General features: G+C 58.8%; 39 protein-coding genes and 1 pseudogene (1 of these 40 only partly in view). 21 read left to right on the top strand and 19 right to left on the bottom strand.

Translation table 11 applies throughout. The features are described from left to right. Positions 1-441: 441 nt before the first annotated feature. Entirely contained in the window at positions 442-1164 is a 723-nt protein-coding gene (locus tag AC6I97_RS14800) for an IclR family transcriptional regulator (RefSeq protein WP_497947129.1), read from the bottom strand. 683 nt (positions 1165-1847) lie between these two features. Then, positions 1848-3197 (bottom strand): MFS transporter, encoded by a 1350-nt coding sequence (locus tag AC6I97_RS14795; RefSeq protein WP_497945281.1) that lies wholly within the window; start codon positions 3195-3197, stop codon positions 1848-1850. A gap of 428 nt (positions 3198-3625) precedes the next feature. Here AC6I97_RS14795 and AC6I97_RS14790 point away from each other — a divergent pair, with 428 nt between their 5' ends. Both AC6I97_RS14790 and AC6I97_RS14785 read left to right on the top strand, forming a co-directional pair. After that, positions 3626-4621 carry an NAD(P)H-dependent flavin oxidoreductase gene (locus AC6I97_RS14790; protein WP_497945280.1) on the top strand — a complete coding sequence of 332 codons (996 nt, stop codon included), beginning with the start codon at positions 3626-3628 and terminating at the stop codon, positions 4619-4621. Positions 4622-4657: 36 nt separating this feature from the next. Beyond that, on the top strand, positions 4658-5443 hold the full coding sequence (locus tag AC6I97_RS14785) for an enoyl-CoA hydratase/isomerase family protein (RefSeq protein WP_224089835.1): 786 nt from the start codon (positions 4658-4660) through the stop codon (positions 5441-5443). A gap of 704 nt (positions 5444-6147) precedes the next feature. Here AC6I97_RS14785 and AC6I97_RS14780 read toward each other — a convergent pair. The 3 genes from AC6I97_RS14780 to AC6I97_RS14770 all read right to left on the bottom strand — a co-directional run bounded on the left by AC6I97_RS14780 (position 6148) and on the right by AC6I97_RS14770 (position 11955). Further along, positions 6148-8301 (bottom strand): amylo-alpha-1,6-glucosidase, encoded by a 2154-nt coding sequence (locus tag AC6I97_RS14780; protein ID WP_497945279.1) that lies wholly within the window; start codon positions 8299-8301, stop codon positions 6148-6150. A gap of 274 nt (positions 8302-8575) precedes the next feature. Then, positions 8576-9538: an alpha/beta hydrolase fold domain-containing protein gene (locus tag AC6I97_RS14775; protein WP_497945278.1), complete on the bottom strand. Its 963-nt coding sequence runs from the start codon at positions 9536-9538 to the stop codon at positions 8576-8578. Positions 9539-9666: 128 nt separating this feature from the next. Next, positions 9667-11955, bottom strand: a complete 2289-nt coding sequence (locus tag AC6I97_RS14770; protein WP_497945277.1) for a molybdopterin-dependent oxidoreductase — start codon at positions 11953-11955, stop codon at positions 9667-9669. Between the two features lie 554 nt (positions 11956-12509). Between AC6I97_RS14770 and AC6I97_RS14765 the strand changes: the two genes are divergently transcribed. Then, positions 12510-13964 (top strand): APC family permease, encoded by a 1455-nt coding sequence (locus AC6I97_RS14765; protein ID WP_224089838.1) that lies wholly within the window; start codon positions 12510-12512, stop codon positions 13962-13964. 449 nt (positions 13965-14413) lie between these two features. On the opposite strand, the gene AC6I97_RS14760 is transcribed toward AC6I97_RS14765, so the two are convergent. Both AC6I97_RS14760 and AC6I97_RS14755 read right to left on the bottom strand, forming a co-directional pair. Beyond that, positions 14414-15535 (bottom strand): alcohol dehydrogenase family protein, encoded by a 1122-nt coding sequence (locus tag AC6I97_RS14760; protein WP_224089840.1) that lies wholly within the window; start codon positions 15533-15535, stop codon positions 14414-14416. 33 nt (positions 15536-15568) lie between these two features. Beyond that, complete coding sequence (locus tag AC6I97_RS14755; protein WP_224089842.1) at positions 15569-17017, bottom strand: aldehyde dehydrogenase family protein; 1449 nt, start codon at positions 17015-17017, stop codon at positions 15569-15571. Between the two features lie 352 nt (positions 17018-17369). Between AC6I97_RS14755 and AC6I97_RS14750 the strand changes: the two genes are divergently transcribed. From AC6I97_RS14750 to AC6I97_RS14715, 8 genes are all read left to right on the top strand, one after another. After that, positions 17370-19052 carry a choline dehydrogenase gene (locus tag AC6I97_RS14750; protein ID WP_497945276.1) on the top strand — a complete coding sequence of 561 codons (1683 nt, stop codon included), beginning with the start codon at positions 17370-17372 and terminating at the stop codon, positions 19050-19052. A gap of 617 nt (positions 19053-19669) precedes the next feature. After that, complete coding sequence (locus AC6I97_RS14745; RefSeq protein ID WP_497945275.1) at positions 19670-21070, top strand: MFS transporter; 1401 nt, start codon at positions 19670-19672, stop codon at positions 21068-21070. An 850-nt stretch (positions 21071-21920) separates the two neighbouring features. After that, positions 21921-23585, top strand: a complete 1665-nt coding sequence (locus AC6I97_RS14740; RefSeq protein ID WP_497945274.1) for a carboxylesterase/lipase family protein — start codon at positions 21921-21923, stop codon at positions 23583-23585. A 320-nt stretch (positions 23586-23905) separates the two neighbouring features. Continuing rightward, complete coding sequence (locus AC6I97_RS14735) at positions 23906-25507, top strand: ABC transporter substrate-binding protein (protein ID WP_224089845.1); 1602 nt, start codon at positions 23906-23908, stop codon at positions 25505-25507. Between the two features lie 55 nt (positions 25508-25562). Further along, positions 25563-26570, top strand: a complete 1008-nt coding sequence (locus AC6I97_RS14730) for an ABC transporter permease (protein WP_224089846.1) — start codon at positions 25563-25565, stop codon at positions 26568-26570. Continuing rightward, the gene (locus AC6I97_RS14725; RefSeq protein ID WP_497945273.1) at positions 26567-27463 is read left to right on the top strand and encodes an ABC transporter permease; all 897 of its coding nucleotides are present in this window, start codon (positions 26567-26569) and stop codon (positions 27461-27463) included. Before AC6I97_RS14730 ends, AC6I97_RS14725 begins: the two co-directional genes overlap by 4 nt. Further along, the gene (locus tag AC6I97_RS14720; protein ID WP_497945272.1) at positions 27460-29289 is read left to right on the top strand and encodes a dipeptide ABC transporter ATP-binding protein; all 1830 of its coding nucleotides are present in this window, start codon (positions 27460-27462) and stop codon (positions 29287-29289) included. Before AC6I97_RS14725 ends, AC6I97_RS14720 begins: the two co-directional genes overlap by 4 nt. Before the next feature lie 562 nt (positions 29290-29851). Continuing rightward, on the top strand, positions 29852-30706 hold the full coding sequence (locus AC6I97_RS14715) for a PDC sensor domain-containing protein (protein WP_497945271.1): 855 nt from the start codon (positions 29852-29854) through the stop codon (positions 30704-30706). 1129 nt (positions 30707-31835) lie between these two features. Here AC6I97_RS14715 and AC6I97_RS14710 read toward each other — a convergent pair. From AC6I97_RS14710 to AC6I97_RS14695, 4 genes are all read right to left on the bottom strand, one after another. After that, positions 31836-32198, bottom strand: a complete 363-nt coding sequence (locus AC6I97_RS14710) for a EutQ-related cupin domain-containing protein (protein ID WP_224089849.1) — start codon at positions 32196-32198, stop codon at positions 31836-31838. 114 nt (positions 32199-32312) lie between these two features. Continuing rightward, entirely contained in the window at positions 32313-32714 is a 402-nt protein-coding gene (locus AC6I97_RS14705) for an acyl-CoA thioesterase (protein WP_224090975.1), read from the bottom strand. Continuing rightward, complete coding sequence (locus AC6I97_RS14700; RefSeq protein ID WP_497945270.1) at positions 32714-33619, bottom strand: nitrilase-related carbon-nitrogen hydrolase; 906 nt, start codon at positions 33617-33619, stop codon at positions 32714-32716. The genes AC6I97_RS14705 and AC6I97_RS14700 overlap by 1 nt, the downstream gene beginning before the upstream one ends. 297 nt (positions 33620-33916) lie before the next feature. Next, positions 33917-35155 carry an NAD(P)/FAD-dependent oxidoreductase gene (locus AC6I97_RS14695; protein WP_224089851.1) on the bottom strand — a complete coding sequence of 413 codons (1239 nt, stop codon included), beginning with the start codon at positions 35153-35155 and terminating at the stop codon, positions 33917-33919. A 780-nt stretch (positions 35156-35935) separates the two neighbouring features. Between AC6I97_RS14695 and AC6I97_RS14690 the strand changes: the two genes are divergently transcribed. Continuing rightward, the gene (locus AC6I97_RS14690) at positions 35936-37180 is read left to right on the top strand and encodes a PucR family transcriptional regulator (RefSeq protein WP_497945269.1); all 1245 of its coding nucleotides are present in this window, start codon (positions 35936-35938) and stop codon (positions 37178-37180) included. A 591-nt stretch (positions 37181-37771) separates the two neighbouring features. Here the strand turns inward: AC6I97_RS14690 and AC6I97_RS14685 are convergent. After that, positions 37772-37972, bottom strand: coding sequence for a hypothetical protein (locus AC6I97_RS14685; protein ID WP_224089853.1), 201 nt, complete (start codon positions 37970-37972; stop codon positions 37772-37774). Positions 37973-38071: 99 nt separating this feature from the next. Between AC6I97_RS14685 and AC6I97_RS14680 the strand changes: the two are divergent. Then, positions 38072-38538: pseudogene (locus AC6I97_RS14680) on the top strand (IS1634 family transposase); the annotation flags it as partial. A gap of 169 nt (positions 38539-38707) precedes the next feature. Here AC6I97_RS14680 and AC6I97_RS14675 read toward each other — a convergent pair. From AC6I97_RS14675 to AC6I97_RS14645, 7 genes are all read right to left on the bottom strand, one after another. Continuing rightward, positions 38708-39355 (bottom strand): adenylate kinase, encoded by a 648-nt coding sequence (locus tag AC6I97_RS14675; protein ID WP_224090977.1) that lies wholly within the window; start codon positions 39353-39355, stop codon positions 38708-38710. 5 nt (positions 39356-39360) lie between these two features. After that, positions 39361-40176 carry a polysaccharide deacetylase family protein gene (locus tag AC6I97_RS14670; protein WP_224089856.1) on the bottom strand — a complete coding sequence of 272 codons (816 nt, stop codon included), beginning with the start codon at positions 40174-40176 and terminating at the stop codon, positions 39361-39363. A 176-nt stretch (positions 40177-40352) separates the two neighbouring features. Beyond that, positions 40353-40850 (bottom strand): MaoC/PaaZ C-terminal domain-containing protein, encoded by a 498-nt coding sequence (locus tag AC6I97_RS14665; RefSeq protein WP_442006380.1) that lies wholly within the window; start codon positions 40848-40850, stop codon positions 40353-40355. Positions 40851-40897: 47 nt separating this feature from the next. Beyond that, entirely contained in the window at positions 40898-42124 is a 1227-nt protein-coding gene (locus tag AC6I97_RS14660; RefSeq protein ID WP_224089858.1) for an NAD(P)/FAD-dependent oxidoreductase, read from the bottom strand. Positions 42125-42206: 82 nt separating this feature from the next. Continuing rightward, positions 42207-43748, bottom strand: a complete 1542-nt coding sequence (locus AC6I97_RS14655) for a class I adenylate-forming enzyme family protein (protein ID WP_224089859.1) — start codon at positions 43746-43748, stop codon at positions 42207-42209. A 101-nt stretch (positions 43749-43849) separates the two neighbouring features. Beyond that, complete coding sequence (locus tag AC6I97_RS14650) at positions 43850-44902, bottom strand: NAD(P)H-dependent flavin oxidoreductase (protein ID WP_224089860.1); 1053 nt, start codon at positions 44900-44902, stop codon at positions 43850-43852. Positions 44903-45020: 118 nt separating this feature from the next. Continuing rightward, positions 45021-45800 carry an SDR family NAD(P)-dependent oxidoreductase gene (locus AC6I97_RS14645; RefSeq protein ID WP_224089862.1) on the bottom strand — a complete coding sequence of 260 codons (780 nt, stop codon included), beginning with the start codon at positions 45798-45800 and terminating at the stop codon, positions 45021-45023. A 594-nt stretch (positions 45801-46394) separates the two neighbouring features. Here AC6I97_RS14645 and AC6I97_RS14640 point away from each other — a divergent pair. The 8 genes from AC6I97_RS14640 to AC6I97_RS14605 all read left to right on the top strand — a co-directional run. Next, positions 46395-47237: a citryl-CoA lyase gene (locus AC6I97_RS14640; protein ID WP_497945268.1), complete on the top strand. Its 843-nt coding sequence runs from the start codon at positions 46395-46397 to the stop codon at positions 47235-47237. A gap of 23 nt (positions 47238-47260) precedes the next feature. Further along, positions 47261-47755 (top strand): MaoC/PaaZ C-terminal domain-containing protein, encoded by a 495-nt coding sequence (locus AC6I97_RS14635; protein ID WP_497945267.1) that lies wholly within the window; start codon positions 47261-47263, stop codon positions 47753-47755. A gap of 143 nt (positions 47756-47898) precedes the next feature. Continuing rightward, positions 47899-48477: an NUDIX hydrolase gene (locus tag AC6I97_RS14630; protein WP_497945266.1), complete on the top strand. Its 579-nt coding sequence runs from the start codon at positions 47899-47901 to the stop codon at positions 48475-48477. Positions 48478-48845: 368 nt separating this feature from the next. Next, positions 48846-51758 (top strand): FAD-binding and (Fe-S)-binding domain-containing protein, encoded by a 2913-nt coding sequence (locus tag AC6I97_RS14625; protein WP_497945265.1) that lies wholly within the window; start codon positions 48846-48848, stop codon positions 51756-51758. 436 nt (positions 51759-52194) lie between these two features. Further along, positions 52195-53934: a 2-isopropylmalate synthase gene (gene leuA / locus AC6I97_RS14620; protein WP_497945264.1), complete on the top strand. Its 1740-nt coding sequence runs from the start codon at positions 52195-52197 to the stop codon at positions 53932-53934. Positions 53935-54147: 213 nt separating this feature from the next. Further along, positions 54148-54576 carry a MarR family winged helix-turn-helix transcriptional regulator gene (locus AC6I97_RS14615; protein WP_224089870.1) on the top strand — a complete coding sequence of 143 codons (429 nt, stop codon included), beginning with the start codon at positions 54148-54150 and terminating at the stop codon, positions 54574-54576. A 363-nt stretch (positions 54577-54939) separates the two neighbouring features. Next, complete coding sequence (locus AC6I97_RS14610; RefSeq protein ID WP_497945263.1) at positions 54940-57075, top strand: 3-hydroxyacyl-CoA dehydrogenase NAD-binding domain-containing protein; 2136 nt, start codon at positions 54940-54942, stop codon at positions 57073-57075. Positions 57076-57250: 175 nt separating this feature from the next. Further along, a protein-coding gene (locus AC6I97_RS14605) for a TetR/AcrR family transcriptional regulator (RefSeq protein ID WP_224089871.1) crosses the window boundary here: on the top strand, positions 57251-57671 show its 5' portion. It continues 365 nt past the right edge of the window; the window shows 421 of its 786 coding nt (coding positions 1-421); its start codon is at positions 57251-57253; its stop codon lies off the right edge, out of view.

Here is a 57671-nt window from a genome sequence, read left to right as displayed (position 1 = left end):
TTAGTCGCGGAAGTTCCAGCGGGGTGTCCCTGGGGAACACCGCACCGGAATGCCAGAGGGTGAGTCCGCCGGGTGCAGTGGACGAACATCGAGTCGTATGGGCGATACTTCAGGGCCGCGTCGAGGTCCTGGTTGGCGATGAGGATGTTGCCGTAGATAACGGTGACGTCGCGCGTCCCGGTCTGGTGCCAGACTCGGTCTGCTTTCGCAGGGCGCGGCGGACCATGCTGGGCATGGTGTTCGCGCCCAGGATGCTGATGAAGCTGCCGTGCATTGGTTTTCACTCGACATCGGCCGACAAGCAGCCCAGATTCTTGTACTGTCAGACCGTCTGTCCGTCTCTGGCACAACGTCGGCAAAGTCAGAAGGTGGAACCTTGCGCGGGGGTGTGAGGGGACGACGATGTTTCGACTGCAACAACGGACTCGTGGAACTCAAGGCTCACAGCCCTTCTCCTAAGCCGTGAGCGATTGCCATGGCAGCCTTCACCAACATGCCCCCGAATTTATCTTCCAACTCAGCCGACATTCGATGAACCGGGGTTGAGATGCCTATCCCAGCCACGCCTACTCCCGCGACAACGATGGGTGCCGCAATGCCGTGGACGCCTTCCTGCCACTGCTGGTCGTTCACTGCGTAGCCAAGTACTCTGGCCTGGTCAATGGCAGCGGACAGGGTATCGCGTTCCGTGATTGTAAACGGTGTGTAGGCGGTCAATCCCCGAGACAGGATCTCGTTGACCTCCTCGTCCGACCATGTCGAGAGAAGCGCTTGCCCGTTGGCGGAGGCCAACAGTGGAATGGACATGCCAGGTGAGACGTGGGCACGTACCGCCTGGGGGCTTTCGAGGCACTCGAGGACGAAAACCGAATCCCCTTTTATGACAGACAGATGGACGGTCTCGCGCGTCTCCTCCCGAAGATGCTCCATCGCCGGTAAGGCTATCGTGCGGAGATCATTGCCTGCCTGGTGTCGCTGCCCCAACTGGAACATTTTCGGTGTCAAGGTCCAACGTGTCACTTGGCCTTGGACCTCGGCGGCCCAACCTCCCTCTTGAAGCGTGCGGAGCATCCGCTGTACTGACGATTTTGGGAGCTCCAAGTCTCTGGCCAGCTGCGATACACCCACCAGACCAGGCTCGGAAAGTCGCTCAAGGACACGCATTCCGGTCAACACGCTTCTCACGCCCTCATTAGCCAACCGACCCCTCCCAATTTTTGCCGACACTGCAGATTGTCTCGCCAGCTTACTGCGTCCCGCCGTACCAGCCGGGACATCGAAGCTGACTGCAAGGGTCGGTGTTGAATCGAACTGGGATGACATTATGGGATTATCAGCTAATAACGGCTGCCGCCGAGTAGGGTTATTTGTAGCCGTCCTTGTCGTGGATGATCCAGGGGAGTCCGGGAACACCGAACTAGCATGCGTGAGGGCGTGTCCACCGCTGCCGTTCACGAACGTTGAGTCGTAGCGGAAGTGCTTCAGGGCCGCGTCGAGGTCATGGTTGGCGATCGGGATGTAGCCGTAGATGATGTCGACCTCGCCTTTCCCGCTCTTTTGTCATACACGGGTAGGCTTGCGTTGTAAGCGGCGGATTATGCTGGGCAGGTTGCTCGCACCCAGGCCTGAAATCCCGACTGGACAAAGGCCGGGCGCCCCAGCCGTGTTAGCGTCCAACAGGGTGGGACAGTTAGGCACGCTAGGACGCGGCTAGCATGCACGGATCAAGGCGTCCGAGATTGCCCGACTAAACATCACTTCGGGGCAGTTGACGAAGTGATGTTTAGTCGGGCGGCTTGCACGCGGCGCCTGTTCAATGGCAGCATTCCTATCGCGTCAAGATTGGATCAAACCTTCTTCATCAGAGATTCGTCTGCTTTTTCGATGGACGGTGCTGTTGTACGGCCTTGCCAGGCGGCGAACACGAACAAAATGCCTCCGAGCACGAACATGCCAGAAACGGCGGCCGTGCTTTCGGTCCCGGAAGCCGCTATCAGTGCCAGAGCCACCACGGGACCGAAGCCGGCGGTAATTGCGCCGCTGGACTCCTTGCCCACGCCTACTCCCGTGACACGAGTATTGGTAGCAAATTGCCGGGCCATGAATGGGCTTGCCGCTACGGAGAGTAGCGGCGCAAGAATGCCCGTCCCGAGAATCAGGGCGATCCAGATGTACAGCGCGACTCCTGTATTGAGTAGCCAGAAAAAGGGGAACGCGTAGGCGATGACCATAAGGCCGCCGTACGTCAGGACTCTCTGAACAGGGAGTACGTCGCAGAGCCGACCGCAAATGGGTGTCCACAAAATTGCGATCGCGCTGGCCAACGTTATGCCGAAGCTACTGACGGCACCACCAACATCTTTGAATTCAGCAAGGTAAGAAATGGAGAAGGTCTTCCAAAGAGTCGCGATGAGTGCGTAGCCGGCGTAAGTTGCGAACACGATTACCAGGCCCCTCCAGTCTGACCTGAAAAGGTCGGCCAAAACACGAAACCAGCTTCTTCGGGTTTCGGCAATTGGCATTGCCTCGAAATCGGGACTCTCCGGTAGCTTCCGGCGAATAACGAACCCCACGACGGCAACGAGAAAGCTTACTACAAACGGGATTCGCCAACCCCAAGAGTAGAAGAAGTCGTCGCCGATTAACGCCAAACCAGCCACCGCGAGTGAGGCGAAGAAGACGCCCAGGTTGACTCCGAGCGTCGGGAGGGAGCCGAACCGCCCGCGCTTGCCCTCCCCGGCGTGTTCATAGGAGACGGTTATCGCAGCACTGAATTCTGCGCCCGCGCCAACACCTTGAACGATGCGAAGCAGGACCAGCACGATGGGCGCTGCCACGCCGATCGTGTCGTAAGAAGGAAGCAATCCCATCAGTGCCGTGGATCCGCCCATCAAGATAAGACTCCAGGACAACACCACCTTGCGTCCGAACTTATCTCCCATGATGCCGAACACCAGGCCCGCAAGAGGGCGGGCCAGGAACCCGACACCGAACGTCGCAAGGGCAGCCATTGCGCTTGCAGTTGAGTCCGAAGAGGGGAAGAACGTGGGACCGATTACTAGTCCTGCCATCGCCGAGTACAGAAAGAAATCGAAATATTCGAGAGCGGTGCCTACGACAACCGCGGGTCCGACTCGTCGATGAGCGGCCTTGGCTGACTGGATATTTGCCGCACTGGGCAGCGTTGGATGACTCACTAAATAACCTCCGATTAGTCGAGGTGGTCTGTAGTTTCCCACCCATTTGCCACATTGGCACAGTGTTCCAATAGGCGGCACACCTATGATTGCGGTCACAAACGGCGTGTGTCAATGGCCAAGCACCGCCCCAACGGGTGAATTGGAGAAAGCGGTCTCCGAAATGTTCTGCTCGCCATTGGGTTCTGCGGCGGCTAGTTCGGACCGCTGATCGGCGGCTGGCGTGACCGATATGAAGTCGGGTGAGCAACCTCAGGGTTCCTGCCGCTTGTGGAGATCTTGGGCTCATGGATTTTAGATCGAGCACTGGAAAAACTTACTTTCTAGTAAGCAACTATGTTAGGGTGGGCCCACCGATAGTAGTCGGGCGGAGACCTGAGCCCCCGACCAAGTCGGCAAGATCAAAGAGCAGAGGGCACAATATGTCATTGGATCCAAAACAACGTAATTCGCTCGTTCTGCCCGTTGTGTGCGCACCCATGGCAGGTGTGTCCGGGCCCGACCTGGTTCGCGAGGCATGCAAGTCGGGAATCATGGGCGTCTTACCGCGACACAACGCCGCCGACCTCGCACAATTCGGGGACTGGCTCCGCCAGATCCGCCTCGACCTTGACGAGTATCGCGAACGAGTTCCCTCTGCGATCATCGGCCCCCTGGCAGTGAATTTTTCTCGACGCAAGACAGCTGATGAGATGAAGGAAGACCTTGATCTCTGCGCTCGGTACGGTGTAGAGGTTATCGTCAGTGCGATGGGCGATCCGACCGAGCTCACACGAGTTGTGCACGGATGGGGCGGCAAGGTCTTTCACGATGTCACGAGCATGCGCTTCGCTGAGAAGGCGATCTCCGCCGGCGTCGACGGTCTGACTTGCATTGTCGGCGGTGGAGGTGGCCACTCGGGGCTACTTAGCCCACTGGTCTTCATTCCTCAGGTGCGGAATATGTTCGACGGCACAATACTTATGGCCGGCACCATTTCAACCGGCGCCGCTATCAGGTCTGCAGAGATCCTCGGCGCCGATCTCGCGTACCTAGGGACCCGCTTCATTGCCACAAAAGAGGCGAATGTTCCCCCGGCCTATAGGCAGATGCTTGTTGAGGCTAGGTCGACAGATCTGGTCTATACGAGCAGTGTAACTGCAGTTCCCGCCAATTGGTTGAAGCCCTCACTTGCCTCAATTGGCTTGGATCCTGAGAATCTTCCGGTCTCATCCGGCCGCGGTAATTACGACCATCTGCCGCCGAAGACGCGGCCATGGCGTGATATCTGGAGTGCCGGCCAGGGCATCGACCTCATCGACGATGTTCCTTCAGTGTCTGACTTGGTTCAACGCCTGCGCATCGAGTACCGCGCCGCCTGCCAGATTCCCGAATTTCTCCCGATCCATGAGAACTGTGATGTCAGCGATGCCGTTGACGCCTAGCAATTTGGAACGCCGCTCACTTCAAAGAGTGACGGCATGACAGAGCTGAGGATTGACCGCCCAGCAGCAGGAGTGCTCCGCTGCCGACTGGACGGACCGGACACTTTGAACGCGCTTGATGATCCCGTCAAGCGTGCACTGGTGGAGCAAATTGTCCTTTCGGCATCTGCACCGGAGGTGCGCGTGCTGATGCTGACAGGTACCGGCCGGGCGTTCTGTTCCGGTGGCGATATTGGGGGCATGGGGCGACGCACTCCGGCTGAGATGAACCAAGTGCTGACCTATGGCCGCCAGATTACCGAAGGCCTGTACAACCTGCAGAAGCCGGTCGTGGCGGCGGTGAATGGCATTGCGTCTGGAGCTGGTTTCAACCTTGCCCTCGCCTGCGACCTCATCTTAGCCGCCCCACAGGCATGGTTCCAGCAGTCCTTCGTAAAAATGGGTCTGATGCCAGATATGGGCGGTACTTATTTCCTGGCCCAGTCCATCGGTCTGCACCGCGCCAAGGATGCGGTGCTGAACATGCGCAGGTTCTCCGCACATGAAGGCAAACAGTTGGGGTTCGTAGCTGAGGTTCTGGAGGGTGAGTCTTTTGACGACCAAGCCGTGGCGTATTGTGCATCGCTTTCTCGACGAGCCCCTTTGGCCCTTGGACTGACAAAGCTCCTTACCAACCGCTCGGTTGACGGTACCCTCGGTGATGCACTGGACCGCGAGGGGCTTGCCCAGGGAGTCTTGGCCGCCACGGAAGACCACAAGCGTGCCGTGAGGACGTTTCAAAGCAAAGGTGACCTCAATGCCATCGAGTTCACGGGAAACTAATTCAACCGCTTCCCGGGCCGGTGTCCGACTCTAGGTCATGTTGTGCTTGGTTTCACCACATTTCGAGCCCTTCGTAGACGCTTGCAAGGACAATCTTTATAGTGCGGCCTCGATGCTGCGGAGATACTGGTTCAGCGCGTCGGCGGGAAGGTCCAGTTTTGCGCTGAGCGCCCGACGAAGCAGACTGTGCCGTCGGGCCGAATAAGAGGGAGCATCTCGGGGAGAGCTGTTGCTCTGACGAACTCCAGGGCTGAGTCGAGGCCATCCGGTGCGAGCTTGCGGATCGCGTCTGGCAGGGAGTCGTCATCGACCAGAGCATGGTCGGCGCACCTCGATGAGGAGATCAGACCGGACTGGGTTTCGGGTTGTTGAGATGACTGTGGCGCCGAGCCCGTGAGCGATTGCATGAGCCCCACGGTGGAAGGCGTTAGTGAGTCGCCCGGCCGGTTCTCATCGTTTACGAGTGGGTGCGACCGGGTTCGGGTTGGCTCGATTACTGAGTGATGCCGGTACCCTCGGCGCCGACGAAGCCGCGGGTATTCCCGGGCCAGCCATGGTTAGGGCTGATGGCCCCTACACCAGCAAGCTCTGGACTGATCCTGTTCGTCGCAGAAACTCTGGGCTGGCCTGGGGCCTCGGCGGCGCTTTCAGGATCTCGTCCTTACCTTGCGTCTGTCCGGTCCTGTCTGCCGGCGGCGGCAGGCCTAGCTCTTTCGGCGTCGATCGGCTTGCTCCACTAACTCAGTAATCCACGGCCTATGCCCTCGATGGAAAGTCAAATGATCGGGTAAGCCATCGACGACTGGGACGGACTGTGAAATGTCAATGGTAATTCTGCCGCCTGCCATGGGTGCGTTTGTGATGTGGACATCACCAAAAGAATCGGGGAGGACTGGGTCCATCCACACGCCGCCTTGGGAAACGTGAGCGTCATACCGCATCAGGCCCGTCACTAACAGGATGGGGGTCGTTGCCGCCCAGGCCTGAGGCGAGCATGCCGTCGGATAGGGTAGAGGCACTGCGAATTGATCCCGGCTGAAACCGCAAAACAACTCCGGGAGACGGCCACCGGAAAACTCGGCGGCCTCCAGTAGGGCAGTCGAGATCCGTTGCGCCTCTTCTACGAACCCATACCGCAGCAGTCCGGCTGCAATAATGGCGTTGTCGTGGGGCCATACGGAGCCGTTGTGATAGCTGGCGGGGTTATACGCACCCATGTCCGTGGCCAAAGTTCGGACGCCCCATCCGCTGAACATCTCGGGGGACATGAGGTGCTTCACCACCGACGGTGCCTTGTCCTCATCCACAAGTCCGAGCCATAGACAGTGCCCCATGTTGGAAGCGCAAGCGTCAACCTGGCGCTTGTTGCCGTCCAAGGCAACGGCGTAATAGCCACGTTCCGGCATCCAGAATTCCTCGTTGAAACGCTTCTTCAACTGCACCATTAGATCGGCGTAATGGTTGCCCAAAACATCGTCTCCGGCATCATAAGCCATCCAGGCGCGGGCCGCGTAGGCTCCGTAGACGTATGCCTGCACCTCACACAGGGCTATTGGCGTCTCGGGCATACTTCCATCTGCGAAATTAATACCGTCCCAGGAATCCTTCCAGCCTTGGTTAATCAACCCTTGGTTGTTCAGGCGTTCATATTCGACAAACCCGTCACCGTCTTTATCCCCGTATTTTTGGATCCATTCCAGTGCGCGGTCTGCGTGGGGCAGTAGAGCGGCAATGGTGTCCGCGGCGAATCCCCAACGGCTAACCGATCCGAGAACCATGACAAAGAGAGGGGTGGCGTCAACGCTGCCGTAATAGGTGGCCTTGCCTCCTAGGGCCAGTCCGCTTGAGACATCAAGCCTGACCTCGTGCAAAATCTTGCCGGGTTCTTCTTCGCTTATTGGATCTATCACGCTGCCCTGGCGGTCGGCGAGTGTTTGCAGTGTGCCCAGTGCTAAGGAGGGATCAATAGGAAGCGACATCTCCGAGGCCCATAACGAGTCCCGACCAAAAAGGGTCATGAACCACGGTGCGCCGGCGGCCACGACAACTCGGTCCGGGTGGTAAGGGTCTTCAATCCTGAGTGCGCCCAAATCGTCATAGCTGCGCCGCATAGTTCGTTCAATCGACCGGTTCCCCATCTGCAGGACCGGAATCTTGGCCACCCACTGTTGTCGGCGAAGGTCACTGGGGGAGAGTTCGCCGTCCGCGTGGACGAAGGACGGTGGACGGCTGCCGCTCTCGGTTTCGGGCATCACCGTAATGGTTGTGCTCCACTGGCCGCGCGGTGCGATGGTCAACCTATATGTCAACGCTTCCGCCGTAACCTCCGCGCCAGGGGCACGAATAACGACGCCCTTTTGGACATCTTGCCAGGTGGCCTGAATAACCAGCTCATCGCTCCGGATCTGGCGGGTTTCGTCCCAATGCCTTTTTATTCGCGCCTCCTTCACTTCGAAAAGATCAGCGAAATCGGCGGCAACTCTTAGCGAAACGACGCAGTTGGCCGCCACAAGCGAGTAGTTCCGGACGGTGATCTGTTCGTGGATTCCGGCGCCCACTTCGCGCAGCCGCTCCACAATAAGGGGGCCATCGGCGCGTCCGTTAAAGCCGGGTACACGTCCCGCAAATAGCGCGCGGTACGGTTCCTTCGTTTCAGCCCCCAACTCTTCTACCACCTGGCCGTTTACGGATAAGCCCCAGTGCGACAAGATACGAGTGTCTTGGACGAAAAGACCATGTGGATGCTCAGGATGAATATCACCGTTCGCCAAGGAGATACAGAAAGACGAACCCTCAACGAGAGTAACCGTCCCGGCACCTAGAGGCCCCGCAGCATTATCAACATTCCAAGCGGACATTCCAGACCTCCCAGTAGAGGCCAGCGCCGTTTAGCACCGATACGCCGCAAGGTCTCACGTGAACATTCCCTCGAAATGGACGCTACTCTCGGCTGTGCTTTCAGGCTAGAGAGTGGGACCCGCGAAATTCTTTCGGTGTCTGTCACCAACGGGCAGGTTGAGACTCAGCATGCCGCCACTACCGGCCGATCTAGAGGTGTCCTCATAGCGTCCCAAGTGGCGCGTGTTGGAGTCGAAAGTGCGCATGTTGGCCGGCTAAGGGGTACAAGTTACTTTAATTGGCCTGAATTTTCTCATCCGCCGACAGCCGGATGTCTTCAATAATGCTCCTCATTCTCCTGTCGTACCACCCTCTCCGAACTGCTGCCGATTCCTTGGAAACGTGGGCTTCGGGCACCATCAGATCCGAACCATGAATTGTGCCGGCCCATTGGTGGAGGTCTGCCGTGCCACCGGAACGCCAGATTGCCTGAGCCAAAGCCGTCGTGTCGTCTCGGAAGGCATCACTCGCGCCACACATGAGAAAGACAGGAGGAAAGCCGGAAAAGTCACCGTCAAGCAGACGGCCAACAGCGAGGTGCGGATAGTCATCAAGGATAGAAGGAGAGGCCTTTCCCAGGACGGCGTTCCACATCACGCGGTACATCTCGGCAACAGCCGTAGAACTGTTGTCGAGTTGTTGATAGGAGATCGAACCTGCCCTGTCGTCAATCATGGCCCCGTCAATGACCAAGCCGGCATAGTCCAGGCCAGCCGCGCGCGCTTCGAAAGCGACTGCTGCTGCCAGGCCGGCGCCGCCGCTGAGTCCATGCAGGAACAGGGCATTCCGCGGATAGTTGAGCTCGTTTGCATGAGCTGCGACCCATAAAAAGGCATCAAGAGAATCCAGCATTCCGGCTGGGGCAGGATGGTCGGGCGCCCGACCGTATTCCACTGCAACGACGAGCAGGGACTGATCTTCAGCGATGTCCAAAATTTGGGGAAGATCCAGTGAGAGCGCCGCACCAGTAACCATCCCGCCGCTATGCAACCAAACAACGGCACCACGTGCCGATTGGTGTGCCGGACCTATGACATGCAGGGTCACGGATCGCCCCTTGCGGCCCTCTATAACCTTCGTGTGAACCGTGAACATTCCGTTACGCGTAATCTGATCATCCCCCAGAATTAATTCCCTCTGTTGAATCATCGCTTCGAGCGCAGCCGCTTGGTCTTCGTATGCCGCCATGCTGGCCATGAACGGTGCAACTTCAGGGTCATAGGGAGGAAGGGGGCCGAGGGCAGAAGGTTGAACTGACATTGATTAGTCCTTTTTCTTTAGGGCCGAATGCGGACACTTAGAGGGGAATCCCTTGAGCCGGCATCCTACTTGTCGCTGACCAGAACGGGCGCTGTGAGGACGTCCAGTTCAGGGATATCGGCCGTCCATGCCTCAACCTCAACGAGTGCGTGCTGAGCAGTGGTGGCCTGCGAAAGACTTGAAGACGGCCTGTCCGATGTCAACACATTGGGATTTCCGTGGCGGCAGAACGAAGGATCATCGGGTGCAGGGTCGTACCAGGCCCCTGCTGAAAGCTGGACAACACCCTTGCGTATGGCAGGAGAAATCTCCAGGCCGGCCAAGCACCTTCCACGGTCGTTTCGAACCAAGACGACCTGTCCGTCCGAGAGTTCACGGGCAGCAGCATCTTCTGGATTCATTCGGAGGGGCTCGCGTCCCCGTATTTTGGACTTTTGACTGGTAGCCCCTATGTCCAACTGGCTGTGTAGTTTGGTCTTGGGTTGATTCGCTATCAGGTGCAGCGGGTAATCGCCAGCTGATCCAAGCCATTCGTCGGGCTCGATCCAAACGGGATGACCGGGACAATCAGGGTAGCCGAAACTGTCGATCGTCGAGGAAAAGATCTCAATCTTGCCACTGGGGGTGGCCAGCGGATTCTCAATTGGATCGCGCCGGAATTCGGAAAACAGGACCTGATCCGGCTTTATCACCGGTATCTCGATCTTCTCGCTCGCCCAAAATGTGTCGAAATCCACGACTGGAGTTCCCTTGTCAGCGAGCCTCTTCTGCCACCCGTCATATAGATGGCGAAGCCAGCCCATTGTGTCGCGGTTTTCGGTGAAGACATCACCCCGCCCCATCTTTTCCGCCACAGCGGCAAAGATATCGAAATCATCCCGCGCTTCTCCAGCGGGCGCCGTCAGAGCGTGCATAGGAAAGAACGTAGGGTCGTTGCGGCCGGCCCCGTAATCGTTTCTCTCAAACGTCATTGTTGCAGGCAGTACTATATCGGCGTGCCGTGCGGTACTCGTCCAGAACTGCTCATTGACGATGACGGTTGCCGGCTTTGACCACGCCTTCCGGAATTTGGCAAGGTCTTGGTGGTGATGGAAGGGGTTGCCGCCCGCCCAATAGATCAATTCGATTTTCGGCAAAGTCAGGCGGTTGCCATTGAAGTCGATCTCGCTGCCCGGTTCGAGCAACATGTCCGAGATCCGTGCTACGGGGATATAGGACGGCTCTTCGTTTCGCCCCTGAGGAAAGGACGGTGCGCTCGATACTCGCAATGGCAATCCTACGTCTGCCGAAGAGCCGTACCCATGCTGGAAACCACCGCCAGGCAGGCCGATCTGGCCCAGCATGGCTGCAAGTGTCACACCGAGCCAAACAGGTTGCTCGCCATGCTGCTGCCGCTGCATTGACCAACTGATGTTAATCATCGTCCGCGAGGCTGCCATCTCGCGCGCAAGCCGAACGATTCGCTCAGCAGGTATCGACGTCAACTTTTCTGCCCATTGAGGATTCTTGGGCGCTCCATCAACTTCACCGCGTACGTAGGACAAGAATTTGTTCGCCCCAACGCAATAACGGTCCAGGAATTGCGAGTCAGCGAGGTTCTCTGCATCCAGAACGAAGGCCAATGCCAGCATCAAAGCGGCGTCACTGCCCGGAACGGGGGCGATCCATTCCGCTTGGGCTTCCCTATAAGTATCATCTGCGATTGGTGATACATCGATGAAGCGGCAGCCGCGCGCAACGGCGTCCTTAATTGCGTTGCGAGCGACGTGCCGACCAATTCCGCCTGGGCCTACTCCGCTGTTTTTTTCTGACAATCCGCCAAAAGCAACGAACAGCTCTGTGTTCTGGCTGACCACGTCCCAGGATGTTGCCTTCGCCATGATTTCAACTGGGGGAGCGATAACGTGCGGAAGCAGTACGCCGGAGGCGCCGTAACTATAGTCGGTCACACCTGCAACGTATCCGCCCAGGGAGTTCAGGAATCTGTGGATTTGGCTTTGGGTGTGATGGAAGCGGCCGGCGCTGGCCCATCCGTATGAGCAGCCGTATACAGCCATGGGCCCGTATTCGGCGTAGACACGGCTAAGTTCCGCACTGACTAGCTCTATGGCCCGTTCCCACGAGACCTCCACGAAGGGCTCGGAACCACGTCCTGATCCACTCCCCGGTCCGTGTTCCAGCCATCCCGAACGAACGGCCGGACGCAGCACGCGAGTTGGATGATGTTGCGCTGAGGCCACATTATCGAGAATGTCTCTGGGGTCCGGATCTCCAGACCATGGTTTGACGGACCGTAGAGACTTTCCGTCGCTCTCAGCTTCGAAGGCTCCCCAGTGTGTCAAATGCGTACCCATGCTTCGGGTCCCCTTGCGTCGTTTCGTGTACGTCGGTCTGGTTCCCGTTCACGTCGTTAGACGTACCAGGCCACTTTGAGAACAGACTAGGTGTCGAAACGGAGTGGTGAACATTGGAGCACAGCCGACAGCGGGTTCGTGTGCTCGGCGAAACTCCAAATCCCCTCAAGAACTACGCATGCAGCACCGTTGCGAACCGGGTGGCAAGCAGTAAAGCTGTGCCGGGGCGAATCAACCTCCTGCGCTCGAGGATGGCTGGAACGCGAACGAAACCATCGACCAATCTTGGTGAATCAGCCAATTCCGGATGCGTAAGAGTGTGGCCAATATCATGTTAGACCGCTGAATTTGGGCGTCCAAACGAGGCCTGGAGCGGCGGTTCCATAATCACGTACCGACCGTGCGAGGCGGACGACACAAAGCGCCTCTCGCGGACAAATCACCTCCTCGGATGGTGCGGCAATAGGTTTTGTCACACCAAGCTTTGGGTACCGCTTGTGGCCCTACCTCGATCATTGGTGATCCAAAAATCGTGAACTAAGAAGGGACAACAAATGGATTTGACGATTCCGGCGGCCGCTGAGCGGTCCACCCAATCGCCCCACCTCACTGGCAACATGGGCTTCTTCCAGCTGATCTTTAGCGTGATGGCCTACAACGCACCGATGGTAGTTGTCATCGGAATTATCCCGATTATGGTCATGGAGGGGGCCGGTATCGGAACTCCCATCTCCTTTGTCGTGGCCGGCATTATCCTGGCTCTGTTCTCAGTTGGATTCACTAGAATGGCAAGGGTGCTGCCCAACCCCGGCGGCTTCTATGCCCTTATCACTGCAGGCCTCGGTCGCCATGTTGGTCTGGGGTCCGGTTATATCGCTTTGCTCGCTTATTTCTGCGTCTACGCCGGCACCTTTTCGTTCGCTGGCATCGTAGCGGGAGAACTCATTACAAACACCCTGCATGGTCCGGAGCTTCCCTGGTATGCCTGGGCGGCCTGCTTTTGGCTGGGTTCAGCGGTCCTCAGCTACTTTAAGGTCGAGTTGTCAGCTAAAGTTCTTACGATATTCCTCTTCTCCGAACTGACCGTCATCGTCATCTACTGCGTCTTGGTTTTCATTAATGGAGGTGCCAATGGTGCTGGCATTTCCTTGGAGCCTCTGAGCCCGGCGCATTGGTTCGACGGAAACTTCAGTCTGGGAGTTCTCCTGGCGATCGGTATGTATGGTGGGTTCGAGGTCACGGTGCTCTTCCGGGAGGAAGTACGTAATCCAGTCCGCGTCATCCCCCGTGCCACCTTCGCGGTCATTGCCATCGCGATGGCGACTTATGCATTGTCGTCGGTTGTATTCATAGGTTCTTTGGGCATCGACAACGTAGTAGGTCTGGCACAGGAAGACCCGACAGGGGCAATGAATGCCAGTATTCACTCCTCTGGCGGAGAATTGCTAGCCACCCTTGCAGCAGTGATGGTCGTTACAAGTACCTTCGCAGTGATCCTGGCTGCGCACAACATCACTGCACGATATGTCTTCAACCTCAGCGCCGATAAAATACTGCCTGAGAGGATGGCCTCGGTCCATAAGCGTCACGGATCGCCGCACATCGCCTCCATCATGACCAGCGCTGCTGCTCTCGTTCTCAATGGTGCCGCCGTTGTTTTCGGACTGGATCCTCTCGTCTTCTACGCGGCGGTACTTGGCATGACCAGCTTCATCGCTCTGGTCATCATCTTTGTCTGCAACCTTTCCGTTGGAACCTATATGCGTCGCAACGGCGGCCAGCTCGCCTCGCCCTGGGCAACCGTTGCTTGCCCGATTCTGGCTGCGGTAGGTCTGGGCAGCGTCCTGGTGATGGCCGCAATAAACTTCCCCATGTTGGTTGGAGGTTCCGAAGTACTAGCCGCTGGACTCATGGCCTTTATAGTCGGTGTGTTCATCTTGGGCGTTGTGACGGCGAGCGTCCATCGCCGTAAGAACGCTGATATTTACAGCCGCATCGGTCGGCAGTAATCGTCCCTTTCCCATGGTAATGACGACGGCGACGCCACCTCGGAAGGGGGCGTCGCCGTCGTCGTTTGTTCACCGTACCGACTCTCGTCCCGCCACGCTGCGCATCAGCGGCCTCCCCCTCCACAAGTCAGCAGCAGCCGCTGTCAGCAACGCCATGGCGTCGGCGACCAGTGCTGATATCAGCCCGTATGTGGCACCCCGGTCATCACAGGCTTGCCCATGCAGGCGATCCATTCCACCCTCGTGTGCCGTGCAACTGCGGCCTGTCCGGGCCGATCACCGCCGCCGGGCCGGTCTTGGTCCCCGCCGCGAAGGAACAAATCCTCCATCACCGAATTGGGAAACAACCGTTACTGATGCATGGCAGGAAAGGGAAAACGCTGGCCGGGGCCATCAAGTCCCCGGCCAGCGCCTTCACGAGTTTTCAGTTCTGCGTACTTGATCCGAAGTCAATGAACGTCGGGCGTAACGACAATCTTGCCGATATGGGTTCTCTTCAGCATCGTCTCCTGAGCCTTACTGAGCTCAGAGAGCGGAAAGACCTCTTCTACGAGAGGCTTGATCTTTCCCTCCTCGATGAGACCGACAAGACGCGCAAACGTCTCGGGCGTAGGGTTAGTGATCCCGTGCAACTCCAGATCCTTATAGATGAGCTCGCGAAGGTCGATACGGCTCACCGGTCCACCGATGGCTCCCGCTGTCGCGTATCGACCTCCACGCCGAAGCATGAGAAGCAAACTCTCGAACATGCTGCCCCCGACAACATCGATAACGACGTCCGCACCGCGTTCACCGATAACAGCTGCTACGGCAGCCGCCAGGTCCGGTACATCTCGAGGGACAAATCCGTCGACGCCGAGTTCTCGCAGCCGTGCCTCTTTGCCAGCACTTGCAATTGCGATAACACGGGCTCCACGTGCCTGCGCCAGCTGGATAGTCGCAGTGCCCACCCCGCCGGCTGCGCCGGTGACGACGACTGTCTCGCCGTCGCTCAGCTCGGTCCGGGCCAGCATCTCCTCGGCAGTGTCGTAAGAGCAGGGGAAAGTGGCGAGCTCGGCGTCACTGAGGTTAGTGCTTACCGGATGGGCGTTCACGGACGGTACGTGCACATACTCTGCGAAACCTCCGTCCCGGTCTCCACCCAGGTACTCAACAATCTGTGCACGGCGGGGAAGCTTCGGATCCCGAACGGACGGGTCGACGACGATTCGAGTACCGATCCGGCTCTCATCCACTCCTTCCCCGACTGCCACGATCGTTCCAGCCACCGAGGCGCCTTGAACCCGGGGAAACGACATTTTCGTGCTATTCCAAGTGGCACCGGCATCGTCGTCGCGCCCCGAACGGCCAAGCTCCTCTGAGACAGACTCCTCGACCACCCGGTCGTACCATCCCGTGCGCGTGTTGATCTCGGTATTGTTGAGTGCGCACGCGCCGACCTTGACCAGGACTTCTCCCGGCCCCGCCACAGGGGTCGGCACGTCGGTCCGGTACACCAGCTGGTCGAGGCCGCCGTGGCCGACCAGCTGGACGGCAGCCATCATTGTGGGAATGTTCGTAATAGTGGTCACTGCTCTCTCTGTCATCTCTTAGTCGTCCAGCTTCTAAAGGTCGAGCCCAGGCTTGACCATGACGTGCTTCAGCTGGGAGTACTCATCCAGACCGTGCAACGATAGCTCGCGGCCGTAGCCCGACTCGCCGTATCCGCCGAATGGCATCTCCGAAACATTGGGAGTGTGCTGGTTGACCCAGACTGTGCCGAAGCGCAGTTCTTTGCTAAAGCGCAGAGTGCGCGCAAGATTGGTCGTCCACACGCTGGCCGACAGGCCGTAATTGACGTCGTTCGCGAGCTGCAGCATCTCATCGTCGCTTTTTGCCGACTGGATACTCACTACCGGGCCGAACACTTCGCTCTGAACGATCTCGTCCGTCTGCTTAACGTCGGTGATCACAGTCGGTTCGATAAACCAGCCCGGACGATCTGCCTGTCGTCCGCCCTGCCTGATCGTGTTGCCGGCTTCCCGAGCGCGTTCGATGAACCCAAGGACGGACTTTAGTTGCCTTTCTGAAATCACCGGCCCCAGTGTCGTGGCAGGATCGGAGGGGTCGCCGAGGACGAGCTCGCTGACTTCTTGGCAGTATGCCTCGACGAATTCCTCGTAGACAGACTCTTCAACGATAATGCGGCAAGCAGCCGTGCAATCCTGGCCAGCGCCCGAATACCCGAAAGCCACGAGGTCCCTGGCCGTCTGGCGAATCGGGCTATCCGCGAACACCAGCACCGGTGCCTTGCCGCCGAGCTCGAGGCCCACCTTCTTGACGGTCTCTGCAGCAGTTGCTGCCACAAACTTGCCGGTGGAGGTTGCGCCAGTGAATGCGATCTTTCGAATTCCGGGGTGTTTGGCCATCGCGGTGCCTGCGGATCCGCTACCCAGGATGAGGTTGATAACGCCTTCAGGAAGGAAGCGGTTGGCGATCTCCACAAGCTTGAGGGTACTGAGGGGTGTAACAGTCGCCGGCTTGAGCAGCATTGTGTTGCCGGCTGCGAGGGCTGGCGCGATCTTCCAAGCTCCCATCAGGAGAGGATAGTTCCAGGGCGTGATGAGCCCGACGACACCGAGCGGCTCCCGCCGAACCCATGAAGTGCTTTCGTTGTCGTACTCATCGACGGCGGGCGCCGTAGAGATCCGGGCAGCACCCGCGAAGAATCGAAGAACATCCACGACAGTCGGCACCACGAAGTCGCGCACATCTCCGATCGGAAGGCCCACGTTCAGGCTCTCGATCCGCGCGAACTCGTCGATTTCCTGCTCGACGGCGTCAGCGATCTTAAGCAGCGCGGCCGCGCGCTCAGCTGGGGACGTGCTTCCCCACGTCTTGAACGCCTCCGAGGCTCGCTGCACGGCAGCATCGACGTCGGAATCAGACGCTATGGGAAATCTGGCGATCACTTCGCCAGTCGCCGGGTTGAATACCTTCGAAGCGTCTTCACCTTTCTCATCAGCGAGGTACGTTTCCGCAAACGCCATAAAGTCCATGCTTTCCAGGGTCATTGTCGAGTTGCTCCTCAGTGGTCGTGGTCGTCGTCCAAGGTTGGGTCACTGTCACGCTCAATCATCGCTTGCCGCGGTGGACGCCGCCTCGTAGATTTTCTGAAACGAACACAGAAAAGTGAGCCCTGGCACAACTGAGAACGATGCGAGGGCATCTGGATCGGCTTTCCGGGTCGCCCCGTTTGGGAATATGGAGATCTCATGATCTGTCATCGGTCACAAGATGCCGTCCGTTACTTCGTAATCTTCCCTAGCCCCTCGCTCGGGCACTTGCGGAAGGATGTTGGCAAGGCATGGATTTCAGTCGAGCGAGGCCGTTCGAACAACGCCATCTACCAAGTGAGGACAAACAATGAAGCTTGACGCTTATGACTACATCATTGTTGGGGGAGGTTCCGCAGGTTGCGTCCTCGCGAACCGTTTGAGCGAAGATCCACAAAACCGAGTATTGGTCCTTGAAGCCGGTCACAGATACTCCTCACTTGATGTCCCCGTGCGAGTGCCTGCAGCATTCCTCTTCCTCATGGGCCACCCTTTCTACGACTGGCGTACCAAGTCGGAGCCGGAGACAGGGCTTAAGGGTCGTCGAATCGACCACTATCACGGCAGAGTCATGGGTGGAAGCAGCTCGATTAACGGGATGTTTTATCAGCGCGCCAATCCACTCGTTTATGAGCGCTGGGCCCAAGAGACCGGAACCGAAGAATGGGATTACGCTCACGTTCTTCCGTATTTTAAGCGGATCGAGACGTTCAAGGGCTCGGATCCCACCGGTGAGTACCGTGGTCAATCTGGACCTATTCCAGTTAATCAGCACCATCACAACGGATCGCGCAACCCGTTGTTCGATGCGCTCTTCTCAGCGGCCGAGCAATCGGGCTACGAACTCGTCAATAACGTCAACGGCTACCGCCAGGAGGGCTTCTCCTCGTTCGATTCAAACATCGAGAACGGCGAACGCTACAACGCTGCGCGCACCTATTTTGCCCCGGTGAAGAAGCGGAAAAACCTCGACGTCATCACAGGCGCTCGAGCAACACGGGTGGTCTTCGAGGGGACACGCGCAGTCGGCGTCGAGTTTGCCACCCGGTTCCGGAAGCGGACCATCGCCAGAGGCGCTGAAGTCATCCTGAGCGGCGGTGCGTACAACTCGCCGCAGCTGCTGCAGCTGTCGGGCGTCGGTAACGCCGCCGAGCTAAGGGAGCATGGCATCGACGTCATCGCCGATCTGCCTGGTGTCGGCGAGAACCTGCAGGATCACCTTGAAGCGTTCATCATGTTCGAGTGCAAACAGCCCGTCTCCAACCAGAGCATCGTCAAAAAGCACACCTATCCGATGACAGGTCTCAAGTGGTTGTTCAATAAGACAGGGCCGGGTGCGTCGAATCACTTCGAAGGCGGCGGGTTCGTCCGCTCGTTCGATGACGCCCCCATGCCGAACCTGATGCTCACCATGCTCACGCTTGGGGTGCGGAACGACGGCACCCCTGCCGAGACTCCTCACGCGTATCAAATCAACCTCGGTCCGCAGCAGCCACAGTCGAAGGGGCACATTAAGTTGCGGAACAGCGATCCGTTCGAGCAGCCCGTTGCGACGTTCAATTATCTGTCCACCGAACGTGATCGCCAGGAATGGATTGACGGTGTTCGCACTACCCGGGCCCTTATGAATCAGCCCGCTTTCGCAGCATTCAACGGCGGTGAGCTTTCGCCTGGCCCCGAAGTTCAGACGGACGAGGAGATCCTCGACTGGGTCTCCAAGGATGCCGAGACGACATACCACCCGTGCGGGACCTGCAAGATGGGGAACGATGACCAGTCAGTCGTTGACCCCCACAGCTTCCGGGTGCACGGAGTTGAGGGCCTTCGAGTTGTCGATGCGTCGGTGATGCCGTCTATCCCAAATGCGAACCTCTATGCGCCAGTCATGATGATCGCCGAGAAGGCAGCCGACGTCATCCTCAACAAGGATCCGCTCCCCGCTGAGCACGTCGACTTTTACCGGCATGCTGCGGCCGAGGGTCTCAGCCTCTAGCACGAGGATTCGACCAGCTCGCGGGCATGGGACCGTCCGCAGCAGTCTGCCTCTTCTTCAAGTCAGTTCGACGGCGCGGTGCGGCTTCGCGTGGAAGCCGCAGCCCGCCGTCGTGCCTGTTTCGACTTGGATCCGAATCGCCGTGCTTGGCTGATGTCATGTGGCGACTGAACACGAACGAACAGTCATCCGAACGCTCTTGGTGCATTGGCCGATGTTCCAGATGTATTGCCGGCGTAATCAAAAGCCGTACCCACCGAACTTGAGGTGTCCTCGCGACGCCCACAGTGGCGGTTCCGAGATGACCGACCAACGTTGATGCGGTGAATCCGACAATGTCGCATGCTTCCCGGGCGATGAACATCGAAAAGATCATGCAACTTTATCAAGTTACTTGTGTATAATTATGCGAATGAGCGACGTTATAACGTGTTCCTCTATCGAGAATCTGAATCCGCTACTTCATACACCTCATACAGAGCGGAGGAAGCCTGTGGGCACAAATGGATCGTTGGACCGTCCTGCCGATTTTCCGTGGACGACCGCTTCCAACTTGGCAGGCATATCGCGCGTCAGCTCAAACGGAATCACGCTTGCCGTACGAGAGCATTCGTTCGATGACTGACTCGCCTGCGCCCTCCCGATTGGTTCCGGCTCTGATTTATGCAGCCCTTTCGACGTCGATCGTGAGTTCGCTCGGCATGTTGCTGGTGCCTGCTATATCTCGCGAGATGGATGTTTCGGTCAGCAACGCGCAGTGGATGCTCACCGTCAACCTGTTGTTTGGAGCGATCTCAACACCAATAATGGGGCGTCTAAGCGATGGCCCCCATAAGAAGCGGCTTCTCCTGGTCTCCTTGACCGTCATCCTTGTTGGCTCCGTGGTGGCGGCCTTGGCGCCAAACTTTACGGTATTCCTCATCGGTCGAGCCCTTCAAGGATTGACCTATGGAATAGTACCGGTGACGATTGCTCTTGCCCGCCGCTACGCTTCGGCCGACAAAGTGCAGGTTTCTATCTCCAGCCTATCCGTGACGGTGGCTACCGGCCTGGGACTTGGGTACCCCTTGACGGGAGTGATCGCGGGCCTAACGGATTTTCGTGTCGCGTTCTGGTTTGCAGTGCTTTTTGTAGTTTCCGCAATCGTAGTGGTGTTCGTTGCAGTTCCGGCAGGACCTGATACGCAAGCCGCGCGTTTACCGTTCGATTACTGCGGAGCCGCGTTGCTCAGCCTAGGTCTGGGCGGACTACTGCTCAGTGTGAGCGAGGCACCAACGTGGGGGTGGGCATCTCCGTGGACAATGGGCAGCTTTGCTTTGGCCGCTCTCTTTCTGTTCCTTTGGGTCAGGACCGGGCTTCGATTGCGGGACCCCCTGATCAACCTACGAGTATTCCGGCACGGTGAGGTCTTGCTCGCTAATGCCACTGGAACCGGATTAGGCGCCGCACTGTACATCGGCCTCTCAATTTCAAGTCTCGTCGCACAAGCTCCCCTGTCCACCGGGTATGGCATCGCCCTTCCGGTCTTCTGGGCTGGATTCGTGATGCTGCCGCTCTCCGTGGGAAGCTTCGCGGCCAACCGACTGGTCCGCTGGCTCTCACGACGAATAAAGCTAACAACGCTTCTGCCGATTGGTGCCGGCATTATGACCGGGGCTGGAATGTTGCTCTGGTTTGCCCACGATGAACTCTGGGAGATTCTGGCGGGGATGGTCACTTTCGGTGTCGGTATGGGGGCCAGTTACGCCGCAATGCCTGCTCTCATTGCACGAAGCGTGGCTAGGGCGGAATTGGGAAGTTCCGTGAGCTTCAACCAGGTCTTACGATCAGTTGGCGCTTCCTTCGGCACCGCCGTTTCTGGCGCTGTGCTCGCGGCGAATATGGCACCTGACCTCCACGCAACCGGGGACGGAATCCGGGCAACCTTCGCGATCGGTGCGCTGCTCTGCATGGCGGTGTTCATAGCGCTGCTTATCCACGCATTCGTCGGTCGTCGTCGCCATATCGGCCTGGGGTGACCGTTCATTTAAGGGCTTGCTGCACAGGCTGGGATGTGTAGTCTGCGGTGAGGCGGGGAGCACACGCTCGACAACATATGCGGAGGGGAGAAGGTTTGGAACGTCGGCAGGGCACTCGGCCAGCTGCCAGCGGCACAGTCGGGGCGGCGATGGTGAGGTTCCCCAAGACGCTCCCTCGGACCTCGACCGTTGGCGAAGTTCGTTCCCTCTTCGCTGACGGCCACGTGCAGCTGGCCTTAGTGGTCGCGGCAGACGGACAGCTTTTGACCACCATCGAACGCTCTGACATTGCGGCGGAAGCGCCCGACGAAGCGCCGGCAGTCCATTTGGGAAGGCTTGAGGATAGGACAGCCTCGGAGTGGTGGCCCATCAGTCGGACGACCGCGTGGCTCAAGCTCTTAGGACGACGCCGGCTCGCAGTTGTCGACGCCGGCGGGCATCTGAGGGGCCTCCTCTGCCTCAAGCGCAGCGGAACAGGATACTGCTCAGACGCAGGCGTCCTTGCCCGGCAGCGGGAACAGGCCGAAGCGTGCGTTGGAGAGTATCCGAGCTGCACCTGAGTCTGCCGTATATTCTCCACTTTCCACTCTGTCGCTCCTTCTCATATATTCCTCTCAACTCTCGCTGAAGAAATCAAGCCATTTAGCCACGCAGCTCCCGGAGGAATCCCTCTGCCTGGTCGGAACCTTAAGTGGGGCTACGCCCCCCATTGTCGGGATAAGAGCGCAACTCGCTCATGCGTATGTGCCGAGCGAAAGCTTCCTAACGTTCGAATTTTCTCGAAATCTGCCGCATCTGACTCCTATGACCGGGAATCGACCGCGGCCATAGCACAGGAGCCTGAACCAGCATGACGACTGAAAACTACGCGGGAACGGGCAAAAGTAACAGTATCGCCGTGGTGAAACCCCTTGAGTCGGGTTTTGCCGCGGGAACCTCGACAGGCTACCGGATAGTCGAGACGGAACCGGGCAGACTGCGCGGCGGGGTCGCCGATGGGCTGGCCGTGTTCAAGGGCATCCACTATGGTGCATCGACGGCGGGGCCCAATCGCTTCCTGCCGCCTCGGCCGGTCACGCCCTGGGCGGGGGTGCGGGACGCGCTCGAGCTAGGTCCTCAATGTCCCCAGATCAACCCGGACTTCCCTGACTGGGTGGACCCCAGCGTTGAAAACGAGGACTGCCTCGTTCTCAACGTCTGGGCGCCGGACCACGCGACCATGTCCTCGAACCTGCCGGTCTTGGTCTGGTTGCACGGGGGGGCCTTCATCTGGGGTTCGGCGGGCGCGCCGTTCTACGACGGGGGCAGCATGGCGCGCCGGGGTGACGTCATCGCCGTCGGCGTCAACCACCGGCTAAACGCATTCGGATACACGTATCTCGGTGAGTCTGCCGACGAGCGGTTCGCTACCTCGGGAAATGTCGGCCAGCTCGATCTCGTTGCCGCGCTGCAGTGGGTGAGGGAGAACATCTCGTCCTTCGGCGGCGACCCGGACAACGTCACAATCTTCGGCCAGTCCGGAGGAGGAGCCAAGGTGATCGGCCTGATGGCGATGGAGGAGGCCAAAGGCCTCTTCCATAAGGCCATCGTGATGAGCGGCTCCCTGCTCAGTTCCAACACGGCCGAGGATGCCTCAACCGTAACGGCGGGCCTCTACCGGGAACTGGGCATCCGCCACGGCGACCTCCAGGCCCTGCAGGCGGCCCCGGCGAAGGCGATTGCGCAGTATGTGGAGAAGGTGACCGACCCGCCTTTGACCCCGAACGGATTGACGGCCTCCTTGAAATACGGGCCGGTAATCGACGGCAGAATCCTGAGGGGTAACTCTTGGGCAGATGGTGCTCCGGAGTCTGCCCGCCACATCCCGATGATGATCGGTACCGATCTGCACGAGACGGTGGGTTTTGCCGGCTTCGTCCCAGGGGAGCTGGAAATACCGCCCGCCGACGATCTCGAGTTCGCGCGGAGACTGGCGCCGTACGCCATCGTCAGCAACGTCAAGGTTGAGGAGCTCGTCCCCCTGATTGATGAATACCGGCGGGCCATGCCGTCGCTGCCACAGACGGAGCTTTCGCTGCGGATCACGACCGACATCGGCTTTTGGAACAGCGCAGTGCGGCAAAGCTCTGCCAAGGCCGAACAGGCAGGGGCCCAGGTCTTCGCGTATGAATGCCAATGGAGGACTCCGTGTTTCGATGGCAGGTGGTCTCCGCACGGCGTTGAGCTTCCGTTCGTCTTCAACCGTCAGGACTACGGTGTGGCCTGGGACGGCGAGGACTCCAATGAGGCACGCACCGCCGCCGACCCGAATGGAGACCGGTTCAATGTAGGGGACAAGATGTTCGATGCCTGGATGAACTTCGCCAGGACGGGCGACCCCTCAACGGACAGCCTGGCCTGGCCGGCCTACAACACGGCCTCGCGCCCGACTATGGTTTTCGACAAACACACCCGTGTGGTCAATGACCTCCGAGGAGACCTTCGGCCGCACATCACGGCGCTCACGATCTGGTGAAGGCACAGCACACCCGGGTTACCCGCCCCGTCGCCGTCTAAAGCAGCAAAGTGAGGGTGTCGACGTCCTTAACGGCGCTTTGGGGACTCCCTTCGTCGATGGGGGGCTTCCGCACGCCTGGCCTAGAAGGACGCAAACTCTCTGTCCAAACAACTTGACCAAGGTAGTCTGCGGCCGCTCGATGTATCGGGCTTGTGGGATACACCAACGGCGATCTCCCTTTTATGAAAATCAACAATTAACGGTGATCTTTTTCACAGATAAGTTCTTTATCAATCGTCATCGGTCTGTCCGATGCACCGAACATGGAGGTGTACCACATGGATCACAGCAGTCACGAGTCATCCGCAGCCAGGCCCGTCAATGCGTTCAAGCTGGAGGCTTCCCGACGGCAGGTGCTTGCGGTCGGCGGCATCAGCCTCGGCGCACTATTGCTGGCTGCTTGCACCAGCTCGCCTGGCACCGGTTCAGAACAGTCCGGGGGAGTTCCCCAGAAGGGCGGTACGCTGCGCATCGCGATCAGTGATGGTAGCAGTTCGGACACCCTGGATCCTGGTACGGCTCTCACCGGCAATGTATCCACAATCATAAAGGCGATCTATGACCCGCTCGCTGTTACCGACAAGGACTTTGTGGCGCAGCCTGCTCTCGCGACCTCGTGGGATGTAAACGCTGCTGCCACGCAGTGGACGATCCACCTTCGGGACGGCGTCAAGTGGCATGACGGAACTGATTTCACGTCAAAGGACGTCGTTTACACCATCAGCCGCTGGCTCGATCCAAAGTCCGGGAGTTCTATGAACGCATTCATGTCGCCTTATGTCGATATGAATGGGGTCTCGGCACCCGATGCCTCGACTGTAGTGCTCAATCTTAAGAAGCCCAACAGCGTCTTGATGCAGACTATTGGCAACTCCCTAAGTCACATAGTTAAGGAGGGTACTACTGATTTCAGCGGTACCACTGTCGTGGGCACGGGGCCGTTCAAGATCACGGCTTGGAGCCCGGGATCCAGCTGGAAGGTTGCGCGGAACGACGCTTACTGGGGTGGGGCGCCGTACTTGGACGGGGTAGAAGCGACGATTACGCCGGATCAGGGCGCCAAGCTGCAGTCCGCCCTGTCGGGAGCGGCAGATGTCACAGATTTGATTCCAATCTCATTGTGGGCAGGGATTCAAGGCCGCGACGATCTGGTGCTCGAAACGATCAAGAATCAGCGAACCTGGATTTATGCCTTTGATCAGCGCGTCGCGCCGTTCAACGATCCGCGAGTGCTCGATGCCATTAAGCTTGCAACCGACCGCGACAAGATGGTTGAAACCGCGCTGCAGGGCCACGGCTCGGCAGCGGCGGACGTGTTTATTGCCCCTGATTCTTCTTGGAATCCTCCTGGCCTTAAGCCCGAGTACGCCCCCGATAAGGCGAAGTCGTTGCTGGCCGAGGCGGGTTTCCCGAATGGCCTGGATATCAAGTTGAGTGTTACCGATTCGGTGCCTGGGATGTTGGACGCTGCTCAAGCATGGCAGCAGGCCGTCAAGGGTGCAGGGATCAACGTGACATTGGATCAGTACTCGCCGGACACGTACTGGTCCAAGGGGTACATGGTTACTCCTGCTTTCATGTCGTACTGTCCTCAGGTCTTCCCTCCGTCCCGGTTTGATGCCAGCTACCGCTCCACCGCAGCTTGGCCGTACAGCCACTTCTCGGATCCGGCCCTGGACAAGATCGTTGATGAGCTTTACACCACCACGGATCCGAGCCGGCAGATTGAACTGACTCAGAAGGCCTTCCTTCAAGCCAGGAAGACTTTTGGCATTCTGCTTCCTGTGTGGGCGGACGCGGCTTATGCTCGTTCCTCCAAAGTCAACGGCCTGTTCATCACTGTTGACACGGTGGATTTCAGAAAGACGTGGTTGGCCTGAAAGCCGAGGGACGGGCAGACACGATCGATGATTCGCAACTGAGAAGGGTAATGACATGACAAGCGTGGCAGCGGAACCCGTAGCCGACCCGGTGGTGGTTGGCGGCAGGAGTATGTCTCGCGTTTTGGCGTTGAGCCGTCAGCTTCTGATGTCGGTTCTGACGCTCGTGCTGATTTCATTCATAGCGTTCGTAGCAATGAACCGTTCAGGTGAGCAAATCGCGCGCAACGCCCTAGGGATCAACGTCACCGACGAGCAGTTGCAATCGTTCATCACGGTGCAGGGACTGGATCGTCCGTTGCTCGTTCGATACTTCGACTGGCTCGGTCACTACATCCAGGGTGATTGGGGAACAACTCTGATCTCAAAAGTACCGATCAAGCCGCTGGTACTTCCTGCTTTCGCCCACACGGCAGAGCTCGCTTTGGCATCTCTGGCCTGGTCCCTTCCCGTTGCCATCCTACTGGGAGTGTTCATGGCTCGAAAAGGAGGGTTCTTTGACCGAGTTGCATTCGTTGTGATGACAGTGCTGGCCGCGCTCCCGGAGTTTGTCATCGGACTGGGCCTGATGATCCTTTTGGCCGTCCAGGTTCGCTGGCTGCCCGTTGGCTCGTCTGCCGCCGCGGGGGAGGTTACTGCTGCCTGGTTCCTGGCATTCATCCTCCCCGCGTTGACTTTGGGACTGAGTGTCGTGCCTTACGTTTCACGAATAGCACGTGCGTCCGTTTCGGAGGCATTGAACGCACCGTTCACAAGGAACGCCGTTCTGCGGGGGTTGCCCAGGCGACTAGTTGTATGGCAACACGCCACCCGGTCCGCGGCCGTCCCGCTCGTGCACGCCGTTGCACTAGTCATGACGTACCTGCTGGGCGGAGCCATCATCGTTGAGAACGTGTTCGGTTTCCCAGGGCTGGGCCGTCTTTTGATTCAGGCCATCACCCAGGGTGACACCAACTCTGCTCTCTCGATAACCGTGCTACTGGGGGCGGTATTTATCGCACTTAGTTTCATCGCGGATATCTTCGTCACGTATCTCAACCCACGATTGAAGGCAGCCCGATGAGCGTTGATTCCATACCTCAAGCCACAGCTGTTCATCGTCGGCCAGTACGTAAGTTTCGTCCTCTGAGACCCATTACCCACACCTGGTCGGGTCGCTTCGGACTGGTCATTGTCAGCGCCGTCCTGCTCGTGCTCATTCTCGGTCCGGCATTGGCTCCACATGCGTACGATCAGCTTGCTGTCGGGCGCCCGCTGTCGCCGCCCAGCAGCGGTCTGCCGTTCGGAACGGACCACTTGGGGCGGGACGTTTTCAGCAGATTCCTACTGGGCGGCCAGATGGTGTTGCTGATTCCCCTCGCGGCCGTTGCACTGGCGACTATCACCGGGGGCTTGCTGGGGATGGTTGCTGCATATGCCGGGGGAGTGTTCGATAAGGTGGTTGCCCGAGTCTTCGACATTCTCCTGACTCTCCCGCCCCTGCTCATTGCCCTGTCCGTTATAGCTGGGTTCGGCTCGTCGGCGACAGTTCTGTTGATTACGGTGGCTGTTGTGTTCGTACCGCCAATCGGACGAGTCGCCCGGGGTGCCACGCTGGCAGTTGTCACGGCCGATTATGTCCAAGCCGCTCGGGCCCGCGGCGAGCGTGCTGTTTCCATTGTCGTGCGGGAGATCGCCCCGAACATCGTCGGGCCGCTCGTCTCGGATCTTGCCCTCAGGATCACCTACGGCGTGCTCTTCGTTGCAGCCCTCAATTTCCTTGGCCTCGGAGCTACGCCACCCTCCCCTGACTGGGCCCTATCTATCGCGACCAGCTTGGGCTACGTGCAGGTTCAGCCCTGGGCGGCTCTCGCGCCGGTAGTCGGCATCGCCGCGCTGTCGGTTGGCCTCAACCTGATCGCAGATGCGATCATCTCCTACGTCAACAAAGACACTACGAAGGACTTCATGCTATGAGTACCTCGGTCGCACTGGAAGTGCGAGGCCTCTCAGTGGGGTACGGCCTGCGGAACGGCGTCCTGAAAGAGGTCGTGAGCGACGTCGATTTCGTGCTGGAGCGAGGAAAGATCCTCGGAATGGCGGGCGAATCCGGCTGTGGCAAGAGCACGACGGCGTTGGCGGCGATCGGTTATCGGCCGGGCGCCATGCAAGTGCCCGCCGGCCAGTCAAAGCTGGGCGACATTGATCTTCTGAAGATCCCCCTTGAACAACTTCGACGCATATGGGGGAGCAAGGTAGTTTACATGCCCCAAGCGTCGTCGAATGGATTGACTCCGGCCTTGACTATTGGGCGTCAGATGGCCGAGCCCATGAAGATCCACCTCGGGCTAACCGGACAAGCCAACTATGACAGGCAAGTGGAGCTTTTGAAGGAGGTCGGCGTCCCTAATCCGGAGGCCGCGCTTCGACGTTATCCGCATCAGTTCAGTGGTGGTCAGCAACAGCGGATCAACCTGGCGATTGCTATCTCATGCAATCCCGAGGTGTTGATCCTCGACGAACCGACGACTGGGTTGGACGTTACGACCCAAGCAAGGATCGTCAAACTTCTCCGACGCGTAGTGGAGGAGCACCAGACCGCTGCCTTGTTCGTTAGCCATGACCTGCCTCTCCTCGCGGAGGTCTCCGACCGAATCGCGATTATGTATGCGGGCCAAGTCATCGAGTCCGGTCCAGCGGGTGAATTGATGTCACGTCCAGAGCACCCCTACACCAGGGCACTGCTGGCGGCCGTTCCGGATGCAACCGGCACTCGTGCGTTATCAGGGATCCCCGGGGCACCGCCTCCAGGGGTTGTAGCTGGGGCCTGTCCCTTCGCACCACGCTGCCAGTTCAGTATCAAGAGCTGCTCGGAATCCAACCCCAAGCTGTTGCCGCTGCGGCCAACACACAACGTCCGGTGCCTCCGGGCTGGCAACTACGAAACACTTTCGATAAGTGACCGACCTGGAGTCCTGGGCACAGTCGAGGATTCAACGTCGCTGCTTTCTGTTGATGATGTCTGGTGCGAGTACGGCTCGCGTGGTCATGCGATCCCGGTCGTCAAGGGAGTCACATTCAGCGTCGCCCCAGGTGAGACGCTCGCCTTTGTCGGCGAATCGGGCAGTGGAAAATCAACTCTTCTGCGTGCCATTGCAGGACTGCACCCACGCAGCAGTGGAGAAATTCAGTTTGATGGGGCCACACTGGCCCCAGACGTGGGAAAGAGGTCACGCTCCGCGCGGCGCGACGTGCAAATAGTCTTCCAAAACCCCGACATGTCTCTAAACCCGCGGCACGACGTAATGAGCCTCGTCACCAGGCCACTGCATCTCTTTGCTCCCGAGCTATCCAAGGCCGACCGTGAAGAACGAGCACGTAAAATCCTGGCGGACGTAAATCTTCCCGAATCAATGGTCCATCGATACCCAAGTGAGCTCTCTGGTGGGCAGAAGCAACGCATAGCCATCGCACGGGCATTCGTGACGAATCCACGGCTGATTCTTGCCGACGAAATCACCTCAGCACTTGATGTGTCCGTGCAGGCTGCAATACTCGATCTCCTATCCGGACTGTCTGCTGAGTACGGCACGTCTGTAGTATTCGTCACCCATGACCTCGCGGTAGTACGCGCAATAGCCCATCGCGCGCTCGTTTTGCAGAAGGGCGTTGTCAGGGAGATCGGTCCGGTCACCCAACTGTTCGATTCACCGGCGGACGACTACACGCGTGAACTCGTTGGCGCCATCCCCATGTTCAGGCCACAAACGTATGGAGTCGAACCAACGAGCTCACTTACCTGAAAAGTCGCAAGTACGGCTTCGATCTTGAGGTTGAAGCCGTACTGTGCGAGTTCAACGGATCGTGTTCATCACGGCTCCCCCTTGACGTGAACCCTGCCGTACATGGCCACTTCACTGTCGCCGGAATCGCCGCCGGCGTCGCTGTTATATGCCGAGACCGTGGTAGCCCTTCTCTGACGGGCCGGGTCGTTATCTATCCAATGCTCGACGACAGAGACGCAACCTCCCCGTGCATGGGCTGGACAGCGCTGGTAGGAGACCGCTGTAACCGGACGGCGTTTAAGCTGAACTCGATGTCTGGCCAGGCAGTTGGACGCTTGTGGGTTACAGCGCTAAATGGTGGTGTTGTTACGGCGCTGGTGGGGCCTTTCGGAGGCGGTGCTCTTCCCTCGCACGATCGGATGTAGCCCGGAAGCGTTCTGGAACACTCCTGCAGGACTCGCCGAACTTCGTCACTTGGGGCTTTTGGTATCGCGACGCGGAAAGGGCGGCGGAAGCTTCGTGAGGGCGAACACCGGGGACATCGCCAAGGCCCAGCGGGACAACCTTGCTACGTACTCCCTTGAGGATCTGCGCGACATCCGGGCTTGCAGCCACCTCTGGATCCGTCCTTTTCACCCGCCAGGAGATTGCCACGCAGGCGGAGGTGGCGGCCTTGGTTGTTTGGGTCAGCTCGCCTGACCGTCGGCGTATGGCGGCGTACGAACACACGATGATTGTGGACGCAATACGGGCCGGGGACACCACCCGTGCCAGAGGCCTCGCCGAAGAGCCTGTGCGCCTGGACATGAACCGCCTCATTGACCTGCGGCTGTCCCTGGAATCTCCGCCACCAGACTCACCACCCGGAATCGAAGGCATAGATAGCGCAGTTTCCGCACTCGAATCGTGCGCTGTGAGCCTCCTAGGGACCGCCGCCGAATCGATCCGGACGGTCGAAGAAGCCGCCCATGATGCCATTAGCCGTGCTAAGAGGGCCAGGCTGGATGAATTGAATAACGTCTACTACATGGCGCGTCAGAATCTGAACGCCATGCCGGAACTATACGGGACGGGATTCAGAGCCGATTCATCCTACTTTGGCGAACCCGGCTCCATCTGGTGCTACCTCCCGTCGGGACCGGAATCGGCGCAACGGTACGAATACGAGATGGGCCCGGAGTTCTACGACTACTTGACAACGCCATGGTGGCCTGCTCCGGACCCTGATGACAAAGTCCACGCCACCTACGCCTACATCGACGCACTTGGCGCAAACCAACACGTCGTCACTTCAGCAAACGTGTCACCAGAGCGGGCACAATGGCAGGCGTCGCTGCCGCAGACGTCTTCGTCAGCCAGTTCCAGGCCGAATTCGACCCTTTCCTCCGGCCGTTGCCCCCAAACACATGCATCGTGGACCAGAACGAAGTCGTAATCGCCACAGACACGGCCAGCCTCGTCGGTGGAATCCTTTCTCCAACCCATCAGGCTGAACGAAGAATCGCTCTCCCCTTGGTTCCCTGGGGCCTCTGCTTGAGCGTAGATACCAGCGAGAACGCAGCTGATTCGGCCCGTTGAACCGTCGCCGGCCCCTTTGCCGGCTGTCCGGGAGCGTGACTAGGATACTGGCGCCCGCTTCGATTAAGTAGTGGTGACGGCTTCGAACTGGTTTGATCTTCAGCCGCGACTGATAAGCGGACGAGTCGTTCATCCGTGGATCGAACTGAACAGCAAGTTGTGCGCTTCAGATATGGAGACCCGCCTGATCCGGGGTGCAGTGATTTTCGCAGCGGCCTCTTCGGGACATTAGCGCGTCACGACTCACATCGCAGTCGAGTCCTCGCGTCAGGCTGCTGTGTCCCCGTGCCTGCCGGTCACGCCGAACGTCCTGGGAGGAGGGCTCAGAACAAGGGGCCCGGACCAACTCAAGGTTGCCTGGACCCGGGCCGCGGAGCGTGGGAGGTCAGGTGGGGCCTGTACTGAGGGCGAAGCGCCAGTGCACCTATACCGCGGGAGACGTAGGCTTCCATGGCTCGCGGAGCGGTTCGAACAGAACCACTGCGGACCAGGAGGCTTCACCTGTCAGCAGCTCAGGGAAAATACCACAAGCAGCGACCTTAGACGTCAGGGCGTGGCCCGCGGCCTGACGTCCAAGCGATTGTTACCCGCACCTTGTCTAGGTTGCTTCAGCACGGAGCCTGCCGGTCGCGGACTCACCAGAGCGCTCATGGTCTTGCCAAGTCTCCTCAGCCCGCTAATCCCGGGCGGGTGTATTAGCGTGGGCGGTTCGCCGGGGATCGTTCAAAGAGGGCTGCTCACGGAACACTCGTAACCGTCAGCTGCGTGGAAGAGGCGACGTTCCCCTACCCATGAAGTAACCCAAATAATAGTCCGGTCAAAACTCAGTGCGTCTACCGTTCCGGAGAAACGGTGATTCCCATTTTCGAGAACCACGTTATGCCCTTCTTCGACCAGATCCCAAGGGGTGGTTGACGGTTGCGTCCAAGCCTTTGGAGAACCTCCGAGACCTTCATCATATGTTGCTTCCATAGCTGAGATTCGCCCTAAGCGACTTCGTCACGCCAGTGGACTGGGCTGATGGAAAGCAAGAGGCGTGTACCAGGGGTTGCACTGTACTGAACAGTGGTTCCCTTAGGAAGAACGAGCAATTCGTCGGCGTCACCCGTCAGGGTGTCCTTGTGTTTACCATTGATGATAACCAGCCGGGCCTGTCCCTCGATGACGTAAATCGTTTCCTCATACTGAACGGTCCAAGGGTCGCTGAAACCGCTCTCCTCGAACGTCATAATGTAAGTTCCAAGCTGCTGGAGCTCGCAGCCGGCGGTTCGATGCTCGATTTTTGCCGGACCAAAGTCGTTTACGTTGCTTGGATCAAAAGTGGGTTTGTGGTTCAAAGCGGTTGTCATGGGGGCTCCATATGCTGTGGTTAGTGATTGGATGGCCAGCCAGGCGTACTCCGACGTTTTGCTGGCCGAGCTTGATGGGGAGAGTAGCTGGGACTTGGAGCAAGGTTTGTTGGATCAGCCCTCCAAGGCGCCATCGAGTGCCATCGCGACGGCTTCTGGAAGCGGTCGGGAGCGGGCCTGGGTTGGGTCGACGTTAACGTAAACGAGTTCGACGTTCGCCACCTCCGTTCCACCACGGGCAATCGAAACGTCAATCTTGAAGCTCGAGTTCCCGACGTTTCGGCACTTGACGTCAACGTCGAGAATGTCGTCGAAGTAAGCGGGGGATTTGAAGGAAAGAACTGCGCTGACCACCGAGGGATCCGTCCCCTCAGCGACCAGTTTCGGGTAGGGCCAACCAATACTGCGGAAGAACTCCGTCATAGCGACGTCGGCGACCTCGAGATAGCGGCTGTTGAAGAGAAACCCCTGAGAGTCCACCTCATGGTTCCTCACGCGATGCTGGTACAGCGACATTAGGCGCCCATTTCTGCCTGCAGCTTTGCGTACAGATCCAGCCTCCGCAGTGCCAGGCCGGGTGCTTCGGGCTTTGCACGTGAGGCAACCAACAGGTCGTGGTCCAAATCGGCGACCAGCACTTCTTCGTCGGCTGATGCGGTGATGGCCAGAATCCCGTCGTTGACTCCTACTGTTTTGTCCACGGGCCCGGCGATTAGGGCCTTACCAACTGCGAACATCGGGGAATCGGTGGGAATGCCGCTTGTACCGAACAGTGGTGACATCACCACGTACAGTTGGTTCTCGATAGCTCGCGCCTGACACCCGGTACGCACCCTGTGGACGCCCCGCCGGTTCCACGTGAGGGAGGGGCAAAGGATCAGGTCGACGCCCTTATGGACCAGATAGCGTGAGAGCTCAGGGAACTGGATGTCCGCGCAGATCAGCAGGCCGACAGTAAACGGCCCAATCTTTGTGACCAGAAGTTCATCGCCGCCGCGGGCGCCGAGAGCATGCTCCTGTGGGGTGAGATGGATTTTGTCTTGGGACTCGATCCGACCATCCGGGTGGGCGATGAACGCTGTATTGCGCAGCGATCCATCCTCGGCGACCCGGTTGTGACTTCCACCAGCAACCACGATGTTGTAATCCCGAGCCATCCTGCGCATGCCCTCAACGAGGTCATCCGTGAACTCCGGCAGGAACTTCCAATAGTCCGAGGTGATTGTGGCGGTCGTCACTTCGTGATCGGCGACTGCTCCGAGGAGCCCCGTGCTTGCGAGCTCCGGGAAAAGCACGAGTTCGGCCTTTTGTTCCGCCGCGCGCTTTACCAGCCGCTCCACATGATCCAGATACTGCTGGAGGGTCCTCTCCGGCCGAAGCTCGAACTGAATGGTGGCTACCTTTAGTGACGCCTTGGTCATAGGAATCTCCTGTCTGAGAAGTCGGCCGTCTCTGGTCGGCGGTTCGTCCTTTATGTTCTTCCCGCGGTTGCGGACGCGTTGGTCGGCAGATCGTAGAAAGAATATTCAGGTGGGGCATGGCATTGTTGTCACAATCCATGCGCCGGTCCGACTCATGCAATAGACGCTAACGGAGCGTCGACGGGCTGAATATTAGGAGGATTCTGAAAGGGTAGTCAATGATTTGGTTCTGAGGCCAAAGGGTCAGGACTACTGAGCCTGCTGCATGGCTTTTGACATGGAAAGAACGCTGGAAAGCTAGTCGGCGGAGATTCTGAGCGCGGACCGGTTCATTTTCAAGGCACCAGCAAAGGTGCTGGTCTCCCCGGCGATGACCTCCGCCATCACTTGGCCGCAGATGGGCGCGCTTGCGATGCCCCATGCGTGGCCGAGATTAATATAGGCGCCGTCAGCCCGATCGACGATGGGCAGATGGTCTGTTGTTTCGCTTCCGAGTCCAGCCCAAAGTCCGGTAACGCCGTATTCCGCAAGGCTTGAGTATCTGTCCAAGGTTGTTGAAACCATTGCGTTTGTAGCATTAATGCTGATGTGGGGATTGAGGGAACCCCGTCCGTCAAGACTATTGCCGATGAATATTGACCCACCGCGGTTTTGGGCGATCGAATCGTCATAGTCGACGAACGAGGACCCTGAACTCCCGCCGGGGCTCGTTCCCGCGCTGGAACTGTTTGGGCGGGCAAAAACCGCGGCGTCATAAGTTGGAAGGTCCGTGAGCGCCCCGCATCCGTACACACCCCGGGGTCCATGCATTATGGCGTTCAAGCGCGTGTCTATGGGCTGAGTCAGCATCTGCCCCACTCTTGCGGTGCTGATTGGGACGTCGATCCCCTCGGCCCGGAGGTTGGTTGACCAGGCGCCCGTTGCCCACACCACGCCCGATGCATGGATCTCGCCCCGGACCGTGCGGACCCCTGTTACGGTTTCGCCATTTCGCAGGGTCGAAAGGACAGACGTATTTTCAAAAGTTCGGATACCTGCCCGCACACAGGCGCTGGCCAGAGCGTTGACGAACTGCACACCATCTATTTGGGCATCATCGGCGCAAAAGACGGCGCCGAGCGCGCTTTCCGGAAGGATGGAGGAGTGCTTCTGAGCCTCTTCCCGGCTGATCATGGTTGCGTCCAAGCCGGCTGCCCGCCGGTTGGAAGCATAATCTTCAAGAACCCGGCCCTGTGCGTCGTTTTCGAAGAAAAAGAGGCCACCTTGATTGCGATAGTCGAACACATCGCCAAGTTCGCTCAAGTAGTCCTGGTACTTTTCCTTGCCGGCTCTAGCGAGGGACAGTTCATCCCCTGTACGCCGCGTCTGCAGCCACAGGGAACCCGCGTTTCGTCCGGAAGCACCGTAGGCAGGAAACCGCTGTTCTACGACGACGACGTCGAATCCCCGCTTGCGCAGCTCCCAAGCGGTGCAAAGCCCCACAATTCCTGCTCCTATGACGACAATGTCACCTGTCGCAAGTGTGTCAGCGCTCATGGCAAGATACCTTCTTCCTCGGGCTGTCCTGTGGCCCTCTTCGTTAGTCTTCCAGATAGACGAATCCGATAGCAGGGAGAGAAGTCCTTGACGCTTGAATTTCCGGAGGTCAAGCCCATGCACATGACCTATACGCCAGATAACGCAAGCAGGCCCCATTTGCCAGCCGTACAGTGTTCGAGTCTCCACCTGTGACGTTAGGAGCCCACCAGCACAGGTGTAATTGTTTCTTGTCCAACGTTCGTGGAATAGCGTTAGAATTCTCACAGGGGGACGGCTAAATTTCTGGTCTAGTCTGGGCGAAAGCGCTAGGCGAGGCCAACCGCCCGTCCCGGTCTCTTCCCGAAAGAGTTCCCTATGATAGTTGATCCGACCTCCTTGCCACTGGGAGCAGTTCTAGCGGACTTGGGTCCTGCCGCGAAACTTGTCGCGGGCGCTGCTTCCCAGCAGTCCAGGCAAGTTCGCGGCGCTGTTGTCTTGCTGAAGCCGGAAGACTTACCGACCGACGTGGATGTGGTCGTGATTTGCCCAGGTGCCGCAAGCTTTAATGACTTGGTCGCTGACCGGCTCGATGGGCCCGGACGAGTCATCTTCGTTACGGCGTCAGATTCCTCTCTTTCGGAAGGGATCCAAGTCGTCGGGGAGCAACACGTAGTCATCGCTGTTGATCCAGCTCTGAACGTCGCTAGCGTCGTGATGTCATTTTCTCGATCGATGCAGATGCCGGAGGAATCTGTATCCCGGCGATTGGCCTCCTTGCAGCGGGCGCTCAGTCAATCGATGACCGAAACTGAACCGATACCGGCGCTACTAAGCCGATTGGCGCACGTATGTAATGCCACTGCAGTCCTGATCGATAGATTCGGTAAGACTGTCCATGCCACCGGGCCCACACCCATGTCACTTTTGTTTGAAGAGATCGGCCGCACCGAGGCCGATTCACAGAACGTGGACGTGGACGGATGGAGGGGGGTGGCAGCCAGAATTTCGGCGCCTGACGAGGCTGACTCGCATTTCGGTTGGCTCGTCATCACGGCTCGGCGGACGAATTTTCCGGATAGCCATTCAACCTCCGCGGCTCACGTGGCTGCAACCTTGGTGGAGGCCAGCCAGCGAATGGCCGTGGCAGCCCGACAACAAGAACGAGCCATACGCACTGCCGTGCTTGAGGAGGCGCTGGCATTGCGCCGCGAGCCTCACAATCCGGAATTGGCGGCCCGAATAGCGGCTTTCGGCCTGTCTTTCGCCGACGAGTTGCGGACCATTGTTTTCCGGCCAATTCGGCCTGCGGTTGCATCGCGCTCGTTGCCAGCGGCTGAGGATCTATCGGAAATGTTGGGCAAGGCACTGGAGTCACAGTCCATCGCGTACCTCATGACCGCCAAGGACAAGACAATAACGATAGCGGCGCAGTGCAGTGTTCAGGCGTTCAGGAGAATGATCGTGGCGGAAGGCTCCAAACTCCCAGGCGCTCTCATTGGAATCGGCCGCAGTGTTCATGCGTTAGGCGACATTCTGGACTCCTACCAGGATGCGCAGCTGGCGGTTCGAACCCTTCGCCGTAATTCGCGAGGACCAAAAGTTATGGCCTACGAAGACTTCAACTACGCAACGAGGCTTTTCGCTGATGTCGGGTTCGACAAGATGATTAAATGGGCCCAGGAGTTCCTGAAGCCCTTGGAGGGGCGGGAGCTGCTTGTTGAGGGTCTACAGACCTACTTTGAGCATGCTCAGAACATCAACGCGGCGGCCGATTATCTCGAAATCCACCACAACTCATTGCGCTACCGGATAGCTAAAGCTGAAGAAATCCTGGGCATCAATCTCAGGGAACCGGGTGCCGTCTCGTCCGTCTTCTTAGCACTAACAGCTCTTGAGTTAGGACGGATTCAACAGCCGCGGCCCAAGTCGTCGGGCGATACTGCGCGAAGCCGAAGGCCATCGGACGTTGAAGCAAGCGACGTAGTGCCCTACTCGAGGCCATCCGTCGAAAGGGCCGGCGTAGTTCGTGCTCCCGCGAGGTGAGACGCGGAGCGGGAGATCCTAAGAGCGTGGGCGGAGTTATCCAGAAGTCCGCTTCGTGGCGCTAAACGCTTGCTCTGTAGGAATCGTCGTTGGCCAAACCGAACGGAAGTCTTGGTCTCAGGGAGTGCGGCTGGCTGCAGCTCGATCGGGCGATTTGTGGCTCTTAAGCTGTGTTCCGCGGCCGTAGCGTCTGTTACTTGATTGATTTCATGAAGAAGTAGGCTAGTCCGCGCCGGCAACCACGCTTCGCCTGCGCACTACTGAGCCCTAACAATCCGCTTCCGCAAGATCAAAGCGGGATGTCCAACGTGAGACGTCTACCCTGGTGATGGTTCTGCCGGGATGGGTGTTCGTGGCGGTCTGGCTCGCTGCCACTTCGCTGGTGTCGCTCAGGCACCGACAAGCACTTAAATCTCTATCCACCATCGGCAAACCGTGCGCCAGAGACGACTGGTTTCGTAGCGGTGTTGATCAATACCCAGCATCCGCGCGGGTCCGCTTTTTTTGGCTGGACCAGCGGCCACGAGAAACCGAACGAAGCGGCTTCCTTGGCGGTGGCCTTGCCGGATCCGATGAGCGCGGCCAACACCGCTACACGGAGCCTGCGGCTGTGTGCCGTGCCCGGCGCGGGACCTGCGCTGTCTGCTCGCTGAAGGTCTGGCGGGCACAGGCAATCATCGCAAAAGAATCCTCGCTTTGCCGAGACCGCATCGACCGGACCAGCGACAGGAACGTCACGCAGACGTTGATGCCGGCGGGAACGAGCGTGGCTACTGACCTGACTTGGATCACGGGCCCTGGGTTTTCGATCGGGGATGGCTTTGACCTGCGATGATGTCTGCGAAATGGTGCTTTTTCACGCACTAATCGGTTTTGTTCTAGTGTCGCGGTGTGGTGTTTATCAGGCGGGTGCGAACGGCTTCGGGGGCGACGGCGGTGCAGATCGCCGAGTATGTACGAGGTCGTCAGCGGATCGTGGAGCATGTCGGTTCGGCGCATACGGAACCTGAGCTCGGTGTGCTGCTCGAGCGCGCCCGTGAACTGCTGGAGAATCCTGCCCAGGGTGTCCTTGATCTTGGCGTCGAGCCGACGCTGCCGTGAATGGTCTGGTGGGACCTGCCGGCCAGGGCCTGTACGAGGCGGCGGGCACGGTGACGGCGGCCGGTCGTGCCAGCCCGGGACGGGTGGTCGGCACGGACTCGCGGATCCTGTTCGATGCCTTGGCCGGGGTGTTCACAGCGCTGGGTTTCGGCGGGCTCGGCGACGAGGTGTGCCGTGACTTGGTGGTCGCCCGGGTGGTGGAACCGACATCGCTGCTGGATGCCGGCAGGATCCGGCGGGACCTTGGCCAAAACTCACGCACTAAGCAAATGAGCCAAGTCAGGAGCGTGGCTAAGACGACACCGCAGGTCGATGACCTCAAGGTCGGTGAAGCGGCAGCCGGACAGGTTGAAGTTGGTGGAAACGATCCATCCACTCGGTTCGTTCGAAGAGGCGAGACCTGTAAAGGAGACTAGGACACGAATTCTAGGGGAATGCCGTGCCAACTAGAGCAGCCGACCGCTCGAGTCTGCCATCGTCCGCCACCACAGTGGTCGGCATTGATGACAATCCGAGAGTAAGATCCAAGGCGGTCGAAACTCTGCTGGATACGTCCGAGATACTTCCCAGCCCATCCACCTCCGTCAAGATGCCGCGTTCGCCGTACCGGGACGTAACGGCGGTTGTCTGGTCGAAATACAGTTTCATCCTGCTTCTTATGACTTCCGCAGTGTCGTCCGAGCGGTTTTCGCGTTCAGCTCTCTGGAGTAAGCGCTGGACCAGTTCGTCTGTATCGGCAGTGAGCTGCAGTACGACGTCAAGCTCGCGACACCTGGTTGCAAGGATCTCGTCGAGATAGTCAACCTGACCTAGAGTGCGGGGATATCCATCCAACAGAAATCCGTTGTCCGCGTCGTTTTGTTCCAGGCGCTCACGAACCATCGCGTTCGTCACCGAATCGGGCACAAATTGCCCTGCATCCAGATATGACTTGGCCGATTGGCCCAAGCGTGTTTCATTTTTGACATTTTCGCGGAAGATGTCTCCGGTTGAAATGCTGACGATCCCGAACCTCTTTGCAATGTAGCTTGCTTGCGTACCTTTGCCAGCTCCAGGAGGACCTATGAGAAGCATTCTGATCACGGAAGCATCCTATCTAGCGGATCGAGGTCATTGAGGACGGTTCTGGAAACTGCGGGGGAGGACGCCGCTGCTGGCGCAGTGTCGTCTTGCCAGCAGTTGAAGAGCTCGGAGAGCGTTGGAAACCATACACCTTCAAATGAAGTGACGTGGTCGAGGAACTTTTCGAGCATTACAAGGTTGTGTGCGCGTCCAATGGTCTGCGGGTGTAGCGTCCACGTCATTGCGCCCCCGGCACATCGCTCATAGGCGAAATTGAAACTGTCGATCCAACGAGCCAGAACCGTCTCGTTGCTCTGCATGAGCGCGTTTCCCTTGAAAGACTCGAGTTCGGGGAAATCGTCGAGGAACCAGGACACAGGGAACTCAAGTACGCTGCTCTCCGGGCCGAAGGTGTTGCCTTCTTCTTCGCTAACGCCGACCACCATCCGGGGCCGGTAAGGCTCGAAGTCCCTCCCCATGAGAGACGAATCCCAGTCAAACTCGAATTTCGCAAGGAGATCGAGGGTGTTGTCCGTAACGTCCAATGCAGGAGAGCGGTATCCCCGAGGACGTTTACCCAGGAGCTTTTCGTGCTGGGCTATTTGAAGTTCCAGCAGTCGTTCCTCCTCGGCTCGATCGAGTGAAGGCACATATTCGTGGTAGACACCGTGGGCGCCGACTTCATGGCCGGATTCGACAATTGCATCCACTGAGCTGCGGAATGTTTGCATCGTGTGTGTGGGCACACACCACGTCGTAGTGATTCCGTAGCGACGGAAGACGTCAAGGAGTCGTGGGGCGCCGACTAAGGCGCCGAATTCACCTCGGGACATCAAGGACTGGGACGATGATCGAAAAGTGCCTAGCCATACGCTTTGGGCATCAAAATCGGGGCTTAGAGAAACGGCGAGGCGTTTGCCGTCGGGTAGATGAAGAGGCACTACGAGCAACTTTCTGTTCCAGGCAAGGGGAGCTCGCCGTGACGAATGTTCTTGTTCGAGCGGCCAGCCTAGGCTGGCCGCCGGGAAAGAAGGACGATCCAGTCGCCTTCCTGGCAGATCACGCCGTCCTGGTTCAGAATTTGAACCCGGGTGGTCACAACTCCCCGGTCGGGCTTGCTGGCAGACGGCTTGATGCCAATCACTTCTTCGCGGACACTGATGGTGTCGCCAATACGGATCGGCGCACGGAGGTTCCAGTTGTCAATTCCTAGAAAGGCGATTGCTGAGCCGTTCTTCCATCCCAGTGCCATTTCCAGCCCAAAGGCAATTGAAAGTGCGCCGGGACCATGGAAGAGCCGGGTGCCAAATTCTGTCGTTTTGGCGTACTCCTCGTTGGTGTGCAGCGGGTGCATGTCTCCGGACCATGTGGCGAACGTTACGACATCGAACTCTGTGACGGTCCGTCCTGCCGAGTTCCACTGCTGTCCAAGTTCCAACTCGTCCAGGTAGCGCACGGCTGACTCATTGGTCGTGCCGAGTAGATGAGTAGTCAATGTTTCTTTCACTTCCGTATAGTTTCTGATGCTCTTGTGGCAGGGGCGGGTGCCCCGGGCTAATAGCGGATGACTCCGTCTACCGGGGTGGTCAGGGACGACCGGTAGAGGGAAAGTTCGTCGAGGGAGTGGCTGAGGCGGTCGCCTGAGATCAGTTCGGCCACCAGCTTTCCCGTGATCGGCCCGGCCAAGTTGCCGTAGACGTGCCCGGTGGCCAGAATCAGACCGGGAAATTCCTCCACCTCGTCAACGATCGGGAGGGAGTCAGCCGTGGCGGGGACGAGGCCAGCCCAGGCACGTTCAATACCGAGAGCCCTGTAGTTCGGGAAGGTTTTGAGCAATGAATCGATGGCCAGTTTTAGACCGGCAGCAGGCATCCTGTCGTCGAGTTGCTCAGGATAGTCCATTGGGCAGCCAATGAATAGGTTCCCGTCCTCAGTCTTGGCCACACATTCCATGTGTTCGAGGCCCTGTGATTGGTCCTCTGAAGGGGAGGTGAAGTACTCGTCGCGGTAACTGGGGAGGTTCCGGATGTGGGCGTATTGCTTCGCAGCAAGCGGTCCATTCAGGATTTTATCGAGCTTCTCCTCTACAGGAGCCAGTAGGACAGCACCCAGCCTGTGCGGCTTGATGGGTACGGTTATACCCTCTGATTCGAGCATTGTAGACCACACACCACCCGCCCAAACGACCCTGTCAGCTGAAACGCTGCCGCCGGGTGTTCGTACTCCGACGACTTTCGAGCCATTCCGCAGGAGTCCAAGGACCGGCGTGTTTTCATGAATTCGAACACCGAGCCTCCGGCATTCCTGCGCCAAGGCACGGACGAACTTCGGCGTGCGAATTTGGCCATCTTCCGGGCTGAACGTTGCCCCAATAACATCGGGCGGCAGTATCGGGGCGGCTTCGTGGGCGGCCTGGTCGTCAAGGAGCTCGGCTTTGAAGCCATCAGCGATCCGGGCTTCTACAAATTCCTTGTAGACCCGCCGCTGATCGTCCGTGTAGAAGAACGTCATGGCACCGTTGCTTCGGTATTCGAATGACGGCCCAAGGAGGTCCGAAAAGTCGTCGTAAAGAGCCCTCCCAGCACGGGTCAGTTCGACGGCGTAGTCGCCATGGCGATTCTGCATGTGGAGGAATCCGAGGTTTCGCCCGGAAGCCCCGTGGCCAAGTTCCCGCTGTTCTAGAAGAACAACATCGTGTCCTTTTGACGCAAGAAAATAGGCGGTTGATACACCCACTATCCCGCCGCCTACAACAACCACACCGGCCTTATCGAGGATCATTTTCGTCATTTCCTAACATCGTCTTGGAGCAACACTCATGCGGGGTGCCGTCTCGTGATTTGTCGGCCTATGAAGCGGGCTGTTATGCCCTGCCCTGGCTCTTTTCGGCTGACAACAGCGTCGCGACGTCGCGCCTGTTGACTTTTCCCGTTGTCGAATTCACAGGAAGTGAGTCGACGACGATGAACTCGCTTGGGACCTTATACGACGACAGACGGGCGGAAGCGAATCCCTTTACTTCGGCTGCGTCAAGGGGCTCCGTGCCCCTGGGGACGACAGCCGCCACTACACGCTGGCCGTAGACGTCATCTGGAAGACCAACGACCGCCACTTCACCGATAGAGGCATGCTGCTGAAGCACACGCTCAACTTCCGCTGGGGAAATGTTTGTTCCGCCACGGATGATGACGTCGGAGAGCCGTCCAACGACATAGACAAAACCCTCCTCATCCACCCGCACAAGATCTTTTGTGCGGTACCAGCCGTCATCAGTAATGACAGAGCGAGTTTGTTCCTCGTCACGCCAATAACCGAGCATCAACCCCGGTCCAGTCGAGTATGCTTCCCCAACCTGTCCGGCTGAAACTTCCGTTCCGTCGGCGTCGAGAACTTTCAGCTTCGACCGCGGCACAAGCTTGCCTGCCGACCCGGGTTTGGGTGTTGGGTTCGCGATGGGGTCGTAAGTCACCAGCGGTAGGCATTCGGATGCGCAATACGCATCCAAGACTGGCAGTCCAGTTTGGGCTTCCCAACGGCTGAAAGCTACTTCGTTCCGGGGCTCCCCACCTGAGATGCAGAGTCGGAGTGATGGGAAAGCAGGCTGATCGCCGCCTCGGAGTTCAGCGAATTGGGCCAATTTCCCGAAAGTCGCGGTCACACCGGCGAGGAAAGTGGCGGAATGCATCTCGATGGCGGGAGCAATCATGTCAGGACGTGCTCTCCGGACTATCACAACCGTCCCGCCGCGTAGGAGGACGGCCAAGGATGTGCTGGCCAGCCCATAGAGCCACGCCATCGGCAAACAGATTATTGCTTTGTCTTCGGGCGAGAGGTGCCACACTTCGCCGTAAGTGTTCGCGCAGTTGTATAGGGCCAAGGCTGAGAGCATGATCGCTTTTGGACGGCTCGTGGTGCCAGACGAGAAGCAGATCATGGACAGCGGTTCGCGAAGACCCTCAGGGTTGGGAAGTGCGTCGTGCCGAACCTCGGTTACGTGAAAGTCGACGATTTCGACAATTGGCGCATTTCGTGCGGAGGCAGCGATATGCCCACGATCAACGCTTTCGGAGATGACTATCAGCGCAGGATCACTCGTGGCAATGGCATATTCCAGGTCCTCCGGACCCGAAGAAGGATAGACAGTAACCAGAACGCCGCCGCTGCGCCACACAGCGAGGGCTGTGGAAAGGTAGTGCGCTGAACTTTCTGCGACGAGGGCAACCCGGTAGCCTGGCTTAAGGCCAGCTGAAAGCAGCACAGCTGAGCGTTGCTCAATGGATATCTGAAGATCCCTGTAGCTCATGAAGGTGTCGCCGTCGACAATCGCTGTGTTGTCCGGGTACTGATCGGCGATGCGTTCCAGGGCGGAGACGCAATCCGCTAGTTCCGGCGACAATTCATTCATTTCCGCTCCACTTCATCTATTCGTTAGAAATTTCCAGTTCGCCCTTTGAGCCGGCCTCGCCGACTCAACGGGCGCCTGGACATTGGCGTTGGCTATTCTTGCTATTCTCCGGCCGCGAGTCCACGCAGAATTTTTTCTGCGTCTGATGCCATGTTTTGGACGATCTCACCAGCGGGCAGAATCTCATGGACAAGCTGCATGGTCTGACCCACCGGCATCATCCCGAAGTCCATGTCGCCGTCCTGGTAGCCTGTTTCGACCCGGGTGCCGGCGACGGCGTATTGTCCAGGGAATCCTGCCGGTTTCTTGTCAGCGGACTCCCATTCAGAGGTCCATTTGTTCTCGAAGGCACGCATACGCTTACCGCTGTACGAGTAAGTGATAGTGCTGTCCTTGAAGGATCCTTCCAGAACACGGTTCTTGAAATTGTCGTGCCCATAGGCTTCGGGGCTGGCAATGAACCGCGTTCCCACCCAGACGCCAGCTGCGCCCAAAGCGAGCGAGGCGGCCAGGCCGCGTCCATCAGCGATTCCGCCAGCGGCCAGGACTGGTTGATCCACCACATCAATAACGGCAGGGACGAGGGTCATAGTGGATGCGTACCCGGTGTGCCCACCGGCCTCAGTTCCTTGAGCGACAATAAAGTCGACACCCGCTGAGCTGGCTTCCTGGGCCTTGCCCACGGAGCCGACAAGGGAAAACACCGTGATCCCGCGGTCCTTGCACTCTTTGATGAACCAATCCGGTGTAGCGAACGTCAAAACAACTGCCGAAGGTGCAGCGTCCAGGACGATCTGCACCTGATCTGCGACGGCGCCTGGTGTGAGCATGGCCTCGACACCTGCCAGTTTCTTCTGGTCAGCCCCGGAGAGCGACTGCCACAGCTCGCGTACGGGAGCCCACTGCGCCTCATCCTCAGACGTCAACGAATCCGGCAACAGAAGGTTCACCGCGTACGGTTTGTCGGTTCCGGCTTCGATCTTCTTGATTTCGGCGCGAAGCTCATCCGGCATGAAGCTGACACCGCCCAGGCATCCCAAGCCGCCGGCGTTACTGACCGCGGTGACGAGTTCCGCCTGCGCGACACGCGCCATGCCAGCGGAGCAGACGGGGTATTGGAGGCCCAGGGCTTCCGTCAATGCTGTCTTGATCACTTATACACCTTTCATTCGGAGCCCAAGATCATCCTGGCTTCCGGATAGTTCATCATTGACCCAAGAAGGGAATAGTTGGTGGGGGATTCTGTTGTTAGTACGCCATATCGTCGGCGGCCTACGTCGCGTTCCAGCCGCCATCGACTTGGATGGTTTGACCGTTTACATAACCAGCAGCGTCCGACGCGAGGAACAGCACTACGCTCGCCACCTCTGATGGTTCGCCCGATCGCTTTGCCGGAATGAGGAAGTCCATAATTTCAGGCGACACCCCGATGCCTCGCTGCTGCGTCGAAACGAGATCACCCAAGATCTCCTCAGAAGTCGCACGAAGGTTTGTCTTGATGACGCCCGGGGCGACAACGTTGGCGGTTACCCCGTGTGGGGCAACATCGATGGCGAGACGACGGGTCAGTCCCTCTATGCCCGCCTTGGACGCGACGTAGGAGATGCCGTCTGCTGCGCCCCTTTGGCCGGCGACGGAGCCGATTGTAATGATGCGACCTGAGTTCTGCTTCGTCATTACCTGCGCCGCTGCACGGCAGCCGTAGAACGTCCCTGTCAGGTTGACCCCGATAATCTTGGCCCACAGCTCGGGCGTCGTTTCGAGCACGTCGGCGTACCCGTCGAAGACTCCCGCGCTATTGACCATGACGTCCAGTTTGCCGGTCTTCTCGACAACCTCGTCCACCAAGGCTGACACCGAGTGATAGTCGCTAACATCTACGGCCCGTGTGTGGAGTGAGTCCGGAGAGCCGAGCTCTTGCCGGGTCTCCGCCAAACGTTCCTCTGAAACGTCACTCGCATAGACTTCGTAGTCTGCTTCGACGAATGCCTGGGCAATGGCCCGGCCGATGCCTGAGCCGGATCCGGTGATTATTACGCTTTTGCTTCCCATGCCCTAAAAACTACGTTGGGTATCTTCCGAGTGAAACTGTCATCTTCACGGCTTTTTGGCGACGTTGTCGTGGAAGCTACAGGAGCCGGGTTGGAGGTTCGGTATCTGGGCCGTCCGCTCATGGACTCGCAGGTGAAGGATGAGGATGGGCTCTGACGCCCCGCGTTTGTACTTTGACTAGGGGTGCGTGGCGTCCGTTGAAAAAATACCGGGGCCGGTACCCGTCTTGTCGCTCTAAGGTGACAGGTACGACAAACCGTCAGCAGTTTCCGGCAAATCAAGGCGCACAGACCACAGAACGGGAAGCGCAGCGATTATGCCGGTACCAACCCCGGGTCCCCCAACTGACCGTACGCTGGGGGACCCGGCTCCAAGCAGTGCCACGTTTTTCGTCGCTTGACTGGGCCGTCGAGCACTTGCGCAGATGCGTTAGTAATTTTCCGCCTGGACGTCACGGCTTCAGAAAATCTCCAATGCCACGATGATGCGGTTGATTCTAAAGTTCAAGGACATGGCCGACATATTTGGAGCTTGGCTCGTCACCTTGCCTAGCACCGCAGGCCTTTTGAAACACATGACGGTTCGGGAGAAACATTGCAAAAGGATACTGCAGACCAGTCTGGGGCTTATTGGTCATCCTCTGTCAGCCAAGTCACTGATACGAACGTTTATGTTCGCGGCTATGACCTTGAGGACCTGATCGGGCAAATCCCCTTCACGGCAGCCATATTTCTCGTGATCCGTGGTCGGATCCCTTCGGACCATGAGATACGGGCGCTGGACGCAGTCCTCAGCGGAATCCTGGATTATGGTCTTGAAAAGCCCGGGACAGTGGCCGCGAGGTTTGCTGTCTCCGCCAATCCAAGTATGGCTATCGGCATGTCAGCCGCCTGTTTATCTGTCGGGAAGCACACGTTGGCGACTGAGGACAGCGGCCGCTTCATCCGGGCTACGCATGCGGAGTTTCTGGGATCCGGCCTCACACTCGAAGCTTTCGCTGAGGAAAAGGTAAACCGCATGCGTGAAGCAAAGGAACGCATCCCGGGCTTGGGGCACCCTATTTTTAAGGTTGTTGATCCTCGCGCTGAACGGCTCCGGTCGATTGCTCTGCAGGAAGGTCTGTGGGATCAGGCGGCTGAAGTGTACGAGGCAGTGCACAGGGCCTTCACGAAACTCCCAGGTAAGTCGGACATCCCGATAAATGACGTTGGTGTTATGGCCGCGATACTCCTGGGGCTCGGCTTCACGCCCGAAGAGGGTACAGGTGTTGCCTTGCTCTCGACGCTGCCTGGGGTTATCGCCCACGTATCCGAAGAGCTCTCCGGAGGAAAGCCAATCCGAATCGTCCCGAGAGATTCAGCATCCTACGAAGGGACCACTGGCCGGGATTTTGACGCGGACCGACTCAAAGCCGGCTGGGGCCCTTCCGGGGCCTAGACGGTAACCGAATAGGAGCAAAGATGGATGCAGGAGCCGGGAATCGTCTGATCCCTTCAGCAACTCGATTCTTTGAGGATCTTCAAACCGGAGATTCGTGGTCGTCTCAAGGACGAACGATTACAGAGACGGACCTGGTTACCTTCGCGACGTGGTCCGGGGATATGCACCCCCTACACACCAACCAGGAGTATGCCCGTGGTACTCAGTTTGGAGAACGGGTTTTCCACGGTCCGGGGACACTTGCGATCGCTTTTGGCCTGGAAATGGGAATGGGGTGGAAGGAACGTTCGGCCATAGCATTTCTGGGCATTCACGACTGGAACCTCATTGCACCTGTTCGCATCGGCGACACCATTGCTGTACGGGAAGAGGTAGTAGAGCTCCGGCCTTCTGCGACTAAGCCGGACCGGGGCATTGTGAAAACCAGACTTCAGATACTCAATCAGCGAGGCGAAGTCTGCCAAGAGGGATTGTGGGTCGTTCTCCTGTATCGGTCTGCTGCCTACACACCATGAAGACGGAGGAATCGATGAGTGGGACCGCGGATGAGGAGATGGACTCAGCAGAACCGCGAGTTCCGCCGCTTGCGGTAAGCGTGGTCCTGATGCGGGATTCCCTGCACGGAGTTGAGGTCTTTGTCCAACGCAGGGCACTAACGATGGATTTTGCTGCTGGTGTGGTCGCATTTCCAGGAGGCCGCGTCGACGCTGCTGACTTCTTGCCTTCGGCGCTGAGCAGAACGCTGTTGGACTCTCAGGCATTGGCATGGCGGCGGACCAGGGTTGGAACGGATGCGACGAGTGCGCCCCATACTGCCGCTTGCCTCCTGTCTGCCGCCGTGCGTGAACTGGCAGAAGAATGCGATATTGTCCTACAACCAGAAGACTTGGTTCCGTGGGCAAACTGGATCACACCGGAGGGCTTTCCCAAACGTTTCGATACGTTCTTTTTTGTCACTGCCATAGCGCCCGATGTGGAGCCCCAGCATGTCACCACAGAGGCAACATCGGCGCAATGGATGCTGGTGCGAAGGATCCTTTCAGACGAAGCTGCCGGAAGGCTTAAACTCCTCCCCCCAACGCTGGCAATTCTGGATGAAATTGCAGTAACGCACACCACCGAGCAAGTGCTTTCGCGGAAACGGGCAATCGAGTCGGTGTGCCTACGCCTTGATGAAATAGAGGAGTTTCACCGCCTACGGCAACAGAGCACGACGGATACCCGGAAGCGGTCTTGATGCAGCTTCGCGTGCCTATACCCGCTGCGCATTCGGGGATGCCGCACTGCCAACCCACTACCAAGATTTTCACCAGAGTTTTGGTGAGGGGTTTGGTGCAATTCCAGTAGCGTCGCCGGAGCAGTCGTCGTACCGTGACGCATGTGCCGCAGAGCGGATGAAACTGTCATGAGTAAAGGAGTAGGTGTGGCCGACGTTGGGGATCAGGACGCTTTCCGGACCACGTCAACGGCTCTGCGGGAAGCCACGCTGTTTCCGGGAGATGTTCCTCTCCAACTGGACAGGTTTGTCACCAGAAGATTTTTTCAATATTGCATATCCGACGTGCGTGCCCGGCTTCCGGGACGAAACTGGAGCCTGATAACGCTATGACTCAAGATGTCCTCTCCACCCCGGGCCATGCACCGGTCCTTGCCCGGCTGGAAGCTGCGGGCGTGCTTGCCGAAGAAACGGGCCACCGTATTGCCGCGTATTCCTATGACGCGTCCAACTACAGAGTTCCGCCTCTTGCCGTGGCCTTCCCACGAAGCGTCCAGGATGTCGTCGCTGCGGTGGCCGCATGCCGGGAAACAGGCACACCGCTGGTGAGCCGGGGTGGCGGGACATCCATGGCAGGCAACGCCGTAGGCCCCGGCATTGTTCTGGACTTCTCCCGGTACATGAACCGCATCAATAGCGTCGATGAGGCCACCAAGACCGCCGACGTCGACCCCGGCGTCGTCCTCTCCCACCTCACCGTTGAGACAGAGAGGGTCACCAGTGGAAGGCTCACGTTTGCACCGGACCCTTCGTCAAAGAACCGCGCCACCATCGGCGGCTCACTCGGGAACGATGCTTGCGGTAATCACTCAGTACGCTACGGCCGCACCTCTGATCATGTGCTGGAGATTGACGTCGTCACTTCCGACGGCGCACAGTTGACCGCCACGGCGACCGGTCTGCGCGCAACTGACCCAGCCGATAGGTTCTCGGTCTCCCGCGCATTTGAGCTGGGGGCGGAGCTTAAGCAACTCGCCCAGGACAACCTGGCAAGTTTCCGGGTAGAGCTGGGCCGTATCCAGCGCCAGGTCTCCGGTTACCACCTGGCCAACCTCCTGCCCGAAAATAGTTTCAACGTGGCCCGAGCCCTCGTGGGAACCGAGGGCACTTGCGCGATCGTCGTGCGGGCCCGCATGAAACTCGTCCCCAAAGCACCCAGCGCCCTCCTCGTGTGTCTCGGGTACGCCGACGTCGTGGACGCCGCCAAGGATATCGAAACCATCCTGGAATTTTCCCCCGCCGCCGTCGAGGGCATCGACGAGGCCATCGTGGACACGATGAAGTTGCGACGCGGACCCGATTCAGTACTCGGCCTGCCCGAAGGCAAGGCCTTCCTCTATGTGGACTTGGACGGGCAGAACCCTGAGCAGGTAGCGGGGGAAGCGTCACGGCTCCTCGAACGGCTGGCGGCAAACGGACGGATGGTGGACGGGCGCGCTGTTCCCGACCTCGTGCAGCGCGCCACCCTCTGGCGGGTCCGGGAAGACGGGGCGGGTCTTTCCTCCCGGCCGGCCAGCGGCGGGGAATCACAGGCAGGCTGGGAAGACTCAGCTGTTGCGCCGCAGAACCTGGCCTCATACTTGTCCGATTTCCGTGACCTTCTTGCTGAGTTCGGGTTGACCGGAATTATGTACGGGCACTTTGGTGCAGGCTGCATGCACATCCGCATCACTTATGACCTGCGTAGCGAGGAGGGCCGGGCCGTCTTCCGCAAGTTCACCCGGTCCGCAGCTGACCTCGTAGTGCGGCACGGTGGCTCTCTGTCTGGTGAGCATGGCGACGGACGCGCCCGGTCAGAGTTTCTGCCGGTCATGTATTCCCCAAAAATGGTCGCAGCATTTGAGACCTACCGTGGACTTTGGGACCCTGCCGGCATCCTGAACCCAGGGTCCATGACAGATGCGGACCCCATGGATGCCAACTTGGCGCACGAAGGTATTCCCCAACGCGAGTGGCGAACCCACTTTGAGCTCCGTCCGGTCGAAGCCGCGGCCGCCGGTGCTGACCCGTGGGTTCACGCTGTCCAGTCTTGCATTGGCGTAGGCAGGTGTCGGTCCGATGCCGGTGGCGTCATGTGCCCGAGCTACCGGGCCACAGGGGATGAAAAGGATTCAACGCGCGGCCGTTCCCGTACGCTCCAGGATATGGTCCGCGGTGCCAAGAGCATCGATGAAGGCTGGAAGTCGAAGGATGTCCGGGAAACACTGGACCTCTGCCTGGCCTGCAAAGCCTGCTCCAATGACTGCCCTGCCGGGGTGGACATGGCCACGTACAAGTCGGAGTTCTTCTCGCATTACTATGAGGGCAAGCTCCGCCCCATGTCGCACTTCACCCTCGGCTGGTTGCCGCGCTGGCTGAAACTGACCACCCTGATCAGCCCGCTCGTGAACCTGGTCTTGGCCAGTCCGCTGGGCAAGGTCGTGGCCGCAGCAGGCGGGCTGACAACGCACCGAAAGATGCCGAAGTTTGCCTCCCGGAAGATGCTCCGCAAAGAGCTGGCGCCCCACGACAATCCGTCGTCCCCGGCAGATGCCGTCCTGTTCGTCGACTCGTTCACCAAGGGCTTCAGGCCCGAAGTGGCCGGCGCGGCCGCCCGGGTCATGGAAAGCACCGGACGCACTGTCGCCTGCGAATCAGACGCCTGCTGCGGCCTGACCTGGATCTCCACCGGCCAATTGGACACCGCCAAGAAGCTCATGGGCAAGGCGGTGGCGAAGCTCGACGACGGGTCCGACACCCCCATCGTGGTGATTGAACCGAGCTGCGCCGCGGCGTTGAAGAAGGACGCACCCGAACTGCTCGGCAGTGAAGCGGCCGAGCGCGTCTCTCATAGGATCCGCAGTTTCGCCGAGGCTGTGAAGGAATGGGTCGACGGCGGCTGGACACCACCTGTCGTACCGACGGACGTCACCGTGCAAACCCACTGCCACGAATACTCAACCTTCGGGGCAACCGTCCAACGCAAGGCATTGGCCGCACTCGGCGTCGCAAACGTCAACGAAGCAACCGGCTGCTGCGGAGTCGCCGGGAACTTCGGGTTTGAAGCCAACCATTACGACATCTCCATGAAGGTGGCCGAACAAGCCCTGGCACCGGCCCTGACCAAAACAGCCTCCGACGTGCCCGTCCTTGCCGACGGCTTCAGCTGTGCCATGCAGATCAAGCAGTTGGACCCGGACCGCAAAAGCCTGCATCTGGCCGAACTCCTCGATGAACGCGCGCCAGGAAGTGAAATGCAATGAAGAAGTTAGAGCCAGCAGCAAGCTTTCCGGCGGCAGTCGAGCCCAACACCCCATGCTTGCCCCTCTTTTTCGATCCTTTGCTGGAGCTGACAAAACAGGGCCCGTCCTGGCGTCCGCAATCTGAACATACCGGCCCGAAGAAGTCACTTCCCCGACGCGGACTGCCGCGGAACCGATCCCGCGGCAGGTCAACTGACAGAAGTGCGATGCTCGACATGGTCGTCCATGACCTGCATGCCCTTGGTGTCCGACTCAATAGCAACAGTGCCCTTTCATCCGAGCACTCGTCCTACCTTCAGATCGGGCGCACGGAGATCCCTCCCCTTAGCTGCCGCGGCGAGGCCTCAGGCGCAATCTAGCGCAGGCCCTCCTCGTCGCGGAGTTCGTGTTACCCGGCCACCCTTCAATGAAGATCTCAAGAAAAGTGCCCCACGTAATGCAAAACGCACAAAAGCCCTCAGGAATGCCCGCCCACCGCTACACGCCGTTCCAGGACCAGATCAAGGTGGAACTGCCGGACCGCACCTGGCCGGACAAAATCATCGCCAAGGCGCCCCGCTGGTGCGCGGTGGACCTGCGCGACGGTAACCAGTCTCTGATCGATCCCATGAGCCCGGCGCGTAAGATGAAGATGTTCGACCTGCTGGTCCGCATGGGCTACAAGGAGATTGAGCTCGGGTTCCCGTCCGCCTCCCAGACCGATTTCGATTTCGTCCGGCAGCTTATCGAGGGCAACCATATCCCGGACGATGTGACCATCCAGGTCCTCACCCAGGCGCGCGAACACCTGATTGAGCGGACCTACGAATCCTTGGTGGGCGCCAAGCAGGCGATCGTCCACCTTTACAACGCCACCTCGGTGTTGCAGCGCCGCGTGGTGTTCAACCAAGACGAGGACGGGATTTTGGATATCGCCCTCCAAGGCGCCCGGCTCTGCAAGAAATACGAGGAAACGCTCGTTGACACGCATATCATCTATGAGTACTCCCCGGAGTCCTTTACGGGCACGGAACTGGAATACGCTGTGCGGGTGTGCAATGCCGTGGCCGATGTTTTTGAAGCCTCCGCTGACCGGCAGGTCATCATTAACCTTCCCGCAACCGTGGAAATGGCAACTCCCAATGTTTACGCCGATTCGATCGAGTGGATGAGCCGTCATCTGCACCCCCGGGAAGGCATCATCCTGTCGATGCACCCGCACAATGACCGTGGAACGGGTGTGGCCGCAGCGGAACTGGGCTACATGGCTGGCGCCGAGCGGATCGAAGGCTGCCTGTTCGGGAACGGCGAGCGGACCGGAAACGTGGACCTGGTCACCCTGGGCCTGAACCTTTTCGTCCAGGGCATCGATCCCATGATTGACTTCTCCAATATTGACGAGGTCCGCCGTACGGTGGAGTACTGCAACCAATTGCCCGTCCCGGAGCGATCCCCCTACGGCGGCGACCTCGTCTTTACAGCGTTCTCCGGATCACACCAGGACGCCATCAAGAAGGGCTTTGAAGCACTCGAACGGGACGCGGCCGCTGCCGGCAAAGACGTTTCCGACTTCACCTGGCAGGTGCCGTACCTGCCCATCGACCCCAAGGATCTGGGTCGCACCTATGAAGCAGTCATCAGGGTCAACTCCCAGTCCGGCAAGGGCGGCGTCGCCTACCTGCTTAAGACCGAGCACAGCCTGGATCTGCCGCGACGTGCCCAGATCGAGTTCTCCAGCGTCATCCAGCGGCGCACTGACACGGTGGGCGGGGAAGTCAGCGGGGCGCAGCTTTGGCGGATCTTCCAAGACGAATATCTGCCATCTGTCGAGGCTGATAGGCAGTGGGGCCGCTACTCGCTGGGCGCCATTAAGACGGAAACAGATGACGACGGCGGCACGACGCTTCACGTCTCACTTACCGTGGACGGCGTGCAGGTTCAGTGCACCGGCACCGGCAACGGCCCAATTGCTGCGCTGCTGAGCATCCTGCGAGAGGACGGCGTGGACCTCAGAGTGCTGGACTACAGCGAGCACGCCCTCTCAGAGGGTGGTAGCGCGATGGCTTCAGCGTACGTGGAATGCGCGGTGGGGGAGCGAGTCCTCTGGGGCGTCGGCATTGACGCCAACACGAGCACCGCCGCGCTCAAGGCTGTTGTCTCCGCCGTGAATCGAGCCATTCGCGACGCCCAAGCATAATTCCTTCCACCAGGTGACGCCGCGCTGTTTCCGGACACGGTCGGGTGCCCAACCGTGTCCGGAAGCATCGAGATCGGCTAGCACATGAAGCCAGAGTTGCGATCGTTTCCCTAATAACTAGGAAGTCGGAACACCATTATTCAAAGAAGGCCCGTTTCGCATCTTCACATGAAAGAACAACAAAGTTGATCAAGCAGGTTGTATATTCGATGAATGATCGACCAGAAGAAAATGACACAATCCTTCTTCGAGGCGCTGCACCCTCTACTGGCGCGCTTGAACGTGGAGCGGACTCTCTCGCCCGGAAAGCTGGGGGTTCTCCGATATCTAGCTGAACATGGACGGGCGACCACTTCGGAGCTTGCTCAGGCTGGACGGGTTAGCCCTCAAGGCATTTCGCTCGCGGCGCGTGAGCTGGAACGGCTGCAGCTGGTATCGCGCGTCCCCGACGATGTGGACCGCCGCCGGGTTTGGATTGAACTGACGCAGGAAGGCAGCCAGAAACTCGCTCAGGAGGTGTCTGTCGGATACGGCTGGTTGGACCGAACGGTCAGCGAGCGTCTAACGCCGGAAGACCGCAAGGCGCTCGCAGCAGTCATTCCCGTTCTCAGGAAACTGGCGTCTGAGGCGACCAGCGACTGAACTCTGAATGCGTCTGCATCGAGGGCCTGGTGTTTGGCGGCCCGTAAGGGGCGCTGACTGAACCTTAAGCGCCTGTTGGCGTTCGGTCACGCCACCGTCTTATGCACAGAATGCGCTGGAACGTCATAGTTGTTCACCAAGTATTATGTTAGGCGGAAGTGTTTAGGGCAGGGTGGCCTAGCTCGTCCTCCAAGGCGGCCCCGCCGCACTTGAGGGGAGCCGGTCCGGCCAATTGCTAACGGCGAAGGCCTGGATAGCCCGTGATTGCAGGTTTCCTGGTGAACCTGCAATGCCCTTCGGTTGAAAGCCCCATGCAGCAGTGTCGGAGCGCCGCTAATGCCCCCCTTGACTAAGGAATGACTTATGACAAACCCCACTCGCACATCAACTCAAACTGATCCTGGGGGAGGCGCCGTACGCGGCCTCTCTTCCTATGCGCAATTGACAGAGGTCCAACTGCCTGTGGCAGGCACCTTCGCACTAATCACGCTTACGGGCGGTGAAGGCAAGCCGGCCACCTTTAGCTCTGAGTCGCTGCTGGGACTCCAGGAGATACTTGTGGAAGTCGCGGCGCGAGTAAACTCCGGACAGGTAGCTGGTGTTGGCATCACTGGCCAGAACCGTTTTTTCGTGGCTGGCGCAGACATTAAGGCTCTGAAGGACCTGAAGGACCTGGGGTCGGCCCGGGCTGTTGCACGCCTGGGGCATCAGGTGTTTGGCGCACTGGAAGCTATGAACGTTCCAACCTTCGCCTTTATCAACGGTGCGGCCATAGGTGGCGGGCTGGAAGTCGCGCTGGCAGCCCGCTACCGTACCGTCTCAACGGACGCGAATGCGATTTCCCTGCCCGAGGTCTACCTAGGCCTGCTGCCCGGCTGGGGCGGAGTGTACCGACTTCCTCGGCTAATCGGGCCCGCTAACGCGGTGAAGGTGATGATCGAGAACCCACTGGCTAACAACAAGGTTCTTGACGGTAGGTCAGCCTATGAGCTTGGTATAGCAGACACCGCATTCGACAGTCCCGATTTCCTGAGTCAGTCCCTCGCCTGGGCGGACCGGATTATCACCGACGCGGCACGCCGGGAAGAACTTGATCAACGGCGGGCCGCGATTGCTGATTCCTCTCGGGAAGAGTGGGATGCGGCCATTGCTGCCGGCCGGGTCATCGTCGAGTCCAAGACCTCCAATGCCGCACCTGCCCCTGCTCGTCTGCTGGATCTGCTCGAACTGGGCAGAAGCCTGGATCAGGCACAATCCGCTGACTTGGAAGTCAACGCACTCGGCGAACTGATCCTGTCACCCCAGTTCAAGGACTCCGTTTATGCGTTTCTTGAACTTCTACAGCGTAGAGCCAAGAATCCGTCGGGCGCGCCTGATCCGGCGCTTGCCCGTCCAGTCAACAAGGTCGGAGTTGTCGGAGCAGGCCTGATGGCAGGGCAGCTGGCCCTGTTGTTTGCTCGACAGTTGCATGTACCCGTTGTGATGACGGACATCGACCAAGGCCGCGTGGATAAAGGTATAGGTTACGTCCATGCTCAGGTGGAAAAACTGCTCGCCGGGAAACGCATCTCCCCATGCGACGCCGATCACCTTAAGACCCTTATTAGCGGATCGGTTTCCACGACTGCCTTTGCCGACGCTGACTTCGTGGTCGAAGCTGTCTTCGAAGAACTCACCGTCAAGAAGCAAGTACTTGCAGAAGTTGAGTCGGTCGTTTCCGAAAACTGCATTCTCGCTACCAACACGTCCTCGTTGCTCGTAACGGAGATGGCAGCAGACCTCCTGCACCCGGAACGCGTCATTGGATTCCACTTCTTTAATCCGGTGGCGGCTATGCCCTTGCTGGAGATTGTGCGGACTTCCAGGACCAGTGATGAAGTCCTGGCCACGGCGTTTGTCCTCGGCAGGGCGCTGAAGAAGACTACGGTCCTCGTCCTCGATGCGCCTGCCTTCGTTGTCAACCGCGTGCTACTCCGTTCGGTGGCGGAGGTTCTAAAGGCCTTTGACGAGGGTACGCCTGCGGAAATAGCGGACGAAGCACTCAAGCCCATGGGCCTGCCAATGACCCCGTTTGCGCTGTTGGGCATGATTGGTCTTCCTGTCGCACAGCATGTCATCGAGTCTCTCCATAACGCCTTCGGCGACCGATTCCATGTATCTACCAATCTACAAAGACTTATCGACCGCGGCATCACTTCGCTCTGGACCGCTGAACACGATGGCGGCCCGCATATCCCGCAATCCACCATGGGCGTCCTCGAATTCGCTCACTTCCCGGCCACCTCGGAACAATTGCTCGAACGAGTCCAGGATGCCCTGGCAGAAGAAATCGGGCTTCTGCTTGAAGAGGGAGTGGTCGCTTCCGCGGAGGACGTGGATCTATGCATGATGGCCGGCGCCGGCTGGCCGCTGCACCTCGGCGGCATCACTCCGTACCTTGACCGAACGGGCGCCTCCGAGAGAGTCAATGGCAAGCTCTTTCACTTGGGTATGCGCTAAGCCCCAAATCCAGGGCGCACCTTGCCCGTCGGGGTCGTGGCACACGTGTGAGACTACCGTCCCCACATACTGGTGGCATGCTGCTAGATTCACCTTTGATTGATAACCGACAAACAAGTTCTTGATTGCTGACCAGTAAGTTGTTAAGCTACAAGAGCGTTCAAAGGAGTAAGACGTGGACAAAGGGCAAGCTGTCGAAGAAGCGTCCGGATGGCTTTCACACAATGAGGCTGTCTATAACAACACCGAGTTGCAGCGACCAGCCGCCGCTCGGAGGAGTGACCGTCCAGCGGGCAGGGAAGAGCAGGAGCCGGCGCCGAGGCGTCGGACGCAGCAAGAGCGGCGGGAGGAAGCCGAGACCCGGCTTCTTGCCGCTGCACGCACCCTCCTCTCGCGCAAAGGTTGGGTGGGAATGACCCTGGCCGAAGTCGGCCAGACGGCAGGTTACAGCCGGGGGCAAGCTGCTCATCACTTCGGCAGCAAGGGTGCGCTGTTGCGCGCTCTGACTCTGCACATCAATCGGTCCTTCGCCCAGGAGATGCGAGATGCTCCGACGCCCCCCGCTGGCCTGCAGGCGGTACTCGGCTATGTCCGTG

It is taken from the genome of Arthrobacter sp. TmtSoilC48 (assembly GCF_059739425.1).
Note: the sequence above shows the minus strand (reverse complement) of the source record. Positions and strands in the feature narration are given on the sequence as shown.

Bases quoted from the DNA above. Each gene is read 5' to 3' on its own strand.
- AC6I97_RS14800 (WP_497947129.1), bottom strand. From the start codon at position 1,164: ATGCGTGTCCTTGAGCGACTTTCCGAGCCTGGTCTGGTGGGTGTATCG.
- AC6I97_RS14785 (WP_224089835.1), top strand. From the start codon at position 4,658: ATGACAGAGCTGAGGATTGACCGCCCAGCAGCAGGAGTGCTCCGCTGC.
- AC6I97_RS14780 (WP_497945279.1), bottom strand. From the start codon at position 8,301: ATGTCCGCTTGGAATGTTGATAATGCTGCGGGGCCTCTAGGTGCCGGG.
- AC6I97_RS14775 (WP_497945278.1), bottom strand. From the start codon at position 9,538: ATGGCCAGCATGGCGGCATACGAAGACCAAGCGGCTGCGCTCGAAGCG.
- AC6I97_RS14770 (WP_497945277.1), bottom strand. From the start codon at position 11,955: ATGGGTACGCATTTGACACACTGGGGAGCCTTCGAAGCTGAGAGCGAC.
- AC6I97_RS14765 (WP_224089838.1), top strand. From the start codon at position 12,510: ATGGATTTGACGATTCCGGCGGCCGCTGAGCGGTCCACCCAATCGCCC.
- AC6I97_RS14755 (WP_224089842.1), bottom strand. From the start codon at position 17,017: ATGACCCTGGAAAGCATGGACTTTATGGCGTTTGCGGAAACGTACCTC.
- AC6I97_RS14750 (WP_497945276.1), top strand. From the start codon at position 17,370: ATGAAGCTTGACGCTTATGACTACATCATTGTTGGGGGAGGTTCCGCA.
- AC6I97_RS14745 (WP_497945275.1), top strand. From the start codon at position 19,670: ATGACTGACTCGCCTGCGCCCTCCCGATTGGTTCCGGCTCTGATTTAT.
- AC6I97_RS14740 (WP_497945274.1), top strand. From the start codon at position 21,921: ATGACGACTGAAAACTACGCGGGAACGGGCAAAAGTAACAGTATCGCC.
- AC6I97_RS14735 (WP_224089845.1), top strand. From the start codon at position 23,906: ATGGATCACAGCAGTCACGAGTCATCCGCAGCCAGGCCCGTCAATGCG.
- AC6I97_RS14730 (WP_224089846.1), top strand. From the start codon at position 25,563: ATGACAAGCGTGGCAGCGGAACCCGTAGCCGACCCGGTGGTGGTTGGC.
- AC6I97_RS14725 (WP_497945273.1), top strand. From the start codon at position 26,567: ATGAGCGTTGATTCCATACCTCAAGCCACAGCTGTTCATCGTCGGCCA.
- AC6I97_RS14720 (WP_497945272.1), top strand. From the start codon at position 27,460: ATGAGTACCTCGGTCGCACTGGAAGTGCGAGGCCTCTCAGTGGGGTAC.
- AC6I97_RS14710 (WP_224089849.1), bottom strand. From the start codon at position 32,198: ATGACAACCGCTTTGAACCACAAACCCACTTTTGATCCAAGCAACGTA.
- AC6I97_RS14705 (WP_224090975.1), bottom strand. From the start codon at position 32,714: ATGTCGCTGTACCAGCATCGCGTGAGGAACCATGAGGTGGACTCTCAG.
- AC6I97_RS14700 (WP_497945270.1), bottom strand. From the start codon at position 33,619: ATGACCAAGGCGTCACTAAAGGTAGCCACCATTCAGTTCGAGCTTCGG.
- AC6I97_RS14695 (WP_224089851.1), bottom strand. From the start codon at position 35,155: ATGAGCGCTGACACACTTGCGACAGGTGACATTGTCGTCATAGGAGCA.
- AC6I97_RS14690 (WP_497945269.1), top strand. From the start codon at position 35,936: ATGACCGAAACTGAACCGATACCGGCGCTACTAAGCCGATTGGCGCAC.
- AC6I97_RS14675 (WP_224090977.1), bottom strand. From the start codon at position 39,355: ATGCTTCTCATAGGTCCTCCTGGAGCTGGCAAAGGTACGCAAGCAAGC.
- AC6I97_RS14670 (WP_224089856.1), bottom strand. From the start codon at position 40,176: ATGTCCCGAGGTGAATTCGGCGCCTTAGTCGGCGCCCCACGACTCCTT.
- AC6I97_RS14660 (WP_224089858.1), bottom strand. From the start codon at position 42,124: ATGATCCTCGATAAGGCCGGTGTGGTTGTTGTAGGCGGCGGGATAGTG.
- AC6I97_RS14655 (WP_224089859.1), bottom strand. From the start codon at position 43,748: ATGAATGAATTGTCGCCGGAACTAGCGGATTGCGTCTCCGCCCTGGAA.
- AC6I97_RS14645 (WP_224089862.1), bottom strand. From the start codon at position 45,800: ATGGGAAGCAAAAGCGTAATAATCACCGGATCCGGCTCAGGCATCGGC.
- AC6I97_RS14635 (WP_497945267.1), top strand. From the start codon at position 47,261: ATGGATGCAGGAGCCGGGAATCGTCTGATCCCTTCAGCAACTCGATTC.
- AC6I97_RS14630 (WP_497945266.1), top strand. From the start codon at position 47,899: ATGGATTTTGCTGCTGGTGTGGTCGCATTTCCAGGAGGCCGCGTCGAC.
- AC6I97_RS14625 (WP_497945265.1), top strand. From the start codon at position 48,846: ATGACTCAAGATGTCCTCTCCACCCCGGGCCATGCACCGGTCCTTGCC.
- leuA (WP_497945264.1), top strand. From the start codon at position 52,195: ATGCAAAACGCACAAAAGCCCTCAGGAATGCCCGCCCACCGCTACACG.
- AC6I97_RS14615 (WP_224089870.1), top strand. From the start codon at position 54,148: ATGATCGACCAGAAGAAAATGACACAATCCTTCTTCGAGGCGCTGCAC.
- AC6I97_RS14610 (WP_497945263.1), top strand. From the start codon at position 54,940: ATGACAAACCCCACTCGCACATCAACTCAAACTGATCCTGGGGGAGGC.